The sequence below is a fragment of the Frankia sp. AgB32 genome, assembly GCF_023243045.1.
Taxonomy (GTDB): Bacteria; Actinomycetota; Actinomycetes; order Frankiales; family Frankiaceae; genus Frankia.
Genome location: NZ_JALKFX010000023.1, coordinates 1 through 57,671 on the forward strand (window position 1 = coordinate 1; position 57,671 = coordinate 57,671).

The following is a 57,671-nucleotide window of genomic DNA, read 5'->3' on the forward strand; positions in this document are numbered from 1 at the left end:
CCCCCCACACCCCCCACCAACCCACCACCCCCCTCGACCTCCTCAGCGACTAAGCACCCCACCCGCGCGTCCAGAGGGACCCCACCCCTCTGGACCGCGCGTTTTCCACGCCGCCCCGGCAGGCCGCTTTTCGCCACCACCGGCCACGGACCTCGACGTTTTCGTTCGCCGTGCCGCACCACCAGGAATTCAGCCGACAGAAAGCAAAGGCGACGTTATCCTGAAAAAGCTCCGATCCGGGCGAGAACACACGTTCGATCGAAGGGGACGCGCATGGTCGACCTTGCACGGCTGAGCTTCGGTGCGGCGGCCGCGGAGCGCGACGTCCGGCGTGGCCTCGACGCCTATTTCATCGAGTCCTCCGCCTACACCCGGATGAACTCGGGCGCGAAGACGATCCTGGTCGCGAATCGCGGCGTCGGCAAGAGCGCGATCTTCAAGACGATCGCGCGCCGGCAGCGGGACGTAGGTGGCCTCGTCATCGAGCTGGCCCCGGAGGACTACTCCTACGAGTTTCTCAGCTCCGCGATGACCCGTGAGCTGGACGGTGCGTGGGCAAAGCTCGGCGCCTACACGACCGCCTGGAAGTACCTGCTCCTCATTCTGATCATGAAAGAGGTGACCCGCCGGCACGGCCGGTTGCGGCGCGGCGCGGAGAGCCAGATCTACGCCTATCTGCGGGACAACCACGCCGGCGCCACCGACAACCCGTTCGACTCGTTCGTGTCGTACCTGCGACGCATCGAGTCCATCAAGGTCGGGCGGTACGAGGCCAGTATCCGGACCAGGGAACTGCAGCAGCTTTACAAACTGCAGGAGATCAACCACCTGATCGACCCGCTCGTCCGCGTGTGCGAGCGAACCCAGGTGACCGTCCTGGTCGACGAACTGGACCGGGGCTGGGACGCCTCGGAGGACGCCCAGGCCTTCGTCGCCGGGCTGTTCCAGGCATGTATGTCGCTCAACGAGCTGTCGCCGAGCCTGCGGGTCGCGATGTCCCTGCGCCAGGAGCTCTACGACAACATTCCCGCGATCTACGACGACGCGCAGAAGTTCCGGGATCTCATCGAAGTGATCTCCTGGGACGAGGAGGGCCTGTGGCGGCTGATCGCGGGCCGGATCCGGCACACGGTCGCCGACTGCCGCACCCGCGGCGACGACGACTGCTGGCGGGCGGCCTTCACCCAGCCGTCCTGGTCGTTCCGCTACATGGTCGACCGATCACTGTGCCGCCCTCGGGAGATCATCCAGTTCTGCAGCCACGCCCTCGACCATGCCCGGGCCCACAGCTCCCGGCCCTCGGTCCGGATCACACCGCGGGACCTCCAGGCGGTGGAGGCGACCTACGCGGCGGAACGGACCCGGGATATCGCCGCCGAGTACCGCTTCCAGCATCCCGGGCTGCTCGGGGTGTTCGAGACGTTTCGTGACGGTCCGGAGGTCTGGTCCCGCGAGGAGCTCGAGTTGTTCCTGCTGGACCTGGCCACCGGCGCGGTCGGCGTCGCGCCGGAGGCCCGACCCTGGATCGACAGCCGGGATCCGGACGCGATCCTCGACGTTCTGTGGAACGTCTGCTTCCTCACCGCGGCCGAACCGGAGGCGGCCGGGGCCGGCGCCGCCCTGGACGCGACGGGGCCCGACCGGACCATGCCCGGCGGCACGCAGGCCGTCGGAGAATCGCCGCGGCGGACCCCGATCACGCGGCCCAGGTCGCATAGCGTTGCCAAGTTCCGGATCCATCCGATGTTCCACCGGTTCGTCTCCGAGCACTGAGGCCCCACCACCCCCGCCCCCAAAGTTCCAATTGGGCCATCGGGCCGGTTTTTCCACCTTACGGTCACCACTTCGGTGGCTGCTCGCTCGCAGGCGTTACCGTGGGCCCCATGCCACCGGCGGGTCTGGCCTGGCAGACGTTGTCCGATCCAGGAGCTTTGGCGCTCGTCGACGCCGATTCTGGCCGCGCGGCCGCGTTGGGCCGCCCTCATCCCACCGATCTACCCATGGTGCAGATCGTCGATCTTGAGCGGCTGGCCAACGGCTGGCTGGCTCCGGCGAGCCGGCCGCAGTCCGAACGGCACCTGCGCGAACAGGTCGCCGAGGACCCGCTGCGCACGATGCGGGGACTGTGCTGGCTGATGGCGATGGGTGTCGTCGCCATCCATCTGCGCACGGGCTGGGCGCCGGCCGCGGTCGTCCACGACCTGACGTTCCCGGGAATCTGGCGGGGCGCCGAGGCGCCGGAAAGCGAGCGGGTCTGGGAGAACCTGGCCGAACGCGTTCGCCTGGGTGTCCTCGCCGCGCTGACGGACGACCCCGACTCCGCCGCGCGCTTTCACGAATGCCTGCGCCATCCCCCGGGGATCACGCCGATCCTGCTCGACTACGCCCTGCGCATGCTTGCCGACCTGCACCAGCGGATGATCGACCACGGCATCGACCCGCGGGAGATGGCGGGCACCCTGGCGCTCTACACCGTCGACCCGCAGGACCGCGCCACCGCCTGTTTCCGCCCACTGACCTGACCGTCCGGCACTCGAACGTCGGGCACCACTTTGCGTCATTTCCCTCGCGGCATCCCGCCAGGGCCGCTCGGCCAGCCTGGGTGACACCCGAACCCACACTCCGGACAACACAGCCAGTCCTTCCTGCCGACCCGGCTGGATCGGGTCCGGGAGTTGCCCGCGCAGATGCCCGAGGCGTACTGCCGAGCCGGTATGCCAACCCGCTGAGCGCCCGGTCGCACGAGACCACCATGGACGAGCTCGTCAGCGAGCCCGGCTTCGATCTGGACCGTTCGATCCGGCCGAGCCACGGGCGGCCTTCGGCCCGCGCACCCGCGCTGCCCTCGTCGACTCGCCGGCGAACGCCGCCGAGCGCGCCTGGGCGCCGCCGCCCGGCGAGAGCCCATGCCGTCCCAGGTGACAGTGACCGCGATTCGGACGGTCTCGGCTCCCCGCCTTTCGCGGATCTGCCGATATATTTCCCGTGTCCGCGATGCGAGAACGAGGTTCGGATGTCCGGAGCAACCGAAGTCACGGAACGGGCCGGGTCAGCCCAATCCGGCAATGACGCGCCTCCTCGCCGTATCACAGCGACCGTGCCACCGGGCAACGAAATTGGACCCGAGATCATTGATCACACACCGTCAACATTGCAGGTCATGGAACTCGGCCTCGATTTCGATGGGCTCGACCAGGTAAACGCGCAGCGCTTCGCGCGCACCGGTGGGGCGCTCACCGGGGTGGGGATCCGCCGTGTCCGGGACAGCTCCGCGCTGCTGCCCGGCGCCGTCGGAGATCCGGCGGTGCACCTGCGGTGCCCTTTGGCGGAACCCGATGGCAGCGGCTCTGACAGGAGACCCGCGGCCGGTATCCGCATATCACCGCCACGCACGAGTACGCGGATGCCGCCGCGATGAAACTGGTTGCGGATCCAACGGCTTTCGAGGTGATCGTCACGAACAACTCCTATGGCGACGTCCTCAGTGACCTGACCGCCCAGCTGGCCGGCGGACCGGGCACCACCGCGTCGGCCAACCTCAACTGTGAAACGGGCTTCTGCCTGTACGAACCCGTGCACGGCAGCGCCCCCGACATTGCCGGCAAAGGCCTGGCCAACCCGATTGGAGCGCTGCTCAGCGCCGTGCTCATGCTGGAACGCCTAGGCCGCGGGGAAGCCGCGCGGGCGCTTCGCGACGCGGTCGACGGCTCGGTCGAGCACGGCGTCTGCACACCCGATCTCGGCGGTTCGCACCGCACCCGCGAGGTCGCCGAAGACATACGCGCAAGGTTGGTGTGGGGATAGGAGGAGGGGTTCATGCAGGGTGACGCGGATGTGGTCAGGCTGGAGCAGATCGTCAAGTCCTACGGCGGTGGGCAGGCTCGGGTGACGGCGCTCCAGGGGGTCAGTCTCGGGTTCCGCCGCGGGGCCTTCACCGCGGTCATGGGCCCGTCCGGCTCCGGCAAGAGCACCCTGCTGCACTGCGCCGCCGGCCTGGACCGGCCCACCTCCGGGTCCGTGTGGCTGTCGGGACGCGACCTGGCTCGCATCCCCGAACCGGACCTGACCGAGTTGCGACGCCGGGAGATGGGGTTCGTCTTCCAGTCATTCAACCTCGTCGAGTCGCTGACCGCCCTGGAGAACATCACGCTGCCCTTCCGGCTGTCCGGGACGCACGCCGACCGGGCCTGGGTGCGCGAGATCGTGACGCGGACCGGCCTGGCCGAACGGGTCCGGCACCGCCCGGGAGCGCTGTCCGGCGGTCAGCAGCAGCGGGTCGCCCTCGCCCGGGCGCTGGTCACCCGCCCGGAGATCATCTTCGCCGACGAGCCGACCGGGGCACTGGACCTGGAGTCCGGCCGGCAGATTCTTGGCCTGCTCCGGGAGGCGGTCGACGACTACGGCCAGAGCGTCGTGATGGTCACCCATGACACGGGCGCCGCCGCGTATGCCGACGAGGTCGTGTTTCTCGCCGACGGGCGCGTCGTGGACACCATCATCCAGCCGTCCGCCGAGGCTGTCGCCCGGCGCATGCTCGGCTTCGGGTGGTGACGGTGTTCTGGTTGGCACTGCGGACTCTCCAGGCGCGCAGGACCGCGTTTCTCGGCTCCTTCGTCGCCCTGGTGTGCACCTGTTCTCTGATCACCGCCTGCGGGTTGCTGTTCCAGTCCGCGCTCACCTCCCATCCGCCGGCGGAGCGCTACCGAGGCGTTCCGCTGGTGGTCTCGGGTAAGCAGTCCCTGTCCTTCACCTACGGCTCGGGCGACGGGAAGAACACCGAACACGTCTCGCTGCCGGAGCGGGTTCGCCCCACCGCCGACCTCGCCGGCCAGCTCAGCGCGGTCCCCGGAGTCGCCGACGTGGTCACGGACGTCTCGCTGCCCGTGGGCATCGCCGCGGGCGGGACGGAGATCGCCACCTCCGACACGGTGCAGCTGCACGGCTGGTCCAGCGCCCGGCTGACGCCCTACCGGCTCACCCACGGCCGTGCGCCGAGCGCCCCCGGCGAGGTCGTGGTCGACAGCGTTCTCGCCCACTCCGCGAAGCTCGACCCCGGAGCGCGGGTGTCCCTCGCCGACACGGACCGGGTGCCGGGCAGCTACCTCGTCGTCGGGGTCGCCGCGCACCAGCATGCCCACCCGGCTCCCGCCGTCTTCGTCACCGACGCCGAGGCGCGGCGCCTGACCGGCGGCGCGGTGGACGTCTTCGGCGTCTACCCGGCCACCGGCACCGCGACCGCGACCGTGGCCACGGCGGTGGGCCAGGCGTTGCGCGGGCTGCCGCTGACGGTGCGCACCGGCGACAGCCGCGGCACCGCGGAGTTCCTCGACGTGGACAACGCCCTGGAGAACGTCGTCGCGCTCAGCGCGACCTTCGGCGGCATCTCGATGGTGGTCGCGCTGTTCGTCCTCGCCGGCACACTGGCGCTGTCGGTGCAGCAGCGCCAGCGTGAGCTGGCGCTGCTGCGGGCCATCGGTGCCACCGGAGGCCAGATCCGGCTGCTGGTCTGCGGCGAGACCCTGGCGCTCACCGCGCTGGCCAGCGTGCCCGGCCTGGCCCTGGGCGCCGTGCTGGCCTGGATCATCCGCGCCGTCCTGGCCGACCACGACGTCGCGCCGCGGGCGATGCGGCTGGACATCGGCTGGATCCCGCTGCTCGTCGCCGCGGCCGCCACCGCGCTCACCGCCCAGCTCGCCGTGCTGGTCACCGGCCGGCGGGCCGGTCGGCTGCATCCGGCGCAGGCGCTCGTCGAAGCCGCCGTGCCGGCCGCGCGCCTCGGCCCCGGCCGGCTGCTGCTCGGCCTGCTGTGCGCGGCCGGCGGAATCATCACGGTGGCCGCGACCAGCTCGTTGTCCGGCGGTGTGCTCACGGCGATCGCCGCGGGCGCCGTCATGCTCCTGCTCGTCTCCGCCGGGCTGCTCGGGCCGCTGGTGTCCCGCCTGGCCCTGGCCCTGCTCGGCCCGTTCATCCGCGGCCTGTCGCGCACCACCGGGTTCCTCGCCGTCGCGAACAGCCGGGCGCACACCCGCCGGGTCACCTCGGTGTTCATCCCCCTCGTGCTGTGCACCGCGCTCGGCGGGACTCTGGTGTTCCTGCAGACCAGCCGATCCCATGCCGGCCACGTGCAGAGCCGCGACCGGGTCCTGGCCGACCGGGCGCTCGACAGCCGCCACGGTCTGCCCGTCAGCTTCGTCAGCACCGTCCGGGCCGTTCCGGGCGTCACCGCGGCGGCCGGCATCACCCCCACCACCGTCGTCACCGGAGGCTGGGACAGCTACGCCGCCCAGGCGATCACCCCCGAGGGCGGCGCCAGCGGCCTGCTCGATCTGGACGTCGCCGCCGGCTCGCTCGACGACCTGCGCGGCAACGCCGTCGCCATGAGCACCGCGCAGGTCCACGGAAAGCACATCGGCGACACTGTTCGCCTCTGGCTGGGCGACGGCACCCAGCGGGACCTGCGCCTGGCCGCCATCTACCGACGCAGCATCGGCTTCGGAGACTACCTGCTGCCCTACGCCGTCGTCGCCCGGCACACCACCAGCCCGCTGATCCAGACCGTGCTGGCCCGCACCGTGCCGCGGGCCCACGTCGACTTCGCCGAGTTGGCCGCCGCCAACCCGGGTCTGCGTATCCGCGACAGCGCCACCCTCGCCAGTGCCGACCAGGATCAGGAGGACCTCGGCGCCTGGACGAACTACCTCCTGGTCGCCCTGCTCATCGCCTTCGCCGCGATCGCCGTGGTGAACACCCTGGCCATGGCCACCCTCGCCCGCGGGCGGGAGTTCGCCACCCTGCGGCTGACCGGTGCCACCCGCCACCAGGTGATGCGGATGGTGCACTGGGAGGCGGTCCTCATCACCGTCATCGCCCTGGTCGTCGGCACTGCCATCACCGCGACCACCCTGGTTCCCTTCAGCGAGGGCATCAGCGGCAACGGCACGCCCTACGTTCCCCCGCTGTGGGCGGCCGCGCTGCTGGGCACGGCCCTGCTGCTGGCCATGGCCGGCAGTCTGCTACCCGCCCGTGCCGTTCTGCGCGCCCGGGGCGAGGAGTCGTCGGCAACCGGCTAGTGCGCACCTCGCGGGAAACGTGGTGAGCGTCGACGTGCATCTGCCGCATGCGGCGGGGGCGCGTTGCGGGCGATCTCGACACCGAACGACCACGAACGAGACCTGGCGGCCGGACAGACCAGAACAGCGCCTCATCGTTGCACGCGCAGCACCACGCCGGGACCGACCCGCTGTCCGCCGACGGCCAGGTACCGCTGGCTGGCGGCGTCGCCGCGCACCTGCCAGTCGAGGAACGCCACGACGGTGCGGTCGGCGACCACGTGGGCCGCCGGGGCGGCGAGCAGGGGCGGGCGGCACGTCACCGCGGCGGTCAGGGCGACCCGCAGGCGCAGCACCGGCGGGATGCGCGCGGCCCCGAGCAGGCCGTCCTGGCGGCAGATCTCGGTGAAGGAGTTGTGCGTCGCGTCGGTGACGGTGGCGCTGACCCGCGGACGGGACGACGAGAGCTCGCGGAAGGCCCGGCCGGCGTTGTCGTCGAGCGTGACGACCGGATCACGGGTGCCCGCGAGCAGCAGCGTCGGCACCCGGATCCGGGCGAGAAACGCCGCCGGCAGCGGTGCGGTCGCCGCCGCGATACCGACCGACACCCGCACGCGCGGATCTGGCGGCGCGGCCAGGAGACCGACGCTCGACACGATGGCGGTGAGGCCGCCGAAGGAGAAGCCGACCGCGGCGATCTGGTCGGGTCGGATCCGCGGCCGCACGGCGCAGGACGGGTCGGTCAGCGCGTCGATCACCGCCGAGAGGTCCCGGGACCGGTCCACCGCCATCGCGAGCTGCGGTTCCGCGCGCCCGGCCGCGACGTCGACCATGGTGTCGCCGGGATGGTCGGGCGCGGCGACGACGTAGCCGTGGCTGGCGAGTGCCTCCATCAGGTAGGCGGCCTGCACGCGGCTGCCGGCGCTGCCATGGGAGAACACGACCAGGGGGAACGGCCCGGGCGCGGGCGGCGCGTCGGTGACCGCGACGTCCGAGTCGAACCCGACGTCCCCGACCAGTGGGTAGAAGGCAGGCTGCCCCGCTCGGCCACGCTCCCCGCCGGCCACCTCGGGACAGGAGCCACCGGCGGCCACACCGACGCGCCCGGCCGAGCCGACCGCCGGTATCGGTGCCGCCAGCGGGATCGGGCGCGCCACGCCCTGCGGACGGCCCGCCCCGGCCGTTCCCGGCAGGTCGATGGTGCGAGGCAGCAGCGATGTCGCCGGACCGGCCACGGCGCCGGCCTGGGCCGGATACCAGAGCGACGTGATCAGCTGCCGGCCCGGACGGCGCGGATCGGCGATCCGCACCGTCCGATAGCCGACCGCCCACGGCCCCGGTTGCGGCGGATCCGCGGTCGGGCCGACGCCGGCCGACGCGGCCGGCACCTTCCCGTCCGTCCCCGCGGGGCCGCCTGGTGCCGTGCCCGCCCAGGGCTGGACGAGCCCCACGACCATCAGTGGAAGCACAACGGTCGTCGCCCGGCGCCACCGCCGCGACGTGGCGATGCCGTGACGCGCGACCCCCCGCCACGCAGCGCTACCCAGCACGACTGAGACATTACTTAAAGTAATCGAATGTTGCCGGGTCGGGGGCGTCACGGATGCAGGCGCACCGTCACGCCGGGGCCGATCGCCGGGCCGCCGCCGGCCAGGTAGAGCCCGCTGGCCAGGTCGGCCCGCAGCTGCCAGTCGAGGAACGAGACGACCACGCGGTCGGCTACCAGCTGCGCCTGGGCAGGTGCGAGCAGCGGCGGACGGCAGGTCACCGCCGCGGTCACCGCGACCCACAGGCGCAGGCCCGGTGGAACCCCGGCGCTGCCCGGCAGGCCGGCCTGCCGGCAGATCTCGGTGAAGGAGTTGTGCGTCGCGTCGGCGACGGCGACGCTCAGCCGCGGATGCGACGCCAGGAGGTCGGCGAAGGCCCGGTCGCCGTTGTCGACCATCGTGACCACCGGATCACGAACACCCCCGAGCAGCAGGGTGGGCACCGGGACCTGGGCGAGCAGCATCGGTGGCACCGGTGCGGTCGTCGCCGCGATGCCCACCGACACCCGCACGCGCGGATCAGCTGGCGCGGGCGACAGGCCGATGCTGGCGAGGATGGCGGTGAGGCCGCCGTAGGAGAAGCCGACCATGGCGATCTGATCGGGCCGGATCGACGGCGCCGCGGAGCACGTCGCGTCGGTCAGCGCGTCGATCACCGCCGAGACGTCCCGGGACCGGTCCACCGCCATCGCGAGCTGCTCCTCGGTGCGCACGCCGGCCGCCGCGTCGAGCATCGTGTCGCCGGGATGGTCGGGCGCGGCGACGACGTAGCCGTCATTGGCCAGCGCCTCCATCAGGTAGGCCGCCTGCACGCGGCTGCCGGCGCTGCCGTGGGAGAACACGGCCAGGGGGAACGGCCCGGGAGCGGGTGGCGCGTCGGTGACCGCGACATCCGAGCCGAACCCCGCGTCCCCGATGAGCGGGTAGAAGGCGTGCTGCCCCGCTCGGCCGCGCTCCCCGCCGGCCACCTCGGGACAGGATCCACCGGCGCCCCCGCCGGCCTGAGCGCCTGACCCGGCCACCGGATACCAGAGTGACGTGATCAGCTGCCGGCCGGGACGGCGCGGATCGGTGATCCGCACCGTCCGATAGCCCACCGCCCACGGCCCCGGTTGCGGCGGATCCGCACGCAGGCCGACGCCGGCTGCCGCGGCTGCCACCTTCAGGTTCATCCCCGCGGGGCCGGCTGTCGCCGTGGCCGTCGAGGGTCGCACGAACCCCGCGACGATCAGCGCCAGCGCGATCGCGACCAGCCAGTGCCACCGCCGCGGCGTGGCGATGCCATGACGCGCGCCCCCCGCCGCGCGCCGCTACCCATCATGCCGAGAACCATACTGAGAGTAACAAGACTGGGTCGGCCGCCGGACATCTCAAGGGCTGCCCGGGGCAGGACCGACGGGCCAGGTCATGTCCGGCCGATCATGGCGGGGGCAGCAACCAACCAGAAGCCAGTAGCCTCGGATTGTCGTCGCTCACCGTGACCTTTGAGTCCGGCTCCTCCACGGAACCCGACCGCCAACCAGGCCACAGCACACGAAGAGACGACACACCCACCAGCAAGATCGCCCGGACCCTGCCTCGATCGATCAGGCGATGAGCTGGACGCGGTGCGGGACGGTCTCGTCGAGGAGTTCCTCAATCTCCTCCACGCAGCCGCCGCAGCCGGTGCCGGCTCCGCAGCATTCGCCGATCTCGTCGACATCGTGGGCGCCGGCGGCGATGACCTTGCGCAGCGTTCGATCGGACACCGCGAAGCAGGAACAGACGAGCACCGCACCTCACCAGGCCCGAGGCCGTCAGCTCGCCCGGAGGGACGAACTGGCCGGCAGATGGACGACCCCGCCAGGGATACCTCACCGCCGGTCGGCCGGACCCGCAGAGCCCGAACGTTTAGCTAAGGCTTCCCTAAACACAGGGTGCCACGTGGGGGCGTCACACGCAAGACGGCCGTATCGCCCGTCGACGGGCGCGCAGGGGCCTGGCGTCGCCGGGCCGGTTGGCCGGGGTCGACACCTGTCGTCCGACCCCGGCGGGCACATCCCGGCGTGGGTGGCTACGCCCCGGTGCCGGCGGGGACGAGGGCGACCGCCGCGTCCGGCTCGGCGACGCGGAAGGTGAAGCTCTCCTCCAGGTACAGCTCGATGGTGTCGGTCGTGTGCGACGCGTACCCGATCGAGAGGTCCTGGCCGGACTCGAGCACGAAGTCGCCGCCGCGCAGGCTGAGCACGACGGCGCCGCTGACCCCTGGGGCCTGCACCACCGGGCCGTCGAGGATGTGCTGAAGATGCGTGAGCAGCAGGTAGCCGCCGTGCTCGGCGGTCTCGATCACGGCGGTGTAGACGTCCGGTTCGAGGGCCAGGGCGTACGGTCCCGCGATACCGGCGCGGCGCAGCAGGGCGACGGCCTTGGCGACGGTGCGCGGGTAGGTCTCGGTCCCGGCCTCCAGCGGCAGCACCGGGTGCGAGGTCGCCTCGGTGATGCCGATCAGGCCGGCCTCGGCGTAGCCGTGGAAGACCACCGAGTTCTCGGTGATGGCGATGCGCCGGACGGCTTCCTGCAGCGGGTCGAGGTCGATGTCGTCGGCGCCGCGGTCGGCATCGGCGAGCTGGGCCCGGTCGAGGGTGAAGTCGACGCGCAGCTCGATGACCGGCTGGACGCGGCGCAGGCCGGCGCGCACCCCCGGCGCCGGCGGGGACGCCAGCGCCGACACCCGGCCGAGCGGGGTCGCGGAGTACTCCCAGCCGTGCGGGCCGGCGAAGTCCACCACCTTGCGGGCCGCGAGGTTCGTCGTCAGCCGGGCCTTCGCCTCGTCATCGACCGCCTTCCAGGCCGCGTCCGTCAACGGGGCGTGGCCACGCAGAAGATGATTCACTCGCCTACTCCTTTGAGACTGCCGATTCCGAGGGAGCCGTCGCCCGGCCCCGCCGCCTGGGGGGCCAGCTGCGGCGCCTGCGCGCCGGGCGCGCCGTTGCCTTCCGTGGCGTTCTCCTCGACCTCGGTCACCGGCCCGGAGGTGAACAGGTAGGTCCGCAGCTGCGTGTCCAGCACGGGGTCATGCCGACGCAGCCACTCCAGCGTCATCGCCGCGTGTTCCTTCTCCTCGTCCCGGTTGTGCGCCAGCACCTGCGCCAGCTCCGGATCGGTCGCGGCGTCGACCCTTTGGTCGTACCAGTCGACCGCTTCGAACTCCTCCATCAGCGAGACGATCGCCCGGTGCCGGTCGACCGTCTGCGGCGAGAGTTTGTCGGGCTGCTCGTGCAGCCCCATGCTTGAGTCGCCCATGGCGACTGCCTACCACGTCCCGAGCCGGCCGACACGGGCGGTCGGATCCGGCGATCACGACCGGACGCTCAGGCGGGCGGCACCGGGATGATCTCGATGCGCCGGTTGGCGGCGCGTCCCCGCGCCGTGCGGTTGTCGCCCACCGGCTCCTCGGAGCCGAAGCCGGCGGCGCGGACGCGCTCGGCCGGCACCCCCCGGCTGACGAGATAGTCGGCGACGGTCTGTGCCCGGCTCAGCGAGAGTGCCTGGTTGACCCGGGACGGCCCCGAGGTGTCCGTGTAGCCGCCGACGAGGACGGTGATGGTCCCCGCGCGCAGGGCCGCGGCGACCTGGTCCAGGCGGGCGCGGGCCGCCGCGTTCAGCCTCGAGCCGGAGACGGGGAAGGTGACCCCGGCCGCACCGAGCGCCGCCCGCACCGCCGCCTGCGTCGACCCCGCGCTGTCCGCTCCTGAACCAGACGGGGCGGCACCGGACGAGGCGGCACCGGACGAACCCGCGGCCGAGGGTGTCGGGGCCGAGGGTGTCGGGGCCGCGGACGCGGGGGCGGAGCGCGGGACGACGAGCTGGTCGCTCAGCGTCGCACCCGGCACGCTCGGTCCGGCCGCGGCGAGCACCGCCGCGCCGAGGCTGCGGGCAGTGGCCGCGTCGGGCACGCTGCCCGCGACCGCGACCGCGCCGGACCGCAGCGTCGCCGAGTGGTTGCCGGGGACGCGACGCAGCGCCGCGGCGAGCGCCGGGACGGCCTCGACGGGCGGCTCGGCGACGGTCGGGTCGACCGTGACGGTGCCGCGGACGGCTCCCCCACCGGCGTCGGCGACGGCGGCGAGCAGCCGCGCGCGGCTGTCCCGGTCCGGCACGGTCGCGGTGATCGACAGGTCCTTGCCGACCACGGCGAGGACCAGCGGCCGGGCCGGCTCGCTGGCGATCACTACGTCGTTGCCGAGGCGGGCGGACGTGGTGCCGCTGACGGCCGCGGACGCCCGGGCCTGCTCCGCGGCGGCGGCGCTGGGGAACCGGCCGGTGACGACCGCCGTCCGGCCCTCGATGTGCACCTGGGCGTGGACGCCGCCAGCGGCCTTGACCGCCGCGGAGGCGCGGGCGGCGAGGTCGTCCTGGATGGGCCCGCGGCGCAGCGCGAACGCGATCAGGGCAAGCAGCAGCCAGGCCAACAGCAGCGACACTACAAACGCAACTGGCCGGGGCCGGTTCATACGGGCTGCCAGGGACTGGGTCATCGTTCGGCTCCGGGCGGGATCGGACCGGGCGGGAACGCCGCTGACCCGGCGGAACGCGACGCCGCACAGCGCGACGCGGACCGGGCTGGGTCACCGGCGGGGGGTCAGACGGGGGTTGCGGCCGCCATGGTCGCTTCACAACCTTCGCACATCGGCATCAGCGGACACTCGCCGGGGCAAACATTCGCCGAACAGGCAAAGCAGGAGGTCGCCTCCGCGCCGTGCGGCGCGCGGCGGCCGGCGACCGGTGGCCCGCGGGCTCAGCCGGTGCGGGCCCCGTCCGGTCGGACCGCCAGCCCCGCCACACCGGGCACGTCGTCGCTGGTCCGGCGGGCCGCCACCGAGGTCGGAGCGGTCTCCGGCGCCGCGTCCGGGCCCGACGTCGCGGCCGGTATGCGGCCCGACTCGGCAGCGGCGGTCGCACCGGCGGCAGTGCCCGCGCCGGCAACAGTGCTCGCACCGGCGGCGGCGTTCGCGTCCGCGGGGTAGGACGACTCGGCGACGCTGACCGCCCGGGCGGCCGGAGTCGGCTCGGCGGCCGGGCCGACCGAAGGGGCCACCTCGGCGGCAGGCGTGGTCGCGCGGACTCGGCGCCATCTGAACGCCAGGGCCACCGTGGCGGCGGACACCCCGAGCACCGACCAGCCGGCCACGGCGTCGAGCAGGTAGTGGTTCGCCGTGGACATGACGACGAACAGCGTCGCCGCCGGGTAGAGCACGCCGAGGACCCGCGTCACCCGGTGGCGGCCGAAGCGCAGCAGCAGGAACCCGCACCACAGCGACCAGGCACAGTGCAGCGACGGCAGGGCGGCGAACTGGTTGGTGAGGCTCTCAAGGCCGTTCGGCGCGGCACTGGCCGTGCCGGTCCACCAGCCCCAGCCCTCGAAGTGCGCCATCGTGTCGGTGTAGTGGGTGCCGGTGAGCAGGCGCGGCGGCGCGGTCGGGAACAGGAAGAACCCGAGCAGGCACAGCAGCGTGGTGATGACGATCGTCCAGCGGATCTGCGAGTAGTTGCGGGTGTTGCGCCGGTGCGACCAGACCAGCAGGCTCGGCGTGACGATGAAGTGCAGCGTCGCGTAGTAGTAGCAGCAGAGGACGGCCACCACCGGGACGCGCTGCACCCACCGGTTGAGCGAGAGCTCGATGTCGATGTGCAGGTAGGTCTCGAGGCGCAGCAGGTCGCGTCCCATGTGCATCGCGTCGGCCACCGAGGCGTCCGCCACGGACCGGGTGCCTGTGTACGAGTAGTAGAGCACCGCCAACATCAGCACCTCGACCCACCAGACCGGCAGACCGGTGGTCTGGTTGCGCAAGCGCCTCACACTGCACCCCTCGAACGTCGTCCCTGATGCGCCGACCGTCACCGCACGGGGTGTCGCGACAGCCCACTTTTCACGGTTCCACTCAACAGCATGAGTCGACGGCCTTCGTCAGGGGTCGTGCGATGACCCGTCCGGGACGGAAATTCACCCAGATCTCGTGTTCTGTTGCCACTGTCCCGCCTGACTCCCGCCGTCCAGTCTGCAACCGCCGTCCAGTCCGCGGCCACCGACCCGTTCACGGCCACCGACCCGTTCACGGCGGCACCCGCAAGCGCGACGGCCCGCCGACCAGGTTCGATCGGCGGGCCGTCAGGGTGGCGGCGGGGTCGTGCGGGTGGGACGACCGGCCGCGGGGGCCGGCCGTCCCGCGCGGCCGCGGGACGCGCCCGGTCAGGCGCCCCCGGCGGCGGCGACGGCTCCTGGGACCGGCGCGGTCGCCGGCGGAGCGGAGGCCGGCGCGCTGGCGGTGCCCGCCGTGGGGCTGGGCGTGGTGTTGGGCTGGTTCGACACCGGCAGTGCGCTGCCCGCCGTCCAGACCGACCAGGGCACCGACCAGAAGTTGCCGAGCTGGCTGGTGTCCGGGGGACGGCCGGTGTTGGAGATGTCGACGATGTCACCGAGCCGGCTGATGCCGTAGAACCACTCGGCGTCCACCGGCGAGGCGTTCACGCAGCCATGGGAGACGTTCGTGTTCCCCTGGGAGGCCACCGACCACGGCGCCGAGTGCACGTACTGGCCGCCGCTGGTGTAGTTCACCGCCCACTGGACCTTCTCGTAGTAGTAGTCCGGGTTGCCCTTGGGGATGCCGACCGTGGCCGAATCCATGATCACTTCAGGGGACTTGCCCAGGACGTTGTGCGGCCCGTCCATCGACGGGGTGCCGGGCTTGCCGAGGCTGACCGGAAGGGTCCGCAGCAGCTGCCCGTTGCGATACACCCGCATGATGTGGGTGGCGGCGTCGACCTTGGAGATCTGGGCGGAGCCGATGTCGAAGTCCATGGCTCGGTCCTTCACGCCGAAGCGGCCGTCACCCGCGTCGTAGCCGGCGAGGTTCGCCTCGACGTGCACCCTGGTCCCCGGCGTCCAGTACTGCTGCGGGCGCCAGACGACGAGCCGGCTGGTCACCCAGTTCCACGCGCCCAGGATCGGCTGGTCGGTCGTCACCGACAGCCGCTGCTGGACGGCGGCGCGCTGCGCCGAGGGCACCGGAGCGGAGAAGGTCAGGCTGATCGGCGCGCCGACCCCGACCGTCTGCCCGGTGACCGGGTCCCAGGAGACCTTGAACGACTTCGCGGGCACGCCCGTGTCGAAGCTGGTGTGCACGGACCTGCTTCCCACCACGCCGGGCGCCGGGCTGGTGGACGCCACGACGGCGTACCGCGAGCCGGAGAACAGGCCGCCGATCGACGTCCACGTGCGCCGGTCGGCCGAGTAGGTGCCGGCGAGCACGCCGGGGTCGGTCTTCTCCGTCGCGTTCGCCGCCCGGTTGACCTGCACGTCCGCCAGCGGGGCGTTGGCGTGCACGACGACGTGGTCGGTGAGGGTCACCCCGGTGGTGCGATCGCCCGGGGTGACGGTCACGGCGGCGGCCGGGGTCGGCGGCGCGGTGGGTCCCACGGTGCCCGAGGTGCCGCCGGTGGAGCAGGCCGCCAGGGTCAGGGCGGCCGCGAAGGCGAGCACCCCGCCCGCCTGACGGCGCCGCCTCCGACACCCGGAGCCGGAGGTGATCACGGATCCGGCAGGCCTCGCGGGCACCACCGATGCGACAGACATCACAGAATTGGCCGACATATCGGGCATTCCAGGCACACCGCGCCGACCCCGACCCAGGACAGGCGGCCAACACCACCCCCCGGAAACACGCGAGGGAATCATTACCGAGTGAGACATGTAATGCCCTCTTCCGAAGAACGCGACCGGCATCCTCGCCGGACGGAAACCTAGGTCCGAACGGTACCCAGCCGCCGGCACCTCGGCCCGTTGATCACGGGAACAGGTGGTGTCAACAGGAAGACCATCACTCTTCGTTGAGCATATAAATACGGAGGGTAGCGCCCTCCGGGTATTCCCCATGAACTCCTCCCCCTTCACCCCTTCCGACGCGCAGGTACCGGGCAAGGTTGTCCCCCGGAGACGACAATTCGCCGAGCCACCGAAAGCAACGACCAGGGCCCACCGTGCCACCATCCGGGACGCAACCGACCACGCATTGCAGACGCTTTCAGCAACCCCGGAACGACACCGGGAAGCGCCGATCGACACTGTCCGGATCATTGCGCCGCTCGTGCTCGCAGCGGGGTGCGCACATCGGGCCGTTGCGATGCTGATGACCAACCCGGCGCCGGCGGGTGGAACCAGCACCGGCAGCACCCGCACCGATCACCGGACGGCCCCCGGTCGATCATCGCGAGCCCAGCGCACCGCCGGCACGCGGACCGGCCCGGAACCGCGCGGCCGACCCGAAACCGCCGCGAAACCGGCGACCGGCCGGGCCGTCACGCCGCTGCCGCAGGATGAGCGCTGCCGCCGAGCCGGTACCGGACCGCCGCCGCCGCCCGGTACAACGTCAGGATCGGCGGGGACACCAGGCCGGGTGAGGCGCACCGAACAGGTGCGGGCGAGTGCGGCGGCGACCGACCGTGCACGCGAGCATCGCCCGCGCGCGACCAGGGAGGCCAGATGGCGATCGTGCTCGGACCGAACCAGTTCGGGAAGGCGGAGATCCGGCTGGTGCACGTGGACCGGTCAGGCCCGGTCCACCACATCACCGATCTGAACGTGTCGACCGCGCTTCGTGGCGACTTCGCCGCCGCGCACCTGACCGGCGACAACGCCCACATCCTCACCACCGATGCGCAGAAGCACACCGTCTACGCCTTCGCCCGGGAGCACGGGATTGGCCAGATCGAGGACTTCGGGCTGCGCCTCGGCCGGCACTTTGTCAGCTCCTTTCCGTGGATTGACGGCGCCCGCGTCGAGGTCGAGCAGTACAACTGGGATCGGATCATCGTCGACGGGGCGCCGCACGATCACGCATTCAGTCGGGCCGGTGGGGAAAAGCGCACGACCGTCGTCACGCTGGCCGGGGACGCCGCATTCGTCGTTTCCGGGATCGCCGATCTCGTCGTGCTCAAGTCAACCGGTTCGGAGTTCTGGGGATTTCCGCGCGATCGGTACACCACCCTCGCCGAGACCACCGACCGCATCCTCGCCACCGAGGTCACGGCGCGCTGGCGCTACGCGGCGGCCGAACTCGATTTCGGCGCACTTTTCGGCGAGGTCCGAGAACAGCTCGTGAGCACCTTCGCCCGGGTGCACAGCCTGGCCCTGCAACAGACCCTCTACCAGATGGGCGAGGCCGCGCTGACCGCCTGCCCGCAGGTCGCCGAGATCCGGATGTCGATGCCGAACAAGCACCATTTCCTGGTCGACCTCAGCCCGTTCGGCCTGGACAACCCGGACGTCGTCTACCAGGTGCCGGACCGGCCGTACGGCCGGATCGAGGCCGCGGTCCTGCGCGACGACGCCCCCGACGCGGGTCCGAGCTGGCTGGCCGTCCCCGGCTTCTGCTGACGCGGCCCGGACGCGGACAGCCTGTCCGGCCCCCCGTCCTGGCCACCCCGACCGGGGGCGCCCGACCGGGGGCGCCCGACACGGGAGGTGGCCGGCGCGGAGGTCGGCCGACACGGGAGGTGGCCGGCGCGGAAGGCGGCGAACCGCACGAGCCGGGCCCGGTCAGCGGGCGGACAGTGCCCCGTCCACGAACGTCCACGGGTACGCGGCCCACCGCCACAGGCCTGAAACGACCGTACGTAGTCGACACCGACCCAGATGATCATGTGGCGGGTGCGTCGTGGTCGCTCTGTACGGACAGTCCGGACGGCGAACCGTACAGAGGCGCCACTGCGGGGTACCCAACTCGCATATCGGGCGAGACGGGCACGCGAGCCCGTCGCGGTCGATGACCGGGCCGCTCGGCATTCGATCGTGGACGGCGCATCAGGCGCGCTGGAGCGCCAGCCTGTCGCCGGGGGCGAGTCCCAGCGCGGCGGCCGCGTCGCCGTCACGCACAGCGAGCGCAGCCATACCGGCCGCGTCGGCGTAGAGCAGCGGCTCGCCGGGTGCCACCGAGGCGAAGGTGACACCGACCGCGATCTCGATGCCCGCCGAGGGCAGGCCGCCCGACCTGGGCAGGCCGCCCGCCCCGCGTAGGCCGCCCGCGGGCGCGCGGTCCACCGCGGGCGGTTGCGGCCCGGTGTTGGCGACGCCCGTCGATCCCGCCGGTGACAGCAGGGCCCGGGCCGGCGGGCTCAGGCCGACCTCGCCGAGATGCGCCGCGGACGCCGCGAGCTGGACGTTGCCGAAGATGTCTACGAGCACCACCTCGGTCTCGAGCGCGCCGTCCGGGCGTCGGTGCACATACGGGCCGGGCAGGCGGACGAGCGTGGCGGGATCCAGGGGCGGGCCGAGAGCGGCCGGTTCGTCGCCGCGCGCGAGGCGCGCCGCGGCCGGGGCGAAGACGTCACGGCCGTGGAACGTCGCGGGCGTCCCGGCCGGCACGGGCAGGCTGACCGCGGTCCGGATCCCCCCGAGCCGCTCGGCGGCGTCGATGAGCAGGCCGTTGTCCGGTCCGACCAGGTCGCCACCGGCCGCCCGCAGCGCCACCGCCCGCCGGGACGTGCCGACCCCGGGATCCACGACGGCGAGATGGACCCCGCGCGGCAGTGAGCCGACCGTCTGCGCGAGCACCGTCGCCGCCCGGCGCACGTCGCCCGGCGGTACCAGATGGGTGACGTCGATGATCCGGGCGTCCGGCGCGGCGCACAGGATCACGCCGTGGCAGGCCGCGACGAACCCGTCCGCGAGACCGTAGTCCGTGGTGAAGCTGACGACGCTCACCACGCCGACGCGGAACCACCGACCGGGTCGGTACCGGCCGCACTGCCTGCTCCGGCTGCCCTGCCTGCTCCCGCCGCACTGCCCGCTCCCGCCGCACTGCCTGCTTCGGCCGGCCCGTCGGTGGTGTTCGACGTGGCCCGGCCGGGGGTGCCGTGGACCCAGCCCTCGTCGTCGACCCAGCCCTCGCTGTCGACGACGCTGTGCGGATCGGCGGTCAGCGCCGCGGGGGCCTGGGCCACCGCCTGCTGCGGGTCGAAGGTGACGGGTTGTTGGCGTTCGGGCGCCGGCCCGCCGTTCGCCGCGACGACGGCGATCCAGGGCATCACGACGGCGATCGCGACGGCGACGAACCGCAGCCAGCCGTGGAAGGCGACGACGGCGAGCACGAAGCACACCACCCGGAAGGCCATCGAGGCCAGGTAGCGCAGCTCCCGACGGTGGATGTCCGACTGTCGGGACCGGCTGGCAGACGTGATCAGCACTGTCCGCCGCCGCCTCGAAATCACGCTCGCACCTCGCTGCTTCGCACCTGCCCGGTGGGATACCGGCGTCGGCGGGGCCGGCCGGGTGGCTGACCCGTCCCACCCGAACTCGCCTGTCTCCCAATATCCTCCTCGGTGGCCGACGGGGAAAACGACGTGCGCGGGGCGACACCGGCGCCGGCCGCTCGCGAGGTCCGGATGGCCCGGCCCGCGCGGCCCCCAACGGCCCTACACCAATCTGTGCGGGAACGTTCACGTATCGGTCGGCTGGTCGTCCGCGGGACGGCTCTGTGCCCTGCCACCGTGCTCGTGTGCGCGTTGCCGTGATCACCGAATCGTTCCTCCCGCACGTCGACGGGGTGACGAACACGGTGTGCCGAGTCCTGGAACATCTCCGTGACCAGGGCCACGAGGCGATGGTCGTCGCCCCGGCCCCGGCACCGGCGGCCCGGCGCACCGCGCCCCGCGCGCACGCCGGCGCTCCGGTGCTGTGGGCGCCGTCGGCGCCGCTGCCCGGCTATCCGGCGTTCCGCTTCGCCGTCCCGTGGCCCGCCCTGACGGCGGCGCTGCGCGAGTTCGACCCGGACATCGTGCATCTGGCCGCGCCGGCGGGGCTCGGCGCCCAGGCGGTGCTGGCCGCGCGGCGCCTCGACGTGCCCAGCATCGCCGTTTATCAGACCGACATCGCCGCCTTCGCCGCCCGCTACGGCCTGGCCACCGCGGAACGCACGATCTGGCACTGGCTGGCCACCGTGCACCGCCTCGCCGCCCGCACGCTCGCGCCGTCCTGGGACGCGGTCGACGCGCTGCTGCGCCAGGGGGTGCAGCGGGTCGCCCGCTGGAGCCGGGGCGTCGACACCGAACGCTTCCACCCGCGGCACCGCGACGACGAGCTGCGCCGCCAGCTGGCGCCGAACGGCGAGCTGCTCGTCGGCTACGTGGGCCGCCTCGCCCGGGAGAAGCGGGTGGAACTGCTCGGCGCGATCCACGAGCTGCCCGGGACGCGGCTCGTCGTCGTCGGCGACGGGCCGTCGCGGGCGGCGCTCACCCGGTCGCTGCCGGGCGCGGCGTTCCTCGGGTTCCGCGGCGGGACGGAGCTCTCCGCCGCGGTCGCGAGCCTGGACATGTTCGTCCACACCGGGGTGCACGAGACGTTCTGCCAGGCGGCGCAGGAGGCGAAGGCCAGCGGGGTGCCGGTGGTCGCGCCGGCCGCCGGCGGACTGCTCGACGTCGTCGAGCACGGCGTCACCGGCCTGCACTACGCCCCCGGCAACGCGGTGGCGCTGCGGGCGCAGGTCGCGGACCTCGCCGCGGACGCACCTCGGCGGGAGGCGATGGGGCTGGCCGCGTACGAGTCGGTCGCCGGCTGCGGCTGGGGCGCGATCGGCGACGAGCTGCTCGGCCACTACCGCGACGTGCTCGGCACCGGTGGTCGCGGCGGTCGCCGCCCCCGGTGGGCGCACGGCGCGTCCGGCCTGGCGGGCACGGGGCCACAAGGCCCGCCGCCACGGTCCGCCCGCCCTGGCCCGGACGGGTGGCCGCGCGCCCGGTACGCGCCACGTGGCCACCACCCGGCGCCCCTACGTTCCCCGGACTCGCCGGACTCGCCGGACTCGCCGGCCGGGGCAGCAACCGTGCGCGCGGGGGACACGCGCGCACCGGAACCGCTCCATGGGGACGCGGTCAACCGAGACAGCAGGTGATCAGCATGAAGATCGTGCAGGCGGCGAACTTCGTCGCGCCCAACTCCGGCGGCATTCGGACCACGCTGCGCCATCTCGCGGCGGGATACGCGGCGGCCGGGCACGAGGTCGTCCAGATCGTGCCCGGGGACTGCGACGCGGTGGAGGAGACGCCGCACGCCCGCGTGCTGCGGGTGCGCGCGCCACGGCTACCCGGCACCGGCTACCGGATCATCGCCCAGCCGTGGCGGGTCGCGGCCCTGCTCGACCAGGAGACACCCGACCGCCTCGAGGTCCACGACCGGGCCACGCTGGCGCCCCTCGGCCGGTGGGCGCACCGCCGCGGCGTGCCGTCGCTGGTCGTCAGCCACGAACGCCTCGACCGGCTCCTCGGCACCTGGACGCCGCCGTCGCTGCGCGGCGTCCTGCCGGTCACCGCGACGGCGGACCGGGCGAACGCGGCACTGGCCCGTTCCTTCGGCACGGTGGTGACGACGACGGCGTGGGCCGCGGCCGAGTTCGTCCGGATCGCCACGCCGAACCTGCGTCACATCCCGCTCGGCGTCGAACTCGACGGGTTCCACCCGGACTTCCGCGACCGCACGCTGCGGCGGGCCTTCGCCCGCGACCGGGAGACGCTGCTGGTCGTCACCAGCCGGCTCTCCCCGGAGAAGCGGGTCGACCTCGCCGTCGACGCCGTCGCCGAACTGGTCCGCCGCCGGGTGCCGGTGCGCCTGGTCATCGCCGGCGACGGGGCGGCCCGCGGGCGGCTGGAACGGCGCGCCGCCGGCCTGCCGGTGACCTTCCTCGGCTTCGTCGCCGACCGTCGCCGCCTCGCCGGGCTGCTGGCCAGTGCCGACGTCGCGTTCGCCCCGGGCCCGGTGGAGACGTTCGGCCTGGCCGCCCTGGAGACACTGGCCAGCGGGACGCCGGTCGTCGCGCACCATGCCAGCGCGCTGGCCGAGTTGATGGTGCCCGGGGTGGGCCTGGTCGCCGCCGGCAGCGGCTTCACCTTCGCCGACGCCGCCGTGGAACTCCTCGACGTCACCCCGGCCGAACGGACCGCCCGGCGCGCCGCCGCCCGCGCCCGCGCGGAAGGCTTCACCTGGTCCGCCACCGTCGACGGCTTCCTCGCCTGCCACACCGACGCCCGCCGCCACAGCGACACCGGCCGCGATACCGAGACCCATCACACCGATACCGGATCCGACCACGCCGGTGCCGACGCCGACCACGTCCGCGTGGGCCAGCCGGGCCGGGTCAGGATCGGCGACGGGCGCACCGTCACCGGCGGCGGGCCTGGCGCCCTTCCGCCGGCGCCACTGGCCGCCTGAGGCCAGTCGACGTGGCCGCCGCATACCCAGCGCGGTTCGTCGCGCTGGGCGACAGCATCACCGTCGGGCTCGGCGACGGAGTGACGATGGGCCGGGAACGCCGCCACGACGCGCCGGCCCGCGGCTTCGCCGCCCGCCTCGTCGAGTGGCTCGGCCCACCCGGCGCCGTCGAGTACACCAACCTCGCCACGACCGGGGCCACCGCGCGGGCCGTGCGCACCCGCCAGCTACCCGTCGCGCTGACCCTCGCCCCGCAGGTCGCCACCGTGGTCGCCGGCATGAACGACGTGCTGAAACCGTCCTTCGATCCGCTGCGGCTACGCCAGGACCTGGTGTGGACGGTGGGCCGGCTGCGGGCGCAGGGTGCGACGGTGGTGACCGCGACCATGCCCGACCCGGGCCGGCTGCTGCGGCTGCCGGGGCCGCTGGCGGGGCTGCTCGCCGACCGGGTGGAGCAGCTCAACGCGGCCGTGCACGCCACGGCGCGGACCGACCCGGGGGTGCTCGTCGTCGACCTCGCCCGCCATCCCGCGGTGCGCCGCCGGTCCACCTTCGACGTCGACCGGGTCCATCCCGGGCCGTACGGGCACCAGCTCATCGCGCAGGCGTTCGCGCACCGGCTGGCCGAGGCCGGGGTACCACCTGTCAGCACCCCGGCCTGGGTCGGGCATCCCGCGCCGCCCGAAAGTGAGGTCGCGGCGCCGGGGACGCTGCGGCACGGCTACTGGCTGCTCAGCGTCGGGGTGCCGTGGCTGGCCGGGCGGTGTCTGCCGAAGGGCGATCCCGGCCCGTCCGGGGCGGAAAACTGGCCCCGGAGTCTGCCCAGGCGCGCGTGAGGCCGCCACGATTGCCTACCCTAGGCGATGTGCTTCCCGCCCTGTCAGCCTCGCCCCGGTCCGGCGTCCTCACCGGCTGGGGTAACGCGTGGCTCGCCGGGCTCGTCGGGCTCGACGATGTGATCACGCAGGTGCACCGCGCGCTCGGCGGTGCCCCCGCGCCGCACACCCTCGGCGACGAGCCGCTGGTCCTCGGCCTCGGCGCGCTGCGCGCGGCCGGCGCCGAGCGGCTACGGCTGGTGCTGCCCATCCCGGGTGACGCCGCCGGCCTGCCCGGCCCCCCGGAGGTCAACCGGGATGCGATCACGGCAGGTGAGGCCGTCATCGTCGTCGGGCCGGTGCCGCCGCTGGCGCTCGTTCCCGGGGTGGTCGTGCACGGTCCGGCGGTGGAGGGCCGGCTGGAGTCGGTGCACTGGCGGGTGCTGTCCGCGGCCCGGACGCCGCCGCCGGGGGCGGGGCTGCGCGCGGCCGAGCACGAGCTCAGCGACGCCATCCGGACGACGACGGCCGCCCTGGTGCACCTCGACATCGCCAGCGCCCGCCCCGAGGTGATGGCGCTGCTGCGTGACCGCGGGGAGCCCGAGCCCGGTCCGGGCCTCGGGCCCGGCCATCCGCCGGGCGCCCACGCGCTGCTGGCCCGCGCGGAGCGGCTCTCGGCCCTGCTGGACCTGGCCGCGCGGGACGACGGCGCCGCGGTGACGGCCGTCGAGATCGCCCGCCGCACGGCGGCGCTGCGCGGCCTGTCGGCGGCGGTGCGGCACGCCTACGAGGCCGCCTACGACGCGTTCGACCCCAGTTACGCGACGGTCCGCCCGCCGCGCTGAGCGACCGGGGGGCGCTGGTCCCGGCCCACGGATCGGCTGGGGCGGGGCGGTGGCCGTCAGCCCAGGCGGTGGCCGTTGGTTCAGGCGGGGGCCGTCAGTTCAGGCGGGGGCAGAAGTGGCCGCCGGGATCGTCCGGTCGCCCACACAGCACGCACGGCGGCCGGCCGGCGGCGACGACCGTGCGGGCCCGTTCGATGAACGCGCGGGCCTGCCGGATCGACAGGCCGACCCGCAGCGAGTCGAGCTCGTCCTCGCTGTCGGGCAGTCGGATCTCCCCCGGGGAGAGCCCCGCGGCCTCGACGAACACGCGGTGACCGTCCCAGGAGACGGTGAGCTGCCCCAGGTGGAAGTCCTCCTGGAAGGGCGCGTCCAGCGGGGCGAGGTCGATCTCGACGTCCGCCGCGGCCGGCAGGGCGATGCCCTGGGTCTGGCCGACCTGGCCGAGCAGCGTGTTCAGCCCGTCGGCGAGGGCCGAGACCTCCGTCTTCTCCAAACCCACCGTCACGACCTGACCGCGGTCGGCGGCCTGCAGGAAGAAGTTCCGGTCGCCGGGCTGCCCCACGGTTCCCACCACGAACCGATCAGGGGATTCGAACACGTAGCGCTGCATATCTCCGATCGCTCCGTCACCCTTGTCCGCATCGTCCGGTCCTGGCTTCCCGCCAGGCGGGCTGGCTATGCCTGGCCATGCCTCTCCATCAGTATCGCCGCATCGTGGACGAGTCCACCTCGGCGTGCCCACCGCGCTCGTCCTGGCGGGTCGGTGGTCCCTGCCCATCCGGGTTCCGCTGCTCATCCGCGGCCTGATGCGCACCTGGGGCCTGATGCGCACCCAAGGCCGGACGCGCACCCGGGGTCTGATGCGCACCCGGCGGCCGGCGCGGATGGGCGGGCGGACGGCAGCAGTGCGCCGCGCAGTCGGCGGGCCAGGGCCCGAACTCCGTCAGCGCCCGACGCGGCAGGTCCGGGTCACGCCACTCGTCGAGGAGTTCCCGCACCATCGCGACGAACCTGGGATCGGTGCCCACCGTGGCGGCGCGGGTCACCGCCAGCCCGAGCTCGCGTGCTCGGCTCAGGGCGATGACGTCCAGGTCGTACGCGACTTCCATGTGATCGCTGATGAAGCCCACCGGCACGAGGACGGCGCTGGCCGGGCCGCCGGCGGCGAGCTCGGCCAGTCGGTCACCGACGTCAGGTTCCAGCCAGGGGACCGCCGGCGGTCCGCTGCGGCTGCAGAACACCACCTCGGCGGGATGGCGCACGCCCGTTCGCTGCTCGACCCGCGCGGCGATCGCTGCCGCGACCGCGCCCAACTGGCGCGAGTAGGCATCGCCGTCGGGCCCGCTGGTCCGAGCCTGGGAAAGCGGCAGGGAGTGGGCGGTGAACAGCAGGTGGGCGTCGGCCCGCGACGAAGCCGGCAGGTCCGCCAGCGCGGCCAGGCAGTGGTCCACCATCGGCTCGACGAACCCGGGATGGTCGAAGAACAGCCGCAGTTTGACCAGTTCCGGGCGGGGCGCCCCGGGCGCGAGCACGGTGAGCGCGTCGGCGAGGTTCTCGCGGTACTGCCGGCACCCGGAGTACGACGAGAACGCCGAGGTGACGAAGCAGGCCGCCCGGCGGACCCCGTCAGCCGCCATCCGTGCGACGGTGTCGCTCAGGTAGGGCGCCCAGTTCCGGTTGCCCCAGTACACCGGCAGCTCCGGCAGGCACGCCCGCAGCGCGGCGGCGAACGCCCGGTTCTGGTCGTTGAGCGGGCTGCGGCCGCCGAACATCGCGTACTGCTCGGCGACGGTGGCGAGGCGGGAGGCGGGCACGTCCCGGCCGGCCGTGACATTACGCAGGAACGGCGCGACATCGTCGGGCCCCTCCGGGCCGCCGAAGGACACCAGCAGCAGCGCGTCGAACTCCTCGCCCCCGCCGCGTCGGCCGGATGGTGCGCCGCCGGTCACCGCGACACGCGGCCGGCGATATCGGCCGGATAGGTCGGAAAATAACGGCTGATGGTCGACAGCTCGAAGGATCGCAGGATCGACCGCGCGGACTCCCGGGTGAGCAGGTACTCGAAAGACGCGCGCACCAGGGCGATCTGGCCCGGCTCGTCCTCGACGGCGATCCCGGTCGCCGCGAGCACCTTGTCGTCGACCCGCACCTGATAGGTGAAGGACAGTCCCGGCACACCGGGCGAGGTCTCCTCGGCGACTGTCACCTCGAAGTCACGGCCACCGCGCGGTTCCACCCGAATCACGCTCATCGGACCCACTCCCTCGTGGCCGCGCCGACCTGCCGCCGCCACGGCGGTCACCGGACGGAAGGCCCGGGATCCACGGGCCGGGGACCGAAGGCCGCGACGCGGGGCCCCGGCCCGGCGGCGCGGCACGGCTGCGCCGTCCACGATATCCGCAGCCGCCGCGTCGTACCCACCCACGGGCCGCCGCGGCCCGGCCGGGCCTGGCCCGCGCCGACGGCCGCGCTCACGGCGCTGATGCCGTCCTCCCGGTCAGTGCCCCATACTCAGGCCGCCGTCGACCGGGATCAGCGCGCCGTTGATGTAGGCCGCGGCCGGCGAGGCCAGGAACGCCACCAGCGCCGCGACATCCGCCGGCTCCCCCATCCGACCGCCGGGCACCGCGGCGGTCAGCGCCTGCCGCTGGGTGTCCGTCAACGCGTCGGTCATGTCCGTGCGGATCGGTCCAGGGGCCACGACGTTCGCGGTGATGTTGCGCGGGGCGAGCTCGCGGGCCAGGGACCGGGCGAACCCGATCAGGCCCGCCTTGGACGCCGCGTAGTTCGACTGCCCCGGTCCCCCGACGGACGCCACGACGGACGACACGAAGATCAGGCGTCCGCGGCGCAGGCGCATCATCGGCCGCGCGGCCCGCTTCGCCACCCGGTAGGCGCCGAGCAGATTGGTGTCGACGACCTCCTGGAAGGCGTCCTCGCTCATCGTGGCCAGCAGCGTGTCACGCACGATGCCGGCGTTCGACACGACGATCTCGACGGGGCCGAACTCGGCCTCCACCTCGGAGAACGCCTTGTCCACGCTCTCCGCGTTGGTGACGTCCAGCCGGACCCCCAGCATGCCCTCGGGGGCCGTCCCGCCCCGGCTCCCCACCGCGACCCGCTCCCCCGCGGCGGCGAGCGCGGCGGCACAGGCGGCACCAATACCGCGATTACCACCCGTGACCAGGGCGACGCGGCCCTCGTTTTCGACCATGGCGGGATAGTAACCGTCCGACCCGCCGCGCCCGGGCTTCACCCGACCCACGACACCCGGCGCTGTCCCCACCGGCGGCCACCCGGACATCCCCGCGCCGTCACCCCGTCGCGCGATCCGGTGACGCGCCGGATGCGGCACGATGTCACGTATGCGGGGTCAGGAATGCGGGTGACCATCCGGGTGCAGCCCGGCGCCGCCCGGCCAGGCGTGGGCGGGTCCTGGGCGGATCCGCAGGCCGGCACCGCCCTGGTCGTCCGGGTGGCCGAGCGCGCCGTCGACGGGCGCGCCACCGAAGCGGCGCTGCGCGCGCTCGCCGACGCCCTCGGCCTGCGCCGCGCCGACCTGCGGCTCGCTCGGGGCGCGACCAGCCGCCTCAAGTCCGTCGAGGTGACGCCGGACCCGGCCGACGAACCCGCCCTGCGCACCCGGATCGACCGCCTCCTCGGCGGCGCCGGCTCCGAGCCGCGCTGACAGCCGCGCCACCCGCCACCCGCCACCCGCCGCCCTCCACGGCCACCCGCCGCCACCGCCACCGCGTCGGCGGTGGCTGCACGGCTGAGCGGCTTCCTGATCTCTTCCGCAGGGATAAATCGGTCGTGGAGCCCTGCGGAAGAGACAGGAACCTCCGCTCCCACGCCGACCGCCGCCGACAATCAGGTACCGGCCCCGCGGAGCAGCCCATCGGAGCAGGTCTGACCTGGTCCTGGCGGGACGAGTCCGGCCGCGTGGCAGCGGCCCGGCCTCGTCGCTCTGCGCGCCTGTGTCCGACCCGGCCGGCGGCGCGGGACCGCAGATGCTGAAATGGTGCGAAACACCGCCACGGCCGCGGCATCGCTCCGAGGGACGGTCGGGCGGGACGGGAGCCCGGCCGGAACCTGCCGGGCTGGCCACACGCGGTGCACGTCATCGCGGATCCGGCTGACGGCGCAACCTCCGGCCAGCCTGACACGTCCGGACATGGGGAGGTCCTCGTCATGGGACGGAGGCCGAGCATGCGCAGGCCGGATGCACGACCGGCCGACGCTCCACACGGATACACCGGTCGGGGGGAGTTGACCATTGGACCCGACGACGCCGGACCAGACAGCGCCCTGTCTGCCGGCATCCCCCTCGACGGCAGTCCCCTCGACGGCACCACGCACGACGGCACCACGCACGACGGCACCGCCGACGCCAGCCGCGACGCCCCCACCAGCGACGGCGCCATCCGTCACGACGACGCAGCCGACGACCGTGTGCCGGAGCGCACCGCACCGCGCGACACGTCGTCCCCGTATCCGGGAAGGGACGACGCCATGGTGACCCCGACCATTGCCAGAAGCTCACCCAGCGGCGCGACCGCACAGGCCGCGGGCCTGCCGAACGGCCACCAGGTTCCTCCCGGCGACGTCGACGGCGCGCCGGTGCCGGGGCCGCCGGGTGGCGTGCTCGACCTCGCGGCGCTGGCGACCCTCGACGAGCGACTGCGCGTCGCCGCCGCCGGGATCATCGGTGCGGGTGTGCGGTCCGGGCGGCGCTCCGCCGCCGCCGCCCGGCGCGACCGGGCGGGTGCCGCGGCGGCGGCGAGCGTCGCCACCGTGCTGTGGTTCGACGCACTGCGCGCCGAGGACCGGGTCAGCGTGACCCCGCATGCCGCCTCTCTCGTCCTCGCCGTCCATCAGGTGCTCGAGGACGCACGGGCGGCGGACGGCGCCGACGGCGCGGCCCGGCCCGGCACCACGCTGGACGCTTGGTCCCGGCCGGACGCCGCGCCGAACCCCGGCCCGCTGCGGATGCTCGGCGCCGGCAACGTCGGGCCGAGCGGAACGGTGTGGGCGGCGCTGGCCCGGCGTTTCGCCGGCGAGCGCTTCGACCTCGCGCCCAGGGGCCGGCAGATCTGCCTGGTCGACTTCGCCGAGCTGCGTGACCCGGCGGTGTGGGAAACGATCACCGATGAGCGGGTCGCCCATCTCGGCGAGCTGTTCTGGGTGGTCACGGTGGCCGGTGGCGGGATCGCCGCCGGTGGGGCGGCCGGCCCCGGCGGGGAGGCGGCCCGGGGTGTCGGCGGGCCCGGGGGTGTCGGCGGGCCCGCCCGGGCGGCGCGGATGTTCGAGGCCGCAGGGTGGCAGGTGCTCTCGGTGCGTTTCGGCCGGCGGCTCGCGGCCCTGCTCGAGCGACCCGGTGGCCACGCGCTGAGGGCCCGCCTGGACCAGCTCACCCCGGCGCAGTACCGGGAGCTGCTGCACGCCCGCGGCACGGAGCTGCGCCGCCAGCTCGCCGGGCCGGGCGCCACCGGCGTCGGCATCAGCCGGCTGTTGGACACGCTCAGCGACGAGGAGATCCTCGCCTGCCTGTGCGACCTCGGCGGCCACGACATCCCCCTGCTCATCGACGCGTTCGACGAGGTCGTCGCCGACCGGCCGACCGTCCTGTTCGCCTACACCGACGACCGCCTCACCCCGGATGACGAGCCCCGCCCCGACGAGGTGCCCACCGCCGACGAACTCACCGCCGACCAACGCGCCGCCGACGAACGCGCCGCCGACGAACTCGCCGCCGACGAACTCGCCGCCGGCAGGCTGGCCGGCGGCGAGCCGCCGCACGTCGGCGCCCTCGGGGCGCCGGCCGGGCGGGAACCTGGCGTGGTCGCCGCCGCGGACGGCGCCGTTGCGCTGCGGCCGGGTCGCGCGGATCTCGAACCGCTGCCGTGGAGTTCCGGGGCCCGTCGGCTCGCCCGGCACGTCGCCCGGTATCTGGACCGGGCGCCCGTCGCGGCGCGGGCTCCGGCGCGGGTTCCGGCGCAGGCGGGGCGCGCGTTCCCGAACTGGATCTCCACCCAGGACGCGTTCGGCGCGTTGCTGCGTGACCTGCCCGGGCTCGCGCCGCACGCCACCGCGGCGGTGGTCACGATCAGCACCCGGGCGGCCGACCCGGTGCTGGCCGGCTGGCTGGCTGCGGCGGGCCGGTCATCGGCTGATCCCGGCACCGCCCCGGAGCCGGCCGCACCGCGACCGCTGCCCCCGGCGGGCGGCGACGCCGGCCACGCCAGCCCCATCAACCACACCGGCAGCTCCGGCAGCTCCGGCCACGGTGGCGACACCGGTCAGGCTGGCGCGACCGCGGACGGGCGGCCCAGTGGACGACACGTCGCCGGTGGGTTGTCCGCGGCGGCGTTCGGCGGGGTGCTCGGTTCACTCGGGGTGGCGTGGAGCCGCCAGGGCCTGCCGCTGCTGCCGATCGGCGTCGCCGACGAGGCGTCCGCCGGCCGGATGCTGCCGGGCTGGCTCGCCGCCTGTGAGGCGGACGCGCGCAGCGTCCTCGCGGTGGCCGACACCGGGTTCGAACCGGCGGCCAGGGCGCTGGTCTGGAGCGGCGGCGAGGGCGTGCCCACGGCAGTCGCGGCGACCTGGCAGCCGGCGTTCGCGGCCGACCTGGCCTGGTGTCTGCTCGCCGGCCTCGGCCGCCTCGCCCGTCTCGACGGCGCGGCCAGCCTGATCCGGCTGTCCGCCCGGCCGGTGGACCAGCGCCTCGCCGAGCTGCCCGTGGACCCCGACGGGCTGCGCCGGCGCCAGGCGCTGGTTCTCGCGGGCGGTTACCGGCTGCACGACGGCGGTCCCGGCGCCGTCGTCACCCTGGTCGGGGTGGGCCCGGTGATGCCGGAGGTGCTCGACGCGGCGGCGCGGCTGCGGGCCGGGCTGCGCCGTGAGGTCAGCGTGGTGTGCCTGACCTCGCCGAACGCGGTGTTCCACGCGTTGCAGGCCCGGCGCGGACTGGCCGAGGGGTCGGACGCGCTGCTCGCCGAGCTGTTCCCGGCGCAGCGTCGCGGCCCGATCGTCACCGTGGTGGACGGCGACCCGCGGACGCTGAGCTTCCTCGCCGGCGTGCACGGCGATCCGATCTCCACGCTCGGATCGGCCGCGCCGCCGCCCGGCACGGCCCCGCCCACCGGGCCGGCCGCCGCCCCCGTGCCGGTCGACACGATCATCGGCACCGCGCTGGACCTCGTCGACGAGGCCGCGCAGGGCTGACCCGCGGCCGCCGTCACCCCGTCGGGTCAGACGCCGACGGCGTGCACGCCGCCGTCCACGTGGACGGTTTCGCCGGTGGTCGCCGGGAACCAGTCCGACAGCAGCGCGACGCAGGCCTGGGCGGCGGGCGTCGTGTCGTGCACGCTCCAGCCGAGCGGCGCCCGGCCGTCCCAGACCTCCTCGAACTGGCTGAAGCCCGGGATGCTCTTGGCCGCCATCGTCCGCAGCGGCCCGGCGGCGACGAGGTTCACCCGCACCCCCCGCGGGCCGAGGTCGCGGGCGAGGTAGCGGGCGGCCGACGCCAGGCCGGCCTTGGCGACGCCCATCCAGTCGTAGGACGGCCAGGCCACCGAGGCGTCGAAGTCGAGCCCGACGACGGACGCCTTCTCGCCGAACAACGGCAGCGTGGCCCGGGTCAGCGACGCCAGCGACCAGGTCGAGACCTGCAGCGCGGTGCCGACCTCCGACCAGGCGGCCTCGACGAACGGCTTGCCGCCGAGGACCGACTCGGGCGCGAAACCGATCGCGTGCAGCACCCCGTCGAGGCCGTCGACGTGTTCGAGCACCCGCTCGGCGAGGCCGGCGAGCTGCTCCTCGTCGGTGACGTCGAGCTCGACGACGGGGGCCTCGGTGGGCAGCCGCCGGGAGATCCGGCGGGTCAGGGACAGGCCCCGGCCGAAGCCGGAGAGGACGACCCGCGCGCCCTGCTCCTGGGCGATGCGGGCGACGCTGAACGCGATGGACGCCTCGGTGAGGACGCCGGTGACAAGGATGCGCTTACCTTCGAGGAGACCGGTCATGGGCCGCATCCTGCCAAACATCGCGCCCGGCGCGGGGGTCCCCGGGCAGGAAGGCCGGTGCGCCGGTCAGGTGCGGGCGGCCAGGCGCCGCCGGCAGGCCCGGGTGACCGGTTCGACGAAGCGCGCCGCCAACGGGCCGATGATGGCCATGAGCAGCACATAACAGGCGGCGAGCGGGCCGAGTCTGGGCTCGATGCCGGCGGCGACCGCGAGCCCCGCGATGACGATGGAGAACTCGCCGCGGGCGACGAGCGCCGCGCCGGCCCGGAACCGGCCCATCGTGCCGATCCCCGCGGAGCGCGCCGCCCACCAGCCGGTGATCACCTTCGTGACGACGCCGGCGAGGGCCAGCAGGGAGCCGGCGAGCAGCGCCGAGGGGATCTCCGCCGGCTCGGTCTGCATGCCGAAGAAGACGAAGAACACCGCAGCGAACAGGTCCCGCAGCGGGCTGAGCACCTCCGCCGCGCCCTCGGCGACCGGGCCGGACAGGGCGATGCCGACGAGGAACGCGCCGACCGCGGTGGACACCTGCATGCGCTGGGCGAGCCCGGCGACGAGCAGCGCGAGGCCCAGCACCCGCAGCAGCAGAATCTCGTCGTTGCGGTCCGCCTTCGGGTTGAACACCAGCCGGGTGACCTTGGGGCTGTGCTTCAGCGCGAGCCAGAGCACCACGGCGAGCAGGCCGAGGGCGATGGCGACGGTCAGCGAGCCGCGGGCGACCGTCTGGTGGGCCAGCAGCGCGGTGAGCACCGGCAGGTAGACGGCCATCGCGAGGTCCTCGAGCACGAGCACGGACAGCACGACCGGGGTCTCCCGGTTACCGAGCCGGCCGAGGTCACCGAGCACCTTCGCGATGATGCCGGACGACGAGATCGCCGTGACCCCGCCGAGCACGACGGCCGCCACCGGGCCCCAGCCGAGCACGAAGGCGGCGATGATCCCGGGGGCGGAGTTGAGGACCAGGTCGAGCACGCCCGCGCGGGCGTTGCTGCGCAGGCCGGAGAGCAGCTCCGTGGCCGTGTACTCCAGGCCGAGGGTGAGCAGCAGCAGGACGACACCGATCTCCGCGCCGACCTGGATGAACTCCTCGCTCGCACCGAGCGAGATCAGGCCGCCCTTGCCGACGGCGAGGCCACCGAGGAGGTAGAGCGGGATCGGCGAGATGCCGACCCGCAGCGCGAGGTGCCCGAGGATGCCCAGGGAGAACAGGACCCCCCCGAGCTCGAGGAAGATGTTTGTCGTCGAATGCACTCGCGATGGCCGTCCGGCTCGTCAACCGTTGCGGAGCAACGCCGCGACGGACGCGGTGTTCTCCGGGGTCCCGACAACGACCACGATGTCGCCGGCGTCGAATCTGAAGTCGGGCCGCGGGGAGGCGTGCACGACCTGGTCACGCACGACCGCCACGATGGACGCGCCGGTGCGGGTGCGGGCCCGGGTGTCGCCGAGCGGCCGCCCGGCGTACGGCGAGCTCGGGTCGATCGCGATCTGATCGCCGACAAGCCCGGCGAACGCACTGCTGATGTCCGCCAGCTTCTCGACGATGTGTGGCGCCCCGAGCAGCTCGGACAGCGCGTCGCTCTCCTCCGCGGTCAGCGTGACGCACTCGCCGACGGCGTCGCTGTCCTCCGCGTCGTACAGCACCAGGTCACGCCGGCCGTGATGACGGGACACCACCCCGATCCGCCGTCCGCTGCGGGTCTGGAAGTCGTGGCGCAGCCCGATCCCAGGCAGAGCCGTCTCCTCGATGTCCACAGCCAACCCTCTCCGCACGCCGTCGTGCCTGCTCACCGGCAGGAAGCCCTGGTGAACCACCTTTGGTCACCCTAACCAACGCCCCACGCCCGACCATCGTTCGTGGTGATCCCGCCTGCCGCCTGGCCTCACCCCTACGAAACGGACCGGACTCTCAGCGAGGACAGCGGGGCTCGGCTCTCCTCGCGCGCGCCGTCGGAGCGCCGGCGACCGACCGCCCGTCCGCGCCGCACAGACGAACATCCAGCCCCGATCCGCGCCACGGTCATCCTCCGTCAAAATGAGGCACGACAAATCCCCATCGACGCAGAGCAGAGGCGACCCGATCTTCGCTTTCCGCGACCAGATGCCCGATTTATCCATGACGAACAATCGCACCTCCTGCGCCGGCACCGCACCGTCCGGTAACCCTGTCCGCGCCGACCGACATCCCACCGAGACGGTCGCCGGGCGACGAGCGGATCGTCGGACCGCCCTGTTCGTCAACATGCGCCGTAGGTCGAGAATGATTCTGGCGACCCCGCGTCACCGGCCGGCCGATCCACCGCGGCCAGGACGATGAGGCACGGGCACGGGCACGGCCACGCGGACCGAATGAACGCGGCGAGCCGACAGTTGACTTACCTCCGCGGTTCACCCGCGGCTACACTTCATGACGCATCATCCGGGAGCGCCGGATCGGCGTTCGGGGCCCGGCTTCACGGGGGTAGAAGTATGTCCGTCGTCCGTTCAGATGGAGTTCAAAGAAGTAGGCGTCACCGGCGGGAACCAACGAGCGGGACGGCGTACGAACCCCGACGGACCGACCCGCGCCGCCAGCTGAGGCGTCCACGGAGTTCCCCCTTGTCGGCTCGCCCTGGCCATGAGCTGCTAGCGCACGGACCGACGACGGGAATCCGACCGGGACGGACGGCCCGCCTGTTGCTCTCGATCCCGCTGGCCGGACTTCTCGCCGGCCTGGTCGGCGGATGCGCCGGCGCCGGAACAGGCTCCTCACCAGACGGCGGCGCAGCCCTGGAGGCGACAACGTCCGTCGTCTCCGGCCCGAGCGCGACAGAGCTTTCCGGACAGAATCCCGGCGGTGCGACGGGCACCCCAGGAGGCACCCCAGGAGGCACCCCCGGAGACACCTCCGGAAGCCCCGGCGCAAGCACCGGCGGTAGTAGCCGGACAGACAGCGGTGGCGGGACGGGCGGCACCGGAACCGGCGGTGGCGGAGGTACCGGCGGAGGTACCGGCGGAGGTACCGGCGGAGGTACCGGCGGAGGTACCGGCGGAGGTACCGGCGGAGGCGGCGGTGGCAGCACCGGCGGAGGCGGCGGTGGTGGTGGAGGCGGTGGCGGTGGAGGCGGTGGCGGTGGCGGAGGCGGAGGCGGCGGGTCGCAGCAGATTCTGGTGGACACGCCGAGGACGAGGCCCTTCGAGTACGGCATGACCGTCGCTCTCAACGCACGGGCAAGTTCGGGGCTCCCGCTCACCTACGAGCGGGTTGAGGTCGGCGGCGCCCAGCAGGCCTGCCAGACGGTCCAGCCGAACGGTGTGGTGCCGATCGTGGGCCGCGGAAAGTGTCTGATCAGGATTTCCCAGGCTGGCAACGATTCGTTTCCACCGGTCACGAGAAGTGTCGAATTCACGCTCGAAAGCGCGGTTACCCGTTACACCTGGCAGGGACCGGACACCAGCAGCGGCGAGGACTTCTACCTGACCGTCGCGCGCGCCAGCGGGTCGCTTGCCGCGGCGGTCAGGGTCACCGCGGGCCCCTGCGAACTCGATGCGCATGGGGAACGCCGAAAGGAGGCCACCTACCCCGATTTTACAGCGACGAGAGACAGCGCCGGACTCCTGCGCAGTTACAGACTACACGGCTATGCGAACCTCGCCGGCGCAGCCCAGGTGACGTGTACGTTCGAACTCACGGCTGGCGATGACGGGAACAGCCTCAACCTTCCCGAACCCCTGTACAAGACCGTCACGATCACTCCTTGACGGCCACATCAGGTCCAGCGGCGGAAAGGCGCATCGATCCCGACCGGTTCGACGTCTTTCTGTCCTACAACCGAGATGATGGCGATCTCGTGGCCGAGCTCGCGGCACATGCCCGGCACGCCGGGATGGCTGTCTGGTTCGACCGGTGGCAGATCGCGCCGGGCGACCTCTGGCAGGCGAACATCGAGGCGGCGCTGTCGTCCAGCCGGTCGTGCGCCATTCTTGTCGGGCCGGCCGGGTTCGGCCGCTGGGAACGTGAGGAACTTCGGGCGGCGCTCATCAGGACGGTCGAAAGGCCGGCCGAGTTCCGCGTCTTCCCGGTGCTCCTTCCCGGCGTCGTCACCCCGTTCGACGAGACCACCATGCCGCTGTTCCTGCGGTCGCGGGCCTGGCTCGATCTGCGGACGGGCCTCGGGCACCGGACGGGTCTCGCGCTGCGCGACGCCGTCGACGGCACCCTCGCCCAGGACGGCCGGGCGAGCGCGCGGCGGCCCGCGGACAGCACCGGGATCAGCCCGTATCCGGGTCTGACCGGCTTCGACCAGGAGTCAGCACGTTTCTTCTTCGGCCGCGCCGCCGAGACTCAGCGGGTCCTCGAGGTGCTGCGCGGAGGTCGGTTCGTCGCGGTCGTCGGCGTTTCGGGCAGCGGGAAGTCCTCGCTCGCGCTCGCCGGCGTGCTGCCCGCGCTGGCCGCGCGGGCACTGCCCGGCTCGCACCGATGGCCGGTGCTGGTGCTGCGCCCCGGCGCGCTGCCGCTCGACACCCTGGCAGCGACGATGGCGGCCCACATGCCGGCCCTCGATCCGCTGGCGCTGCGCGACCAGCTCGCCGCCAGCCCGGAGACCCTCCACCTGCGGCTGATGACGATGCTGGCCGGGCCGGCCGCGCCCGGCGGCGTCCTGCTGGTCGTCGATCAGTTCGAGGAGGCACTCACGGCCGGCCTGGGAGCGGCGGAGTTCGTCGCGAGTCTCGCGCACGCGGCCACCGTCGAGGGCGGACCCGTCCGGGTTCTGCTCACGATGCGCGCGGACTTCTATTCCCGCGCCGCCGACTTTCCCGCCCTGTCCGGACTCCTCGTCGCGAGGCAGTTCCTACTGGGGCCGATGAAACGGGAGAAGCTGCGCGAGGCGATCGTGGGACCGGCCGCGCTGTGCGAGCTCGAGTTCTCGGCGACGCTGGTCGAGACCATTCTCGACGACGCCGGCACCGAGGCCGGCGCGTTGCCGCTGATGCAGCACGCCCTGCGTCGGCTGTACGAAAGGCGCTCGGGCAGTGTCCTGACCCTCGCGGCCTATCGGGAGATCGGCCGCGTCGATGGTTCGCTGGCACTGCATGCCGACGGGATCCTGGCCGGCCTCACCGAGAGCCAGCGCCGCGCCGCCCGCGGCGTCCTGCTGCGGCTGACAGCGGTCGGCGACGGCACCGGCGACACCCGGCGCCGCCTGCACCCGCCGGAGCTGGTGACCACCTCCGGCGGCCCGGCGGAGGTCGCCGAGGTGATCCGCGTGCTGGTCGACGCGCGCCTGCTCACCGCCGGCACCGAGCCGACCGGCGGCGCGGCCACCCTGGAGATCACGCACGAGGCGCTCATCCGGCACTGGCCGGTCCTGCGGGCGTGGGTGGACGACGACCGGGCGGGGCATCGGCTGCGCGAGCAGCTCACCGGCGCGACCAAGGAGTGGGTTGCCGCCGGCGAGGAGCCGGGCCTGCTGTTCGGCGGAACCCGTCTGGCTGTCCTGCTCGCCTGGTCGCAGGACCATCCCGGTGATCTGACCGGGACGGAGTCCCGTTTCCTCACCGCGAGCGTCGCGGCGCGGGAACGCGTCCAAGCGCAGGAGCGGCTTGTGCGCGAGGAGCGCCGTCGCCACCGCGAACGTGTTCGCCTGGCGATCGGCGCGACGGTGGTGCTGACCATCGCGGCGCTGGTGGGGGCCACGTTCGGACTGATTGCCCAGAGTCAGAAGCGGGACGCGGACCGCCAGCGGACGTTGACGCGGTCGGTGCAGCTCGCCGCGCAGGCGGACGAGCTGCGCGCCAGCCGGCCGGATCTCGCGGCGGTGCTCGCGGTCGAGGCCAACGCGATCTCGCCGACGATCGAGGCCCGCGGCAGCCTGCTCAACACGGTGGCGCAGACCCCCGGGCTGGTCCGCGTCCTGCGGCCCACCTCGCCGGCGTCCGGCGCCCTCACCGTCGACGTGGCCGGCGACCTGCTCGCCACCGCGTCCCAGGACCATTCGATCAGCCTGTGGCGCCCGGCCACCGGCCAGCTGGTCACCGGGCCCCTGGCCGGGCACGACGCGCCTGTCGTCGGCATCGGCGTCGACGGCGCGGCGGCCCGGATGACAAGTGTCGACCTGCGGGGTCGGCTGCTCGTGTGGGACCTGCACACGTTCGCCGCCCACCAGGCGGGCGGCCTGCGACACCCGGTGTCCGTGGCGACACCGTCGCCGGACGGGCGGACGCTCGCCGTCGCGACGGACGCGAGCGACGTCCTCGTCGTGAACGTGGACGACGGCGCGCTCATCCGGTCCTGGCCGCCGGCCGGTCGCCCGGTCACCGCGCTGGCGTTCACGCTGGACGGGCAGTCGCTCGCCGTCGGCGACACGGCGGGGATGGTCACCACGCTGTCGCTGGTCGAACCGGACCGGCGCACGGCCCCCGCCCCGGTCGGCGCGTCCTCCCGGATCACCGCGCTCGCGTTCAGCCCCGACGGTGGGACCCTCGCCGCGGCCGCGGACGACCGCGCGGTCCACCTCTGGGACACCGCGGCCGCCCGCCCACGTTCCGACCCGATGTCCGGGCATCGCCGCGACCTCACCGCCATCGCCTATCTGCAGCAGCGTCCCGACCCCACGACCGGGGTCGCGCCCGGCCCGCTGCTGCTGACCGCCAGTACCGACCAGGCCCTCGGCGTCTGGGACGGGACGTTCCAGACGCCCGGGGCCCGCTTCCTCGCCGGACAGCAGGACGCGATCCTTGGCCTGGCCACGTCCGACGCGGGTGTGGTCGCGACGGCGGGACGCAACGGAACGATCGCGCTGTGGGACGTGACCGGCCATCCCACGCTCGCGCGGGCGCTGGTCGGACATCAGGCCGCCGTCAGCGCCGCCGTCTACAGCCCGGACGGCCGGCTGCTCGCGAGCGCCGACTACGCCGGCCGGCTGCTACTGCGGGACGCACGGACCGCCGCGGTCATCCGGGTCGTCGTCGAGGGCGGTCCGCCGGTGAGCGCGCTGGCCTGGACGCCGCGCGGGCAGCGGCTGATCGTCGGGTACGTCACCGGCGCGGGCCGCCTGCTCGACGTCACCGGCGTGCCGCGCGCGAGCTGGCGCGGCACCGGGAACGGGCAGGTCGTCGATCTCGCCGCGGGCGCCGACGGGCGCGTCCTCGTCGTGGCCACCAGCGCCGGCTTCGAGATCCGATCCGTGGCTGACGGCAGCCTCATCCGCCAGATCCACACGACGCCGCTGGCCGGCATGGCATTGCGGCCTGACGGGGCGGTCCTGGCCGCCGGCGGAGAAGACGCCACGGTCACGCTCTGGAACGTCATGACCGGGCGGCGTCTCGCGGCACCGCTGATCGGCCATGGGCTGCGCGTGCCCGCTCTCGCCTTCAGCCCCGACGGTGCCACCCTGGCCACCGGCAGCGACGACCAGAAAATCATTCTGTGGGACCCGTCCGCGCACGCCATGCTGGCCGAGCTCCGGGCCCACACCGACCAGGTGTGGGGGCTGACGTTCCGAGCCGACGGACGAGTGCTGGCCTCCGCGAGCGAGGACGACACGATCGTTCTCTGGGACGTCGCGAGCCGGCGCCCCATCGGCAGGCCCCTGCGCTACGGCGACGACCGGACTGACCATTTCGCGCTCCGCGTGCAGTTCCGGGCGGACGGCCGGGCGCTGATCTCCCACATCGGCACCGACCTCGTCCTGTGGAACACCGATGAGCGGCAGTGGCCGGGCCTGGCCTGTTCGCTGGCCGCGCGGCCGCTGTCCGCGGCGGAGGGACGACAGTACCTGCGTGGCGGCTCCGCGACGGCCTGCCTGTCCCCCGCCCGCCGCTGACGGCCGGAAGCGGTCCAGGTCACGATGCCGACCGGGGATGGCGGCCACGAATGGGCGGTGTTCGGCGTTGCTACGGGGTAGGAGAGCTGACGCCCGTCACGATCACCCGCTTCGGCGGGGTCCGGCTGCGCTGGGACCGCAGTCGGGTTCACCGGTCCGAGGGGCGCCGCGAGACACCGGGTTCCCGGCGCCGACCGCCACGCCCAGTCCTCGCGGCCCCGGCCGGGTGGTCGGCCGCGCGGCGTCCCGCGCCGCCGTACGCAGGGGAGAGTCGCGCGAGGTGTTGAACGCAGGTACCCGGCTGTTGCGCCGGATTGTCGTGACCGTGCTGGGCGTGGTGATCCTCGGCGTCGGCATCGCGATGCTCGTGCTGCCCGGACCGGGGTTCCTGGTGGTGGCGCTCGGCTTCTTCGTGCTGAGCCTGGAGTACGAGTGGGCCCGCAGCCGGTTCGAGAAGGCCCGGCAGAAGGCCGCGGACCTCGCCGACCAGGCGGCCGCGAAGCCGCTGTACTCGGTGTTCACGATCCTGTTCGGCCTCGCCATGGTGGCGGCGGGCGTCGTGTGGATCGTCGTCGACACGCTGCCCGCGTCGTCGCCGTGGTCGGGGGGGAGCATCATCTTCAGCGGCCTGGTCGTCCTCAGCACGATGATCGTGAGCCTGTGGCAGGCGCGGCAGGCCCGCGCCGCCGGCCAGCCCACGCCGGCCGAGCTCATCGAGCGGCGCCAGCAGGCGGAACACACGGAAAGCGCGGAACACACGGAAAGCACCGGGCCCGGCCGACCGGCCGCCGGGCCCTGACCCGCGTCCCGGCCCGCGCTGGGGGTCGCGTTACTGGCCCTGGGTCTCCTGGCTCATGCCGACGACGCCGGGCTGGCGGCTGACGCAGGCGTAGACCGCCGCCCGATCCTGCGTGGACGCCTTCGCCACGTCGTAGCGCAGCGGGTAGGCCCGGTTGATGGCGAGGTTGTTGCGGTCGGGCGGCAACTGGATGGCCTGGCCGACCGACGGGCACGCGGTGCGGGCCGCGGCCTTTTGCGCCACGGTCGCCGCCGGGTCGAAATACACCACGGCCTGCTGCTGCGGCGGCGGCCCACTGATCGTCGCGAACACCCCGAACGCGATCAGCCCCAGCGCCGCGAGGCTGATCAGGATCACCGGCATGCGGCGGCGCGGATCGGTCAGGTAACGCACTGCGCGCGCGGTGGCGGTGCGCCACGAAGTAGACACTTTGTGATTCCTGTCACGTCAGGGAAGGAAATCTGGTCCGGATTACGGGTGGACCACCCCGAAGTCCGGACCCCCAACGTAGCTGGCCGCGGCAGTCCGTATGGTGAGTCCCTTTGTGAGGCCCAGTGCGCTGCGGCGCGGGTGTCCGGCGACCCGGAACACCGCCGTCCGGTGGCGCCCAGGCACGAGATCCGGCCCAGTGACGGGCCATTCCCCGGCGGCACCGGCGACGGTGGCTCCGGAGCTTTCGGCAATCGCGCCCGCCCGGCGTACACGACCTACCAGCAGACACGACCTACCAGCAGACACGACATATCAGCGGACCAGAAGTGAGGAACCGGCCGTGCCATCCCTGATCGAGGACTACGCCCTGATAGGCGACACCCACTCCGCTGCGCTCGTGTCGCGCACGGGTTCGATCGACTGGCTGTGCCTGCCCCGGTTCGACTCGCCGTCCTGTTTCGCCGCGCTGCTCGGCGACGAGGACGACGGCCACTGGAAGATCGCGCCGGTCGAGCCGGTACTGGGCGTCAGCCGCCGCTACCGCGGCGACACCCTGGTGCTGGAGACGGACATGACCACCGCCTCGGGCACCGTGCGCATCGTCGACGCGATGTTCCCGCACGCCGGCACCCACACGGTGCTGCGTCTCGTCGAGTGCCTCGAAGGTGCCGTGCGGATGCGCTCGGAGACCCGGTTCCGGTTCGACTACGGCTCCATCGTGCCGTGGGTGCGCCGCGTCGACGAGCACACGATGGCTGCCATCGCCGGGCCGGAGGCCGTCACGCTGCGCACGACCGCCCCGATGGAGGGGCACGACATGGCCACCTACGCGGAGTTCCACGTCGCCGCCGGCCAGTCCGTGCCGTTCTCGCTGACCTGGACGCCCTCGCACGCGACGACGCCGCCGGCGCACGACGTCCGCCGCATGATCACGCTGACCGAGGCGTGGTGGTCGGACTGGATGGCCGGCTGCACCTACGACGGGCAGTGGCAGCCGGCGGTGCGCCGCTCGCTGATCACGCTGAAGGCGCTGACCTACGCCCCGACCGGCGGCATCGTCGCCGCCGTCACCACCTCCCTGCCCGAGCACATCGGCGGCGTGCGCAACTGGGACTACCGCTACTGCTGGCTGCGCGACGCCACGATCACCCTGCTCGCCCTGCTCGACGCCGGTTTCACCAGCGAGGCCACGGCCTGGCGGGAATGGCTGCTGCGGGCGGTGGCCGGCGACCCGTCGCGGGTCCAGATCATGTACGGCGTCGGCGGGGAGCGCCGGCTGCCCGAGTACGAGGTGCCGTGGCTGTCCGGCTACGAGAACTCCTCCCCCGTGCGCGTCGGCAACGCGGCCGTCGACCAGTTCCAGCTCGACGTCTACGGCGAGGTCCTCGACGCCCTGCACGTCGCCCGGGTCGCCGTCGCCAACCGCCGACACGCCGTCGGCGGGCTGGTGCTGCCCACCGGGCAGACCATCGCCAGCGCCGAGGGCGATGACTCCTGGCCGCTGCAGACCAAGCTGATGGACTTCCTCGAGACCGGGTGGCGCAAGACCGACGAGGGCATCTGGGAGGTCCGCGGCCCGCGCCGGCACTTCGTCCACTCCAAGGTGATGGCCTGGGTCGCGGCGGACCGGGCGGTGCGCGGCATCGTCGAGTCGGGCCTGCCCGGCCCGGTGGAGCGCTGGTCGGCGCTGCGCGACGAGATCCACACCGAGGTCTGCGCGCGGGGCTTCGACTCCGAGCGGGGCACCTTCACCCAGTACTACGGCTCCCAGGAGCTGGACGCGGCGCTGCTGTACATGTCGCTCGTCGGCTTCCTGCCGGCCACGGACCCGCGGGTGAAGGGCACGGTCGCGGCGATCGAGCGGGAGCTGATGGAGGACGGGTTCGTCATGCGCTACCCGACCGCGGAGGACGGCGCGGTCGACGGTCTGCCCGCCGGCGAGGGCGCGTTCCTGGCCTGCACCTTCTGGCTCGCCGACAACTACGCCCTGTCCGGGCGGGTAGAGGAGGCCCAGGAGCTGTTCGAACGGCTGCTGGCGCTGCGCAACGACGTCGGCCTGCTCGCCGAGGAGTACGACCCGCGGCTGGGCCGGATGACGGGGAACTTCCCGCAGGCGTTCAGCCACGTGCCACTGGTCAACACGGCCCGGACGCTCACCGACGCGCTGCGCGGCACGCCTCGTTCGCGTACCGACCGGGCGCACCCGCCCGGCCACTTCTTCGGCTGATCTGGCTGGTCCGGTAGCGTCGGCTCGACGAGGACAGGGGGCAGGTGTGGCGGGTCGCATCGCGGTGATCGGCGGAGGCATTCTCGGACTGGCGGTGGCGCGCCGGCTCGGACAGGTCGAGCCGGGCGCGACGGTGACCGTCTTCGAGAAGGAGCCGGACGTCGCCCAGCACCAGACCGGCCGCAACAGCGGCGTCGTGCACGCCGGGCTGTACTACGTCCCCGGTTCGCTGAAGGCGACGCTGTGCCGGCGCGGCGTCGGCCTGCTGCGGGAGTTCTGCGACGCCCACGCCATCCGTTACGAGGAGTGCGGCAAGGTCGTCGTCGCCGTCGACGACAGCGAGCTGGAGCGGCTCGCCACGATCGAGCAGCGGGCGCAGGCCAACGGCGTGCCGGGCACCCGGATGCTCGACGCCGCGGAGCTGCGCGAGATCGAGCCGCACGCCCGGGGCGTCGCCGCGCTGCACTCCCCGACCACCGCGATCGTCGACTATCCCGGGGTGGCCCGGGCGCTGCGCGCGGAGATCGTCGCCGCCGGCGGCGCCGTGCGCACCAACGCCGAGGTCGTCGGCGTCGACGAGCGCCCCGACGGCGTGCACCTGCGCCTCACCGTCTCCGGCAGCGCGCACGCCCGGCCCAACGGCAACCACGAGCTCGCCGCCCGCGACAGCGGGCGGGTGGCGGCCGTCACCGAGCAGGTCGGCCCGTTCGACCTGCTCATCGCCTGCGCGGGCCTGCAGTCCGACCTGGTCGCGACCCTCACCGGCGAGGACGCCTCGCCGCAGATAGTGCCGTTCCGCGGCGACTACTGGCTGCTGCGCCCGCAGCGCCGCGAGCTCGTCCGCGGGCTGATCTACCCGGTGCCCGACCCGCGCTACCCGTTCCTCGGCATCCATCTGACCAAGCGCATCGACGGGGAGATCCTCGTCGGCCCGAACGCCGTGCTCGCCACCGCCCGCGAGGGCTACTCGGTGAGTACCGTGCGCGGCGCCGACCTGCGCCGCACCCTGGCCTGGCCCGGCTTCCAGAAGATGGCCCGCACGCACTGGAAGACCGGCGCGAAGGAGATGCTGCACACCGTCAGCAAGCGGGCGTTCGTCGCCGAGGCCCGGCGCTACGTGCCCGAGCTGCGCGCCGCCGACGTCGTGCGCGGCCCGGCGGGCGTGCGCGCCCAGGCCGTCGCCCGCGACGGCAGCCTGGTCGACGACTTCGTCCTGTCGCACCACGGCCGGGTGGTGCATGTGCGCAACGCGCCGTCGCCGGGCGCCACGGCGTCCCTCGCCATCGCCGAGCACATCGTCAGCAAGGTCGTGCCCGAGCGCACCAGCTGAGCGGCCGCGGGGGCAGCAGGAGCGGTCAGCGCTGCCCCTTGCGGCCCAGCTGGAGTTCGAGCCGGTAAAGCTCTGGCACCTTGAACCTCTCGGGGCGCCCGGAAGCGCTCAGCACCTGTCGCCGCGCGGTATTCCCCGCTGAAGTCTCGGCTTTCCTGGACCTCGTAGCGCATAGCGACCGATCGTTCCCCGCGGATCGCTAGCTGGCGGTGTGGCCGTCCGTGTTCGGGTGCGCGGCTGGGGTGGCCGGTGCGATCCTGAACCCGTGACCGAAGCACTGCGGCGGCCCGCGTCCGAGCGTTCCACCGGCGTGCCGGGCGGGGATCCCGCTGGGGAGCTCCTCGGCCGGCGCTGGCGGGAGGCCCGCTCGCCCACCGCGGTCACGCATCTCGACGCCGCCGGGGCGGCTCGCCAGAGCCGGGCGACGATCGCCGCGCAGACGGAGTTCCTCCGTGCGGAGGCGGAGCTCGGCGCCTACGTCGCGGAACTCACGGCAGCGGATGTGCTGGCCACGGCCCGCTCGACGCTCGCCGGGCTGCTCGGGCCCGGCCTCACCGCCGACGGCGTGGTGTTCCACCAGTCGGCCAGCGCCGCCTTCGCCGCGCTGCTGACCGCCTGGCGGCTGCCCGAGCGGGCACGGATCGCGGTGGTACCGAGCGAGTATGGCTCCAACCGGCTCGTGTTGGAGGCTCGGGCCGCCGGCTCGGGCCTGGACCTGCTGGACCTGCCGGTGGACGGGCGTGGGGTGGTGGACCTCGACGTCCTGGACCGGGCCGGGATCGCGGGCGCGGCCGCCGGCGGCTCCTGCGGGCTGGACGAGGTCGATCTCGTCGTCTTCCCGCAGGTGCCCAGCCAGCGCGGCGTCGTCCAACCGGCCGCCGAGCTCGGCCGGCGCTGCGCCGACGCCGGTGTGCCCGTCGTCATCGACGTCGCCCAGGGGCTGGGCCAGGTGGACACCACCGGGCTCGGCGCGAGCGCGTATGTCGGGACGTCGCGCAAGTGGCTGTGCGGACCGCGGGGCGCTGCCTTCGTGGCGCTGCGCACGGAGGTGATCGAGCGGTTGGGGGTCGGCGTGCCCAGCCTGTACAGCGCCCGGAGCGCAGCCGGCGGCCCGCCGATCGCGCTGGCGGGCGCCGCGCGGATGAGCGTCGGCGAGGCGTCCGTGGTCGCCCGGATCGGCCTGGCCCAGGCACTGGCCGACCTGGCTGCCGCCGGGCCGTCGGCGGTCCGCGCGCGGATCGCCGCGCTCGCCGCGCACGGGCGGCGGGTTCTGGACGGCGCCGGGGGGTGGCGGGTGCGGGAACGGCCCGACTCGCCGAGCGGCATCATCACCCTGCAGCCGCCGGATGGTGTCGATCCGGTCGCCGTGCGCGACCGGCTGTTCCGCGACCTGCAGATCCTGACCAGCGCCATCCCGTCGACGCGCTCCCGTGACCTGCGCGGACCACTGCTGCGGGCCAGCGCCCACGCCTACAACGAGCCAGCCGATCTTGACCGGCTGGCACGGGCGCTGGCCGGCCGCGCGGGCCGGGGCTGACCGAGCCCGTGCCCCGGGCGCGGCCACGGACAGCGAGGACAACCCGCGCAGTGTTTCCCCTTGGTTGCGCGCAAGGGCACCTGCAATGACCGCGGGTGGGGATCTGCTGAAATGGTGGGCGTCGCCCGGGCGGATTTCCGTCCGTCTGGCGTGACGGGATGGGAACGCCCCCACGTTCGCATCCGCGGGCACCGATGCCCGTACGGCCGTGGCGGGGTATCGCCTCCGCGGCCGCTCGTCCGGGAGAAACGACTGGACCAGCATGAGCACTCAGGACATCGCAGCACCTCCAGCAATGCCGCCGGGCACCATCACCGTCGCGGCGGTGGATGACCATCCGATCGTGCTCCGCGGCCTCGTGGACATGCTGCACGGCGTCACCGACTTTGATCTCGTCGATACCGTCGCCTCCATCGACGCGCTGCTCGCCGGCCCCGGTGCGCAGGCCCGGGTGGTACTGCTCGACCTCGACCTCGGCGACGGGTCGAGCCCGCCGGACAACATCCGCCGGCTGCTGTCCGGCGATCGGTCCGTCGTGGTCTTCAGCGCTGCGGCGGAGCCACCCACCGTGCGGGACGCGATGCGGGCGGGTGCCGCCGGCTTCGTGCCGAAGACGGACGACGTGGCGGATCTGGCCACCGCGATCCGGGCGGCGGCGGCCGGCACCGGCTGGGTGTCGCCCCAGCTCGCCTTCCTGCTGCTGACCGACGACGCGCCGGACCGCCCCGGCCTGTCACCACAGGAGACCGAGGCGCTGCGCCTCTACGCGACGGGCATGCCACTGAAGACCGTGGCCCGCAAGATGAACCTGTCGCCGGAGACCGCGAAGCAGTACATCGACCGCGTCCGGCAGAAGTACCGCCGGGTTGGTCGGGACGCCGCGACGAAGATCGACCTCTACAAACGGGCGCTGGAGGACGGTCACCTCGACCCCGACGACGAGGGCGACGACCGACCCGAACGCTGATCCACCGCCCTGCGGCGAACCGCGGTGGTCCTTCCCGCCGCAACTGTGAAGTGGGCGCCGACACCCCCATGCCGACGCCCACGGTGTAACGCACACCGGCTCCCCGTTGCCGGTGCGTGCCCTCGCGTCACCCCCCGTGTGACGAGAGGGCACGCGACCCAGGCCAAGGGCGGAACAGCTCGGCACGTCCCCCGACCGCGCTTCGCTGTTCCCCCCGTATGCCCTTGACCCTGTTCATCGTGCCTGATGGTGCTCTCTGTCGTCATGACCCCGAAACCACCGAACCGCGCGTCCCCCCGATGGGGGTCACCGCCCTACCCGAACGGGCCAGCGGGTGGGTGGCCCTCCGGCTGGTCCGGGTTTGCCGTCGGCGGATGGCCGTTGCCGCCAGCCTGGCCGTTGCCGCCAGCCTGGCCGTTGCCGCCAGCCTGGCCGTTGCCGCCAGCCTGGCCGTTGCCGCCCGCGCGACGCGCCAGGCGCGCGGCACATCCGGCCGCGAACACCACGGCACCGCTGCCGACCACCAGCCACAGGCCCGGCCCGACCGAGACGTCCGTCTCCAGCCCGCCGTCGGCGAACGGGCCGTCCCGGTAGAGATGGACGAGGTCGACGACCGCGGTGAGCAGCACCATCAGCCCCGTCATCAGGGCGAGCGCGCGGCCCCGTTCCGCTCGTCCGCCGGCAAGGAGCAGGCCGGCGACGACGGCGAGGATCCCGAGCACGACGGTCAGCCGGCCGTGCTGGTCCGGATCGGTGCCGCGGACGGTGAACTCCACGAAGCCGTAGGCCCGCACGGTCGCCCAGCGCATCCCCGACGCCACGATCACCACGAGGCCGGCACACATCGCCACCGGCCCCGCCAGCCAGCCGACCAGCGCGCGCCACGTCCACGCTCGGGAGGCCGCGGCAGGCGCCGCGACCGCGCCGGCACCGGCCACGGCCGACTGCCACGGCAGCGCCGGGGCGAACGCCGCCGTCGAGCCCGACACCCGCCGACCCGCCGCATCCTGGCCGTCCGCTTCCGGCCCGACCGCACTCCCGCCATCCGCCGCGGATCCCTCCCGAGACCAGACCGGATTCGCGGTCGCCGCCGCCCGCGCCCGCCACGCTCGCAGTTCCGCCGCGACCCGCGGCGCCCAGGCGTCGCGGGGGGCGCCGGCGGACCTCTCTCCGGCCGGAGCCGGGTCCTCGGCCGCGGGACCCACCGCCGGCGGCGTCGTCCCCGACCCGAGGTGAGGCTGCGGCACGTTCGATCCGTCCGCCGGGCGGGCCCACGGGCTGTGCTCAGGACCAGTCACCACCCACCACCGTCCGAGATGCGGGGCAGGTCCGGCGACCGCCCCGGACGGTCGTACCATGCGGCGGAGTCCACCGCATGGTCACCGGACCGGACCACCGGATCGGGCCGGTTACCGCCGTCTGGGCGCCAAGGGCGACCGCGGGCCGGTGTGCAGAAGGATCGCCCCGACCAGGGCCACGACGCCGGATCCCAGCGTCAGCGTCAGGCCGCCCTCGGGGTTGATCGCGATCTGGTCCGCCGACACCGCGCGGAACGACGCGAGAGTCGGCGGACCGTACATCCGGTCGAACGCGGCGACCACGATGATCCCGGCCGACACCAGCCGGGCGGCGAGGATGTCCGAACCGCCGGGGCCGAGCGGTCGACGAGCGAGCCGGGCTAGCGCGATCAGGGCGACCAGCATGGCCAGTACAAGGATCAGTCGGCCGTCCCCGACCACGACCCCGCTGAAGGTCCGGGTCTCGTCACGGCTGGTCATCGTGCTCCACGGCATGGCGCTGCCGATCGCCGCGCCGGCCGCGCCGAGGACCATCGCCAGTGCCGCCGCCGACCGCACCTGACCCGGCGCCGGACGCGACGGGGCCGCCTCGACCGGGACCGGCCCCGCGCTGCGGTGGCCACCTCGCACCGGCGCCGCCGGCTGCGGCCGCGGCTCCCGGGGCCGCGCATCGTCCTGCCGAGACGTCCTGGGTTCGTCCCGGGCGGTGTCCTCCCTGGTGGCACCCGGCCGGCCCGGGTCCTCCCGGCCCAGGTTCTCCCGGCCCAGGTCCTCCCGGCCCACGTCGGCCGGGCCGGCGGCAACCAGACCGACGTCCTGCGCGGCCGCCGGCGGCGGAGCGGGATCGTGTCGTCGCTCGGCACCCGCCGTCCACCGGTCGGAGTCCGTACGGGTCGCGGACCGCATCCCCCGGTCGGACGCCGGCCAGGCCGGCGGGTCCGGCGCCGGCGCGGGCTCCGGGCGACGCTCCCGCCCCGCCGACCGGCCGGGATCCCGGCCGGGATCGCCGTGCCGGTCCGGCCGCCCGCCGTCCACCCCAGGGGAGCGACTGGCGGCGCCCCGATTGTCCGCTGCGGGATCCCGCCACAGCCCCACGGTCGGCGGACTGGTCGTCGCCGCACCCGCCGCCGCACCCGCATCGACAGCCGCACTCCCCGGCGGGGAGTCAGCTACCGGCTTGCGCTCAGCCGCCGGCTTGCGCTCAGCCGGCCGCTCGGCCGCCGGACTGCGCTCGCCCGAGCGCTCGGCTGCCGGCGAACGCTGGGTCCGCGACCCACCCGGTGATCCGAACCAGGAGGCTGCCCCATCCTCACCGCCCGCGCCGGCACGCGGGACCGGCTGGGCCAACGTTGGCGTGCCGTCGCTGCGGCTTTCCCACCAGAACAGGGGCCCCGTGCCGGCACCCGAGGCACCCGACTCGGGCAGATCATGGTCAAACCACACCGGCCGCTGCCTGACCGGGGACGGTGCGCCGGCCACGGGTGGCGGGGCGGCCGCCGTCGACGGTGGCGCGGAGGCACTCCCGGACGGCGCCGCCGCACCGGCCGAAGCGTCACCCCCGGATCGAGCGTCACCCCCGGATCGGCGGATGTCGGGCCGGGGCGCCTCGGAGCGACGCGGTTCGGAACGTCGGGCGTCCGGTCGCGCCGGCTGTGCGCGGCCCGGCTCCAGGTGCGCGGCCCCCGACCGGTTCGGCTCCGAACGGTTCGGCTCCGAACGGTTCGGCTCCGAACGGCCGGGCTCCGCGAGGTGCGGCTCCGGGCGGGCGGAACCGGGACGCGGCACGCCGCCGGGTTGGTCCGTGGCCGGCTGCTGACGCGACGGACGTGGGCTGTGTTCGGACGGCGGCGAGGCCGGGCGCGCGGACACCCCGGCGGCGGCCGGCCCGAGGCCGACTCCGCCACCGTCGCGGGGCTGCGAGGCGGCGGGGCGCGGCGGGGCAGCGGCGGGGCGGGGTGACAGCTGCCCGAGCGAGGCTCGGGACGCCGGTTCGGCGACCGCCGGCCTGGCCGTCCCGTCGCCGCGGCTCGGTGGGGCCGGCGACGCCGTCGGCTGCCCCGTGTCCCTGGGCCGCTGGTCGACGGTGTCCCGGTCGGTAGCGGGCGCCGCGTCGGCGGCGCGGCCCACAGGACCGGCGGCCTCCGGACCGCCCCCCGGACGGGACGGGGTACCCGGCGCCGGGCCGCGCCGGACCGGCGGCTGCAGCGGGGTGGCCCCGGATCCGGCCGGGCGGGTCCGCAGGGACGACGCGCCGACGCCCGGGGACGGCGAGGCGCCGGCCGGCTGGGACCGGATGGGTGCCACCGCGGGCCGCGGCTGTCCGCGGTCGCCGTCGCCGGACCGCGCGGCCGGGCGGCTGTCCTCCCGCCTGCCGACCGCACCGCCCACAGCACCCGGTCCGCGTGCTCCAGCGCTGCCAGGGGCGGGATCCGGACCGGCGGTGGCGGCGGTGCGTGCGGTGGGCGCGGCCGCCGGGGAGCCGGCGGCGCCTGGCGGTGCCGACGACGGGCCTCGGGCCACGGCGGGCGACCCCGGGCCGCCAGGCCGCGAGGACGGCCCGCGCGACGACGGGGCCCCCGAGGCCGACCGCGCCGAGTCGGACGGACCTGACGGGTTCGGCGACGGTGCGGCCGGTGCGGCCTTGCCGGTGGGAGCTGACGCGCCGGGTCCCGCCGACGCGCCCGAGGCCGGCGGCATTCTCGTCGGAGTCGGGGACTCCGGTGTCGTGGCCGTGCCGGATGGCGCCTTGCCCGCCGCGGAGGTCGCCGCAGGCGACGGCGACGCGGGCGCCGACTGCGCCGCCGGCACGGCCTTCGACGCCGGCACGGACGGGGACGCCGGCACGGACGGGGACGCGGGGTTGTGTTTCGGCGCGGGGGTGGCTCGAGTTGCGGGCGCCGGTGAAGCGCTGCGTGGCGGCGCGGAGGACGGCTGCTGCTGCGGGGACGGCTGCTGCTGCGGAGACGGCTGTGACGCGCGGGCGGTGCTCGAGCCGGGTGATGGTGGCGAGGCTGACCGGGGCCGCGCGGGCGGGGGTGTCCGCGCGGCGGCCGCGGGGTTCGCGACGGGGCGCGGGGGCGGGGCGGCGGGGTCGGTCTGAGCGGGGTTGCGGGCGCGTGGCCCGGGATCGGGACTGTCCGTGTCGCGCGTTGCCGCGGACGCACGCTCGTCCGATCCACTCCCCTGCTCGACCATCCGACCACTCCCTGACATGAGCTCCCTGACGTGGGCCTGTTCTCCCTCGTTCCGCCTTGGGCGGGACGCCGGCGGGACGAGGCCGCCGGCGGCGGGGTGCGGCGACGGCGGTGGTGAACGGGCATCATCATGACAGCCGCCTCGGGGTAACCCGAGGGGCGCGTCGGCTCTACGCGGGTGTCCGGACAGCAGCGCGTCGGTGCTGGTGCGCAGCAGCGCCGGCCAGGCGTGCGGACGCCGGCCCGCCGTCGCGCTCCGGGATCGGACGCTCGGAGCAGGCGTGCGGGAGCGGCGTCCGCGCGGGGGTGGGCGCCCGACCGCCGTTCGGCGCGGGCTGGGTCCCGCGACGACCGTTCGCCGGTCAGGCGTCCGCCAATGACGGATGGTGCTGGTGGGCCGGGTCAGCCGCCGGGCCGATCCGGCCGGCGGGGTGTTCGGCCCGGTGGGGCGGTCAGATCACCTCGCCGATGCGGTGCACCCGCATCGTGTTCGTCATGCCGGCGACGCCCGGCGGGGTACCGGCGACGACGACGACGAGCTCGCCGGGTCGGCACCTGCCGATCTGCAGCAGTGCGGTGTCGACCTGGCGGACCATCTCGTCGGTGCTTTCCGCGAACGGCACGACGAAGGTCTCCACGCCCCAGAACAACGCCATCTGGTTGCGGACGGCCGCCAGCGGGGTGAAGGCGAGGACCGGCACCTCGCTGCGGTAGCGGGCCAGGCGCCGGGCGGTGTCGCCGCTGAGGGTGTGGGCGACGAGGTAGCGGGCGCCGACGGCCTGCCCCACCGAGGTGGCCGCCTGGGCGAGCGCTCCGCCGAGGGTCCGCGGCTCGGTCCGCACCGGCGGGATCCGGCCGAGGTCCGCCTCGGCGGTCTCGATGATGCGGGCCATCGTGGCGACGGCCTCGATCGGGTAGGCGCCGACGCTCGTCTCCGCCGAGAGCATGATCGCGTCCGCGCCGTCGAGGACCGCGTTGGCGCAGTCGCTCGCCTCCGCCCGGGTCGGCCGCGGCGCGCTGACCATGGACTCGAGCACCTGGGTGGCGACGATCACCGGCTTGGCCCGTTCCCGGGCCTGGGTGACGATGCGCTTCTGCGCCAGCGGCACGTCCTCCAGCGGCAGCTCGACGCCGAGGTCACCGCGGGCGACCATCAGCCCGTCGAAGGCCTCGACGATGCCGTCGAGGGCGGCCACCGCCTGCGGCTTCTCGATCTTGGCGTGGACGGGGATCCTGATCCCCACCTCGTCCATGATCGTGTGCACCGCCTTGGCGTCGGAGGCGTTGCGCACGAACGACAGCGCGATCATGTCGACGCCGAGGCCGAGCGCGAAACGCAGGTCGTCCGCGTCCTTGTCGCTCAGCGCCGGCACCGTGAGCGCCGCGCCGGGGATGTTCATCCCCTTGTGGTCGCTCACCGGCCCACCGATGATCACTGTGGTGTGGACGTCGGTGTCGGTGACGTCGTCGATCTGCAGGACGAGCCGGCCGTCGTCGACGAGGATGCGATCCCCGGCGGAGACGTCGGCCGGCAGGTCGGAGTAGGTCGTGCCGACCTCGTGCTGGTCGCCGGGCACGTCCCGGACGGTGACGGTGAAGCGCTGCCCCGGGGTGAGGATGGCGCTCCCCTCGGCGAAGCTGCCGAGGCGGATCTTCGGGCCCTGCAGGTCGGCGAGGATGCCGACGTTGCGGCCGGCGGCCTCCGCCGCCTCACGCACCCTCGCGTACATGGCGGCGTGCTGTTCGTGCGTTCCATGGGAGAAGTTCAGGCGGGCAATGTCCATTCCCGCGTCGACGAGGGCCCGGACCTTCTCAGGCGAACTGGTGGCCGGGCCGAGGGTACAGACAATCTTGGCTCTACGTGGCACAGACAAAGCCTAAGTACTGATCGACGGTCTTTGCGCACGGGGGCTGTCGGAAGCGGCACGTGGCGTCCCGAACCAGTAGTCAGATCAGGTCAATGAGGCACATGCTGCGCGTGGCCGCGCGGCGGCGTACCGTGCCACTCGTCGCCCGTGACGCACCGGCCCACCGCCACGGCGCTTAGGGAGGCGGCGGATACCACACGGGGGCCGCAGGCACCATACGGGAACGGCAGGCACCATACGGGAAAGCCGGCATGGACGCCGACGATCCCGACAGCGGCTGCACCGGAGCTCGGAAGTCGCTATCCCACCGTCGAGTCCCCCCCGGAGGCGGGCATGAATCGAAATCCCGTTATTCATCGGCAGCCGTCCGGCGATGTCGACATCGCGTTCGTCGACGCCGTCGAGGCATCGCCGGCCGAGGCGGGCGCCGCGCCGGCCTCGGTCACCCCGACAGATGCCGCGCCGACGGCACCGGGTGAATCCGTCTTCTGATCATACCTTGGTGGTCCCCCGGCTGATCCCTCAGACGGGGGCACCCGCCGGGTCGACCGCGTCGTCGGGTGCCACCCGGCCGGCGTCACCGGCGTCACCGGCTTCACCGACCGCGGACGGCACTGTCGCCGCCGGCTCGGGACCGGGCACCCCCGTGGTCGATCGGAACTGCGTCCGGTACAGCTCGGCGTAGAGGCCGCCGCAGGCGAGCAGTTCGTCGTGGGTGCCGCTCTGCACCAGGCGGCCGCCGTCGACGACGAGGATCTGGTCGGCGTCCCGCACGGTGGACAGTCGGTGCGCGATCACCAGCGAGGTGCGGCCGGCGAGGGCGGCGGCCAGCGCCCGCTGCACCGCGGCCTCGGACTCGCTGTCGAGATGCGCGGTGGCCTCGTCCAGCACGACGACCCCGGGCGCGCGCAACAGCAGCCGGGCGATCGCCAACCGCTGCTTCTCCCCGCCGGACAGCCGGTGGCCCCGATCGCCGACGACGGTGTCCAGGCCGTCCGGCAGCTCACGCGCGAGCCGGCCGATCTGCGCCGCGTCCAGCGCGGCCCACATCTCGTCCTCGGTGGCGTCCGGGCGAGCGAGCAGCAGGTTCGCCCGCACGGTGTCATGGAACAGGTGCGCGTCCTGGGTGACGACACCGACGGCGGCCCGCAGCGACCGAAGGGTCACGTCGCGCACGTCGTGGCCGCCGACCCGCACCGCGCCGGTGACCGTGTCGTACATCCGCGGGACGAGCTGGCCGATCGTCGTCTTCCCGGCGCCGGACGGCCCGACCACCGCGATCATCTGCCCGGGCTCGGCGCGGAAGGTGATGTCGTGGAGCACCGGCGTCGGCACATGACCGTCCAGGACCGCCACCGATTCCAGCGAGGCGAGGGAGACCTCGTCCGCGGCCGGATAGCGAAATCCCACCTGGTGGAACTCGACCGAAACGGCGCCCGCCGGCAGATCCACCGCACCGGGCCGGTCCACGATCGCCGGTTCCAGGTCGAGAACCTCCAGCACCCGCTCGAAGGACACCAGCGCCGTCATCACGTCGACATGCACGCTGGACAGCTGGCTGAGCGGGCCGTAAAGCCGGGACAGATAGGCGGTCAACGCCACCAGGGTGCCGATCTGGAGATCTCCGCGGGCGGCGAGCCGGCCGCCGACGCCATACACCACCGCGGTTGCCAGCGCGCCGACGAGCGTGAGCAACACGAAGAATATCCGGCCGTACATGGCCTGAGTAACACCGATGTCACGTACTCGACCCGCCCGGCCGCGAAAGTTGGCCTCCTCTCGTTCGGGGGAGCCGTAGAGCTGGGTCAGCATCGCGCCGGAGACGTTGAATCTCTCCGTCATCGTGTTGTGCATCTCGGCGTTCACTCCGTAGCGTTCCCGGGTGAGCCGGGCCAGCCGCGGACCGAACGCGCGGGCCGGAAAGATGAAAGCCGGCAGCAACACCAGTGATACCAGGGTGATCTGCCAGGACAGAACCGCCATCGCGGCCAGGGTGAAGGCGGCGGTGAGCACGTTCGACAACACCGATGACAGCGTGTTCGTGAACGCCGACTGCGCGCCGAGGACGTCATTGTTCAGGCGGCTTGTGAGCGCCCCGGTCTGGGTCCGGGTGAAGAACGCCAGGGGCTGACGCTGGACGTGCGCGAAGATCTGGCTGCGCAGCTCGTAGATCAGGCCCTCGCCGATGCGGGCGGAGTACCAGCGCTGACCGAGCGTGAGTCCCGCGTCGACGAAGGCCAAGGCGGCGACGAGGCCGGCGAGCGCCTCGACGTAGCCGATCCGGTGGCGCTCGATCCCGCCGTCGATGATCTCCTTGAGGACGAGGGGGATGGCGGCGCCAAGGGCCGCGCTCGCCACGATCAGCCCGAGGAAGCAGCCGAGCTGCCCACGCCACGGCCTGGCGAACTCGGCGATGCGACGCAGCGTGCCCGCTCGCAGCGCGGTCTTCGCGACCGCGGGGTCGCGGGTCGCGGAGCGCATCACCGCCCACCCGTCCGGTCCCGGCCGCATCGCGCCTCCCACCGTTCGCTCAGCCTGCTTACCATGTAAGCATGTAAGCAACATCGACGGCTCGGCATTCCGCCCACGGAGTGCCGGCGTCCCGCAGCGGCGGCGGCAGCGGATCCGCCGGCCAGCCTGGCGGCCGCCCGGCCGCGCGCCGATCAGGACGACGTCAGCCAGCGGCGCCGTGATCGGCGTCCGCCAGCCCGGCGACAAGGCGATCCCACGCCTGCGCCTCGGCAGCGGGCAACAGCCGCGGTGGCGGCGGCGATGCTCGACGGGACAGCTTCGCGAGCGCCTTGACCTCGGCGGTCACGGCGCGCGGCGGGGTGAGCAGGCCGGTGACGACGGCGTCGAGTTCGGCCTCGAGCCGGGCCGGCGGCACCACGCGCTCGGCGAGCCCGAGCCGCGCGGCCTCGGCGGCACCCAGCGGCCGACCGGTCAGGCACATGTCCAGCGCGGCAGGCCAGCCGGCCAGCTCGACGAGCCGCGGCAGGGCGCCGGCCGCGGGCAGCAGGCCGGCGTGGGCCCAGACGGGGCACAGGCCCGCGTCGGCGGTGAAGATTCGTAGATCGCAGGCGGCAGCCAGCGCGGTGCCGACATCGCCGGTCTGCCCGGCGACCACGGCAACGCTGATCAGGTCAGCGCGGTCGGCGAGGCCGTCCAGCGCCGCCCGCCACTGCTGGTACCCGCCGATCAGCTCGGCCGGGCTGGCCGGCGACCGATCGGACGCGTGCGCCGGCCGCGTGAACGCCGTAGACGCGAAGATCGACGGCGACGTCACTGATCCCGGACGGACGATGGCGACGCGCACGTCGCCAGTGAGACGACGCAACACGTCGCGCAGGGCAGAGCCGACGGCCGCAAGTGACCCGGGGCCGACATCAGCACCGACCCGGATGGTCACGACGGGTCCGTGCACGTCTGCCTGAAGCCCGGCCGCCGCCGGTATGGCGGCGGCCGGCACCGCCATGATCAGGAGATCTTCTTCTTGGTGCCCCGGGTGGCACCGCCGCGGCCGCGCAGGGTGGTGCCGGATTCCGACAGGATCCGGTGGACAAACCCGTACGAACGGCCAGAGGACTCGGCAAGCAGACGGATGCTCTGCCCACCCTCGTACTTCTTCCGAAGCTCGGCAGCGAGCTTGTCCCGCTCGGCGCCGGTGATCCGGGTTCCTTTCCTAAGCTCGGCCAACG

General features: G+C 73.7%; 44 protein-coding genes and 1 pseudogene. 21 read left to right on the forward strand and 24 right to left on the reverse strand.

Annotated elements, in window-relative coordinates; genetic code table 11:
• Positions 1–273 precede the first annotated feature (273 nt).
• The 5 genes and pseudogenes from MXD60_RS09500 (at position 274) to MXD60_RS09520 (ending at position 7,070) form a co-directional block, all read left to right on the forward strand.
• Entirely contained in the window at positions 274–1,773 is a 1,500-nt protein-coding gene (locus tag MXD60_RS09500; protein WP_248818636.1) for a P-loop ATPase, Sll1717 family, read from the forward strand.
• A gap of 227 nt (positions 1,774–2,000) precedes the next feature.
• Positions 2,001–2,522 (forward strand): hypothetical protein, encoded by a 522-nt coding sequence (locus MXD60_RS09505; protein ID WP_308222415.1) that lies wholly within the window; start codon positions 2,001–2,003, stop codon positions 2,520–2,522.
• An 853-nt stretch (positions 2,523–3,375) separates the two neighbouring features.
• Positions 3,376–3,804 (forward strand): annotated as a pseudogene (locus MXD60_RS09510) (isocitrate/isopropylmalate family dehydrogenase); the annotation flags it as partial.
• 12 nt (positions 3,805–3,816) lie between these two features.
• Positions 3,817–4,551, forward strand: coding sequence for an ABC transporter ATP-binding protein (locus MXD60_RS09515; RefSeq protein WP_248818639.1), 735 nt, complete (start codon positions 3,817–3,819; stop codon positions 4,549–4,551).
• A 2-nt stretch (positions 4,552–4,553) separates the two neighbouring features.
• The gene (locus MXD60_RS09520) at positions 4,554–7,070 is read left to right on the forward strand and encodes an ABC transporter permease (protein ID WP_248818640.1); all 2,517 of its coding nucleotides are present in this window, start codon (positions 4,554–4,556) and stop codon (positions 7,068–7,070) included.
• A gap of 131 nt (positions 7,071–7,201) precedes the next feature.
• On the opposite strand, the gene MXD60_RS09525 is transcribed toward MXD60_RS09520, so the two are convergent.
• The 8 genes from MXD60_RS09525 to MXD60_RS09560 form a co-directional block, all read right to left on the reverse strand.
• Positions 7,202–8,599: an alpha/beta hydrolase family protein gene (locus MXD60_RS09525; RefSeq protein WP_248818641.1), complete on the reverse strand. Its 1,398-nt coding sequence runs from the start codon at positions 8,597–8,599 to the stop codon at positions 7,202–7,204.
• A gap of 47 nt (positions 8,600–8,646) precedes the next feature.
• Complete coding sequence (locus MXD60_RS09530; RefSeq protein ID WP_248818642.1) at positions 8,647–9,756, reverse strand: alpha/beta hydrolase family protein; 1,110 nt, start codon at positions 9,754–9,756, stop codon at positions 8,647–8,649.
• A 426-nt stretch (positions 9,757–10,182) separates the two neighbouring features.
• Positions 10,183–10,368 (reverse strand): (2Fe-2S)-binding protein, encoded by a 186-nt coding sequence (locus MXD60_RS09535; RefSeq protein ID WP_248818643.1) that lies wholly within the window; start codon positions 10,366–10,368, stop codon positions 10,183–10,185.
• Between the two features lie 281 nt (positions 10,369–10,649).
• On the reverse strand, positions 10,650–11,468 hold the full coding sequence (locus MXD60_RS09540; protein ID WP_248818644.1) for a family 1 encapsulin nanocompartment shell protein: 819 nt from the start codon (positions 11,466–11,468) through the stop codon (positions 10,650–10,652).
• The gene (locus MXD60_RS09545) at positions 11,465–11,878 is read right to left on the reverse strand and encodes an encapsulin-associated ferritin-like protein (RefSeq protein ID WP_248818645.1); all 414 of its coding nucleotides are present in this window, start codon (positions 11,876–11,878) and stop codon (positions 11,465–11,467) included. The genes MXD60_RS09540 and MXD60_RS09545 overlap by 4 nt, the downstream gene beginning before the upstream one ends.
• A gap of 68 nt (positions 11,879–11,946) precedes the next feature.
• A complete protein-coding gene (locus tag MXD60_RS09550) occupies positions 11,947–13,059 on the reverse strand; it encodes an OmpA family protein (RefSeq protein ID WP_308222417.1) in 1,113 nt (370 codons plus the stop codon).
• Positions 13,060–13,373: 314 nt separating this feature from the next.
• The gene (locus MXD60_RS09555; RefSeq protein ID WP_248818647.1) at positions 13,374–14,435 is read right to left on the reverse strand and encodes a phosphatase PAP2 family protein; all 1,062 of its coding nucleotides are present in this window, start codon (positions 14,433–14,435) and stop codon (positions 13,374–13,376) included.
• Positions 14,436–14,825: 390 nt separating this feature from the next.
• Positions 14,826–16,115 carry a L,D-transpeptidase gene (locus tag MXD60_RS09560; protein ID WP_248818648.1) on the reverse strand — a complete coding sequence of 430 codons (1,290 nt, stop codon included), beginning with the start codon at positions 16,113–16,115 and terminating at the stop codon, positions 14,826–14,828.
• 999 nt (positions 16,116–17,114) lie between these two features.
• On the opposite strand from MXD60_RS09560, the gene pucL reads away from it, so the two are divergent.
• Positions 17,115–18,008: a factor-independent urate hydroxylase gene (pucL, locus tag MXD60_RS09565; protein ID WP_248818649.1), complete on the forward strand. Its 894-nt coding sequence runs from the start codon at positions 17,115–17,117 to the stop codon at positions 18,006–18,008.
• 426 nt (positions 18,009–18,434) lie between these two features.
• Here pucL and MXD60_RS09570 read toward each other — a convergent pair whose 3' ends face one another.
• Together MXD60_RS09570 and MXD60_RS09575 are read right to left on the reverse strand one after the other, a co-directional pair.
• A complete protein-coding gene (locus tag MXD60_RS09570) occupies positions 18,435–19,334 on the reverse strand; it encodes an SAM hydrolase/SAM-dependent halogenase family protein (protein WP_248818650.1) in 900 nt (299 codons plus the stop codon).
• Positions 19,331–19,816, reverse strand: coding sequence for a DUF3099 domain-containing protein (locus tag MXD60_RS09575; RefSeq protein WP_248818651.1), 486 nt, complete (start codon positions 19,814–19,816; stop codon positions 19,331–19,333). Before MXD60_RS09575 ends, MXD60_RS09570 begins: the two co-directional genes overlap by 4 nt.
• A 323-nt stretch (positions 19,817–20,139) precedes the next feature.
• On the opposite strand from MXD60_RS09575, the gene MXD60_RS09580 reads away from it, so the two are divergent.
• Genes MXD60_RS09580 through MXD60_RS09595 form a run of 4 tightly spaced genes read left to right on the forward strand, consistent with a single transcriptional unit; the run spans position 20,140 to position 24,492 of the window.
• Positions 20,140–21,519, forward strand: a complete 1,380-nt coding sequence (locus MXD60_RS09580) for a glycosyltransferase family 4 protein (protein WP_248818652.1) — start codon at positions 20,140–20,142, stop codon at positions 21,517–21,519.
• Between the two features lie 5 nt (positions 21,520–21,524).
• Entirely contained in the window at positions 21,525–22,832 is a 1,308-nt protein-coding gene (locus tag MXD60_RS09585; RefSeq protein ID WP_308222418.1) for a glycosyltransferase, read from the forward strand.
• Between the two features lie 11 nt (positions 22,833–22,843).
• Entirely contained in the window at positions 22,844–23,668 is an 825-nt protein-coding gene (locus tag MXD60_RS09590) for an SGNH/GDSL hydrolase family protein (protein ID WP_248818653.1), read from the forward strand.
• Positions 23,669–23,679: 11 nt separating this feature from the next.
• The gene (locus MXD60_RS09595; RefSeq protein ID WP_283098084.1) at positions 23,680–24,492 is read left to right on the forward strand and encodes an Rv1486c family protein; all 813 of its coding nucleotides are present in this window, start codon (positions 23,680–23,682) and stop codon (positions 24,490–24,492) included.
• 94 nt (positions 24,493–24,586) lie between these two features.
• Here MXD60_RS09595 and MXD60_RS09600 read toward each other — a convergent pair whose 3' ends face one another.
• The 4 genes from MXD60_RS09600 to fabG all read right to left on the reverse strand — a co-directional run bounded on the left by MXD60_RS09600 (position 24,587) and on the right by fabG (position 27,706).
• Positions 24,587–25,102, reverse strand: a complete 516-nt coding sequence (locus MXD60_RS09600) for an Rv2134c family protein (protein ID WP_283098085.1) — start codon at positions 25,100–25,102, stop codon at positions 24,587–24,589.
• Between the two features lie 88 nt (positions 25,103–25,190).
• Positions 25,191–26,441, reverse strand: a complete 1,251-nt coding sequence (locus tag MXD60_RS09605; protein WP_248818655.1) for a ferrochelatase — start codon at positions 26,439–26,441, stop codon at positions 25,191–25,193.
• A complete protein-coding gene (locus MXD60_RS09610) occupies positions 26,438–26,743 on the reverse strand; it encodes a hypothetical protein (protein WP_248818656.1) in 306 nt (101 codons plus the stop codon). The genes MXD60_RS09605 and MXD60_RS09610 overlap by 4 nt, the downstream gene beginning before the upstream one ends.
• Before the next feature lie 246 nt (positions 26,744–26,989).
• Positions 26,990–27,706: a 3-oxoacyl-ACP reductase FabG gene (fabG, locus tag MXD60_RS09615; protein WP_248818657.1), complete on the reverse strand. Its 717-nt coding sequence runs from the start codon at positions 27,704–27,706 to the stop codon at positions 26,990–26,992.
• 165 nt (positions 27,707–27,871) lie between these two features.
• On the opposite strand from fabG, the gene MXD60_RS09620 reads away from it, so the two are divergent.
• Complete coding sequence (locus MXD60_RS09620; RefSeq protein ID WP_248818658.1) at positions 27,872–28,180, forward strand: DUF167 domain-containing protein; 309 nt, start codon at positions 27,872–27,874, stop codon at positions 28,178–28,180.
• A gap of 581 nt (positions 28,181–28,761) precedes the next feature.
• Entirely contained in the window at positions 28,762–31,716 is a 2,955-nt protein-coding gene (locus MXD60_RS09625; protein WP_308222419.1) for a pyruvate dehydrogenase, read from the forward strand.
• A gap of 26 nt (positions 31,717–31,742) precedes the next feature.
• Here MXD60_RS09625 and fabI read toward each other — a convergent pair whose 3' ends face one another.
• The 3 genes from fabI to MXD60_RS09640 form a co-directional block, all read right to left on the reverse strand.
• Positions 31,743–32,516, reverse strand: coding sequence for an enoyl-ACP reductase FabI (fabI, locus tag MXD60_RS09630; protein WP_248818660.1), 774 nt, complete (start codon positions 32,514–32,516; stop codon positions 31,743–31,745).
• A 66-nt stretch (positions 32,517–32,582) separates the two neighbouring features.
• Positions 32,583–33,767 (reverse strand): cation:proton antiporter, encoded by a 1,185-nt coding sequence (locus MXD60_RS09635; protein ID WP_248818661.1) that lies wholly within the window; start codon positions 33,765–33,767, stop codon positions 32,583–32,585.
• 21 nt (positions 33,768–33,788) lie between these two features.
• Positions 33,789–34,271 (reverse strand): cation:proton antiporter regulatory subunit, encoded by a 483-nt coding sequence (locus tag MXD60_RS09640; RefSeq protein ID WP_248818685.1) that lies wholly within the window; start codon positions 34,269–34,271, stop codon positions 33,789–33,791.
• A gap of 1,431 nt (positions 34,272–35,702) precedes the next feature.
• Here MXD60_RS09640 and MXD60_RS09650 point away from each other — a divergent pair.
• From MXD60_RS09650 to MXD60_RS09660, 3 genes are all read left to right on the forward strand, one after another.
• A complete protein-coding gene (locus MXD60_RS09650) occupies positions 35,703–36,257 on the forward strand; it encodes a hypothetical protein (RefSeq protein WP_248818662.1) in 555 nt (184 codons plus the stop codon).
• The gene (locus MXD60_RS09655; RefSeq protein ID WP_248818663.1) at positions 36,254–40,321 is read left to right on the forward strand and encodes an nSTAND1 domain-containing NTPase; all 4,068 of its coding nucleotides are present in this window, start codon (positions 36,254–36,256) and stop codon (positions 40,319–40,321) included. Before MXD60_RS09650 ends, MXD60_RS09655 begins: the two co-directional genes overlap by 4 nt.
• 280 nt (positions 40,322–40,601) lie before the next feature.
• Positions 40,602–41,120 (forward strand): PGPGW domain-containing protein, encoded by a 519-nt coding sequence (locus tag MXD60_RS09660; protein ID WP_248818664.1) that lies wholly within the window; start codon positions 40,602–40,604, stop codon positions 41,118–41,120.
• A gap of 30 nt (positions 41,121–41,150) precedes the next feature.
• Here MXD60_RS09660 and MXD60_RS09665 read toward each other — a convergent pair whose 3' ends face one another.
• Positions 41,151–41,549: a hypothetical protein gene (locus tag MXD60_RS09665; protein ID WP_248818665.1), complete on the reverse strand. Its 399-nt coding sequence runs from the start codon at positions 41,547–41,549 to the stop codon at positions 41,151–41,153.
• A gap of 343 nt (positions 41,550–41,892) precedes the next feature.
• Here MXD60_RS09665 and MXD60_RS09670 point away from each other — a divergent pair, with 343 nt between their 5' ends.
• From MXD60_RS09670 to MXD60_RS09685, 4 genes are all read left to right on the forward strand, one after another.
• Positions 41,893–43,779, forward strand: coding sequence for a glycoside hydrolase family 15 protein (locus MXD60_RS09670; RefSeq protein WP_248818666.1), 1,887 nt, complete (start codon positions 41,893–41,895; stop codon positions 43,777–43,779).
• Positions 43,780–43,825: 46 nt separating this feature from the next.
• A complete protein-coding gene (locus tag MXD60_RS09675) occupies positions 43,826–45,109 on the forward strand; it encodes an L-2-hydroxyglutarate oxidase (RefSeq protein ID WP_248818667.1) in 1,284 nt (427 codons plus the stop codon).
• 265 nt (positions 45,110–45,374) lie between these two features.
• Complete coding sequence (locus MXD60_RS09680; protein WP_248818668.1) at positions 45,375–46,646, forward strand: aminotransferase class V-fold PLP-dependent enzyme; 1,272 nt, start codon at positions 45,375–45,377, stop codon at positions 46,644–46,646.
• A gap of 262 nt (positions 46,647–46,908) precedes the next feature.
• Complete coding sequence (locus MXD60_RS09685) at positions 46,909–47,613, forward strand: response regulator transcription factor (RefSeq protein WP_248818669.1); 705 nt, start codon at positions 46,909–46,911, stop codon at positions 47,611–47,613.
• Between the two features lie 314 nt (positions 47,614–47,927).
• On the opposite strand, the gene MXD60_RS09690 is transcribed toward MXD60_RS09685, so the two are convergent.
• Both MXD60_RS09690 and MXD60_RS09695 read right to left on the reverse strand, forming a co-directional pair.
• The gene (locus MXD60_RS09690) at positions 47,928–48,602 is read right to left on the reverse strand and encodes a hypothetical protein (protein WP_248818670.1); all 675 of its coding nucleotides are present in this window, start codon (positions 48,600–48,602) and stop codon (positions 47,928–47,930) included.
• 420 nt (positions 48,603–49,022) lie between these two features.
• Positions 49,023–50,354, reverse strand: a complete 1,332-nt coding sequence (locus MXD60_RS09695) for a hypothetical protein (RefSeq protein WP_248818671.1) — start codon at positions 50,352–50,354, stop codon at positions 49,023–49,025.
• Positions 50,355–51,351: 997 nt separating this feature from the next.
• Between MXD60_RS09695 and MXD60_RS09700 the strand changes: the two genes are divergently transcribed.
• Positions 51,352–52,011: a hypothetical protein gene (locus MXD60_RS09700; protein ID WP_248818672.1), complete on the forward strand. Its 660-nt coding sequence runs from the start codon at positions 51,352–51,354 to the stop codon at positions 52,009–52,011.
• A gap of 546 nt (positions 52,012–52,557) precedes the next feature.
• Here the strand turns inward: MXD60_RS09700 and pyk are convergent.
• Positions 52,558–53,973 (reverse strand): pyruvate kinase, encoded by a 1,416-nt coding sequence (gene pyk, locus MXD60_RS09705; RefSeq protein WP_248818673.1) that lies wholly within the window; start codon positions 53,971–53,973, stop codon positions 52,558–52,560.
• 333 nt (positions 53,974–54,306) lie between these two features.
• Here pyk and MXD60_RS09710 point away from each other — a divergent pair, with 333 nt between their 5' ends.
• The gene (locus MXD60_RS09710; RefSeq protein WP_248818674.1) at positions 54,307–54,465 is read left to right on the forward strand and encodes a hypothetical protein; all 159 of its coding nucleotides are present in this window, start codon (positions 54,307–54,309) and stop codon (positions 54,463–54,465) included.
• A gap of 30 nt (positions 54,466–54,495) precedes the next feature.
• Here the strand turns inward: MXD60_RS09710 and MXD60_RS09715 are convergent, their stop codons facing one another.
• The 3 genes from MXD60_RS09715 to MXD60_RS09725 form a co-directional block, all read right to left on the reverse strand.
• The gene (locus MXD60_RS09715; RefSeq protein WP_248818675.1) at positions 54,496–56,484 is read right to left on the reverse strand and encodes an ABC transporter ATP-binding protein; all 1,989 of its coding nucleotides are present in this window, start codon (positions 56,482–56,484) and stop codon (positions 54,496–54,498) included.
• Positions 56,485–56,647: 163 nt separating this feature from the next.
• Complete coding sequence (locus MXD60_RS09720; protein ID WP_248818676.1) at positions 56,648–57,448, reverse strand: enoyl-CoA hydratase/isomerase family protein; 801 nt, start codon at positions 57,446–57,448, stop codon at positions 56,648–56,650.
• Between the two features lie 2 nt (positions 57,449–57,450).
• Positions 57,451–57,669, reverse strand: a complete 219-nt coding sequence (locus tag MXD60_RS09725) for a helix-turn-helix domain-containing protein (RefSeq protein WP_248818677.1) — start codon at positions 57,667–57,669, stop codon at positions 57,451–57,453.
• Positions 57,670–57,671 lie beyond the last annotated feature (2 nt).

Coding starts and splice junctions, on each gene's coding strand:
- MXD60_RS09685 (WP_248818669.1), top strand. CDS start 46,909: ATGAGCACTCAGGACATCGCAGCACCTCCAGCAATGCCGCCGGGCACC.
- MXD60_RS09620 (WP_248818658.1), top strand. CDS start 27,872: ATGCGGGTGACCATCCGGGTGCAGCCCGGCGCCGCCCGGCCAGGCGTG.
- MXD60_RS09600 (WP_283098085.1), bottom strand. CDS start 25,102: ATGCAGCGCTACGTGTTCGAATCCCCTGATCGGTTCGTGGTGGGAACC.
- MXD60_RS09610 (WP_248818656.1), bottom strand. CDS start 26,743: ATGAGCGTGATTCGGGTGGAACCGCGCGGTGGCCGTGACTTCGAGGTG.
- MXD60_RS09545 (WP_248818645.1), bottom strand. CDS start 11,878: ATGGGCGACTCAAGCATGGGGCTGCACGAGCAGCCCGACAAACTCTCG.
- fabG (WP_248818657.1), bottom strand. CDS start 27,706: ATGGTCGAAAACGAGGGCCGCGTCGCCCTGGTCACGGGTGGTAATCGC.
- MXD60_RS09500 (WP_248818636.1), top strand. CDS start 274: ATGGTCGACCTTGCACGGCTGAGCTTCGGTGCGGCGGCCGCGGAGCGC.
- pucL (WP_248818649.1), top strand. CDS start 17,115: ATGGCGATCGTGCTCGGACCGAACCAGTTCGGGAAGGCGGAGATCCGG.
- MXD60_RS09515 (WP_248818639.1), top strand. CDS start 3,817: ATGCAGGGTGACGCGGATGTGGTCAGGCTGGAGCAGATCGTCAAGTCC.
- fabI (WP_248818660.1), bottom strand. CDS start 32,516: ATGACCGGTCTCCTCGAAGGTAAGCGCATCCTTGTCACCGGCGTCCTC.
- MXD60_RS09505 (WP_308222415.1), top strand. CDS start 2,001: ATGGTGCAGATCGTCGATCTTGAGCGGCTGGCCAACGGCTGGCTGGCT.
- MXD60_RS09715 (WP_248818675.1), bottom strand. CDS start 56,484: ATGCGGCCGGGACCGGACGGGTGGGCGGTGATGCGCTCCGCGACCCGC.
- MXD60_RS09720 (WP_248818676.1), bottom strand. CDS start 57,448: ATGGCGGTGCCGGCCGCCGCCATACCGGCGGCGGCCGGGCTTCAGGCA.
- MXD60_RS09650 (WP_248818662.1), top strand. CDS start 35,703: ATGACCGTCGCTCTCAACGCACGGGCAAGTTCGGGGCTCCCGCTCACC.
- MXD60_RS09710 (WP_248818674.1), top strand. CDS start 54,307: ATGAATCGAAATCCCGTTATTCATCGGCAGCCGTCCGGCGATGTCGAC.
- MXD60_RS09585 (WP_308222418.1), top strand. CDS start 21,525: ATGAAGATCGTGCAGGCGGCGAACTTCGTCGCGCCCAACTCCGGCGGC.